Raw genomic sequence first — 57,671 nt, 5'->3', positions numbered from 1 at the left:
CGTTCGTCTGCGGCGCCACCAACCTGGGCGAGGCCCTGCGCCGTATCGCCGAGGGCGCGGCCATGATCCGCTCCAAGGGCGAGGCCGGCACGGGCAACGTCGTCGAGGCCGTCCGTCACCTGCGCCAGATCAAGAACGAGATCGCCAAGCTGCGCGGCTTCGACAACAACGAGCTGTACGCCGCCGCCAAGGAGCTGCGCGCCCCGTACGAGCTCGTCAAGGAGGTCTCCGAGCTCGGCAAGCTGCCGGTCGTGCTGTTCTCCGCCGGTGGCGTGGCCACTCCGGCCGACGCCGCGCTGATGCGCCAGCTCGGCGCCGAGGGCGTCTTCGTCGGCTCCGGCATCTTCAAGTCGGGCGACCCGGCCAAGCGCGCCGCCGCCATCGTGAAGGCCACCACGTTCTACGACGACCCGAAGATCATCGCGGACGCCTCCCGCAACCTGGGCGAGGCCATGGTCGGCATCAACTGCGACACCCTGCCCGAGGCCGAGCGCTACGCGAACCGGGGCTGGTAATGACGACGCCCGTGATCGGTGTCCTGGCCCTCCAGGGCGACGTACGGGAGCACCTGATCGCCCTGGCCGCGGCGGACGCCGTGGCCAGGCCGGTGCGACGGCCCGAGGAACTGGCCGAGGTCGACGGCCTGGTGATCCCCGGCGGCGAGTCCACGACCATGTCCAAGCTCGCCACGCTGTTCGGCATGCTGGAGCCGCTGCGCGAGCGCATCGCGGCGGGCATGCCGGTCTACGGCACCTGCGCCGGTCTGATCATGCTCGCCGAGAAGATCATCGACCCGCGCTCGGGCCAGGAGACGCTCGGCGGCATCGACATGATCGTCCGCCGCAATGCCTTCGGCCGGCAGAACGAGTCGTTCGAGGCGACCGTCGAGGTGTCCGGCGTCGGTCCCGTCGAGGGCGTCTTCATCCGCGCCCCGTGGGTGGAGTCCGTCGGCGCCCAGGTCGAGGTGCTCGCCGAGCACGACGGCCACATCGTCGCGGTACGGCAGGGCAAGGTGCTCGCTACTTCGTTCCATCCCGAGCTGACCGGTGACCACCGCGTGCACGGCCTGTTCGTCGACATGGTGCGCACGGGGGCCTGACGGGATCCCGGTAGGATCTCTGGGGTTCGTTCAGGAATGGGTTACGCGAAGGAGACAGGCAGATGTCCGGCCACTCTAAATGGGCTACGACGAAGCACAAGAAGGCCGTGATCGATGCCAAGCGCGGCAAGCTCTTCGCGAAGCTGATCAAGAACATCGAGGTCGCGGCCCGTACCGGCGGCGGTGACCCCGACGGCAACCCGACGCTGTTCGACGCCATCCAGAAGGCCAAGAAGAGCTCGGTTCCGAACAAGAACATCGATTCCGCGGTCAAGCGCGGAGCCGGCCTGGAGGCCGGTGGCGCCGACTACGAGACGATCATGTACGAGGGCTACGGCCCGAACGGTGTCGCGGTGCTCATCGAGTGCCTCACCGACAACCGCAACCGCGCCGCCTCCGACGTGCGGGTCGCCATGACCCGCAACGGCGGCTCGATGGCCGACCCGGGCTCCGTCTCGTACCTGTTCAACCGCAAGGGCGTCGTCATCGTCCCCAAGGGCGAACTGACCGAGGACGACGTCCTCGGCGCCGTCCTGGACGCGGGCGCCGAGGAGGTCAACGACCTCGGTGAGTCCTTCGAGGTGCTGAGCGAGGCCACCGACCTGGTCGCGGTCCGCACCGCCCTCCAGGAGGCCGGCATCGACTACGACTCGGCCGACGCCAACTTCGTCCCGACCATGCAGGTCGAGCTGGACGAGGAGGGCGCGCGCAAGATCTTCAAGCTGATCGACGCGCTCGAGGACAGCGACGACGTGCAGAACGTCTTCGCCAACTTCGACGTCTCGGACGAGGTCATGGAGAAGGTCGACGCCTGATCCACGCTCGTACGACGGGCCGACGGGGGCATCCCCGTCGGCCCGTCGCGTTGTCGGCGGTTGTCGGTGGCAGCCGATAGCCTGCACAAACAGCTGAGCGAAGGAGGGGTGGGACGCGTGCGCGTTCTCGGGGTGGACCCTGGGCTGACCCGGTGCGGTGTCGGTGTCGTGGAGGGAGTGGCCGGCTGTCCGCTGACGATGCGCGGCGTCGGAGTCGTCCGGAGCCCGGTGGACGCCGATCTGGGCCACCGGCTGGTCGCGATCGAGCAGGGCATCGAGCAGTGGCTCGACGAGCACCGCCCCGAATTCGTCGCCGTCGAGCGCGTGTTCAGCCAGCACAATGTCCGCACGGTGATGGGCACGGCCCAGGCCAGCGCCGTGGCCATGCTCTGCGCCTCCCGTCGCGGGATCCCCGTCGCCCTGCACACGCCCAGCGAGGTCAAGGCGGCCGTCACCGGCAGCGGACGGGCCGACAAGGCGCAGGTCGGCGCCATGGTGACCCGGTTGCTACGGCTCGACGCACCGCCGAAGCCCGCCGACGCCGCGGACGCCCTCGCCCTCGCCATCTGCCACATCTGGCGCGCCCCCGCGCAGAACCGCCTGCAGCAGGCGGTCGCCGCGCATCACGCAACGAAAGGCCGGACCGCATGATCGCCTTTGTGAGCGGCACGGTGGCCGCCCTCGCCCCGACCACGGCCGTGATCGAGGTCGGCGGCGTCGGCATGGCCGTGCAGTGCACACCGAACACCCTCTCCGGACTGAGACTCGGTCAGGAGGCCAGGCTGGCCACGTCGTTGGTGGTCCGGGAGGACTCGCTGACGCTCTACGGCTTCGCCGACGACGACGAGCGCCAGGTCTTCGAGCTCCTGCAGACCGCGAGCGGCGTGGGTCCCCGCCTGGCCCAGGCGATGCTCGCCGTGCACACACCGGACGCGCTGCGGGTCGCCGTCACGAGCGGCGACGAGAAGGCGCTGACGGCGGTGCCGGGGATCGGCAAGAAGGGCGCGCAGAAGCTGCTGCTGGAGCTGAAGGACCGTCTCGGCGCGCCGGTCGGCTCCACGACCGCGGTCGGTGCGCCGGTCAGCCAGTCCTGGCGCGACCAGCTGCACGCCGCGCTGATCGGCCTCGGCTACGCGACCCGCGAGGCGGACGAGGCGGTGACGGCCGTGGCGCCGCAGGCGGAGTCCCTGGGCCCCGCGCCCGAGGTGGGCCCCCTGCTCCGAGCCGCACTCCAGACCCTGAACAGGGCACGCTGAGGTCCCTGCGGGGTGTTCCCCTAGCGCTCCCCTTCCCGAACCGGGGCTCCGCCCCCGGGCCCCCACGCCTCAAGCGCCGGCGGGGCTGACTTTGTCAGCCCGTCCGGCGATTGAGGACACCGCGCGAAGCGCGGTACGGGGTCCGGGGCTTGCCCCGGTTACGGGAAGGGGCGGGGAGGGAAAACGCCCCGCGCAGCGCGCCCGTCCGCACGCAACCGTACGAACCGAGAAGGCAGACACCACGTGAACTGGGACGACGAGACCACCGCCGACACGGAACCGCGGCTGGTCGGCGGCGCCGCCGACGGCGAGGACCAGGCTGTCGAGGCGGCCCTGCGACCCAAGTCGCTGGCCGAGTTCGTCGGCCAGGAGCGCGTGCGCGAGCAGCTCGACCTCGTGCTCAAGGCGGCCCTCGCCCGCGGCGCCACCGCCGACCACGTCCTGCTCTCCGGTGCACCCGGCCTCGGCAAGACCACCCTGTCGATGATCATCGCCGCGGAGATGAACGCCCCGATCCGCATCACCTCGGGCCCCGCCATCCAGCACGCGGGCGACCTCGCGGCCATCCTCTCCTCGCTCCAGGAGGGAGAGGTCCTCTTCCTCGACGAGATCCACCGCATGTCCCGGCCCGCCGAGGAGATGCTCTACATGGCGATGGAGGACTTCCGCGTCGACGTGATCGTCGGCAAGGGCCCGGGGGCCACCGCCATCCCCCTGGAGCTGCCTCCGTTCACCCTCGTCGGCGCCACGACCAGGGCCGGTCTGCTGCCGCCACCCCTGCGCGACCGCTTCGGCTTCACCGCGCACATGGAGTTCTACGAGCCCGTCGAACTGGAGCGCGTCATCCACCGTTCGGCACAGCTTCTCGACCTCGACATCGAGGCGGAGGGCGCCGCGGAGATCGCCGGCCGCTCACGCGGCACGCCGCGTATCGCCAACCGTCTGCTGCGCCGGGTCCGGGACTACGCCCAGGTCAAGGCGGACGGCCTCATCACCCGGGAGGTGGCCGCGGCCGCCCTCGGTGTGTACGAGGTCGACAGCCGCGGCCTGGACCGGCTGGACCGGGCGGTGCTGCAAGCGCTGCTCAAGCTGTTCGGGGGCGGCCCGGTCGGTCTGTCCACGCTCGCGGTCGCGGTGGGGGAGGAGCGCGAGACGGTCGAGGAGGTGGCCGAGCCCTTCCTCGTGCGCGAGGGTCTGCTGGCCCGGACGCCCCGGGGCCGGGTGGCCACGCCCGCGGCCTGGGCCCACCTCGGGCTCGTGCCGCCTCAGCAGGGCGCAAGTGGACAACAGGGGCTGTTCGGGGCGTGACGGCGAGGGGAGTCGCCCCCTGCGGAACCACGGTGGGATGCTGGGCGTTGTTCCAGTGATGCGGACTCGCTTAGACTCCGCCGATGCCGACCTTCCGGGTCGGCATGCCCACCCCCGTAGATCAGGCCGTTCATCAGCGCGGTCGTGCGAAGGAATTCCCCGCCGTGGATATCTTGACCCTCCTCCCTTTCATCGTGCTCATCGGGGCCATGTTCCTGATGACCCGCTCCGCCAAGAAGAAGCAGCAGGCGGCCGCGCAGATGCGTGACCAGATGCAGCCCGGCACCGGAGTGCGGACCATCGGTGGCCTCTACGCGACCGTCAAGGAGGTCAACGACGACACGGTCCTCCTCGAGGCGGCCCCCGGAGTGCACCTGGTGTTCGCGAAGAACGCCATCGGCGCGGTCCTCGCCGACGACGAGTACAACCGCATCGTCCACGGTGACGACGATGTCAAGACCGACAGCGCCACCGTCGTCTCCGACGACGCGTCCTCGCTGAGCGGCGACGCCGCGGCCGACGAGACCACCGACTCCGACAAGGTCGACCTCGGCAAGAAGGCCGACACGGACGCGGACGACGCCGAGGCGAAGGACGTCGACACCAAGGACGGCAAGACCGACGGCGAGGCCGACGCGAAGTAGTCACGATCGGGGACCGCGACGGCGCCCACCGGCGCCGGGCGGTCCCCCGGTTGTGCCGACTGACCTTCGGGGGCAGGTCCCCACAACACTTCGTGGCCGCCTCGGCGCACACCCGGCGCAGGCGGTTGGACAGGGAGAAACGAGAAGGTGGCAGCACCGAACAGGGGCCGAAGGCCCGCGGGGGCTCAGGGTAAGCCGGGGCGTTCCCTGGTTCTGATCCTGATCGCCATGGTCGCGCTCACGGGTGGCATGTTCTGGGCGGGGCAGCTCACGCCGCGTCTGGGCATCGACCTGGCGGGCGGTACGACCATCACGCTCGAGGCGAAGAGCGAGCCCGGCAAAGAGAGCGCCGTCAACGAGACCAACATGAACACCGCGGTCGGCATCATCGAGCGCCGTGTCAATGGTCTGGGTGTCTCCGAGGCCGAGGTCCAGACCCAGGGCGACCGGAACATCATCGTCAACATCCCCAAGGGGACGAATTCCGAGCAGGCCCGTGAGCAGGTCGGCACCACCGCCCAGCTCTTCTTCCGGCCCGTGCTGACCGTCGCCGCCGGCGGCCCCGCAGCCCCCGAGCCCTCCCCGAGCGCGTCGTCCAGCGGCAAGCCCAAGGACGACAAGGCGACGGACAAGCCGAAGGCCGGCGCCCCCTCCGGCTCCCCTTCCGCCACCCCGTCGGCCAGTGCGACCACCCAGGGCCGTGCCGTGACGGAGGGCCTCAAGGCCCCCGCGGCGAGCCCCACGCCGTCCGCTTCGGACAAGCCGAAGACGTCCGAGAGCCCGGCGCCCTCGGACAAGCCCGAGCCGACGCCCTCCAGCGACCCGGCCTCCGCCGCGCTGGAGAAGCAGTTCACCGCTCTGGACTGCACGGACGCCAAGGCCCGCGGCAAGCTCGGTGACGGCGTCAAGCCGACCGAGACGGCCCTCGCCTGCGGCAAGAACAGCGTGGGCCAGTGGGAGAAGTACATCCTCGGCCCGGCCGAGGTGGACGGCAAGGACGTCGACGACGCCAAGGGCCAGCTCGACCAGCAGCGCGGCATGTGGATCGTCACGATGGACTTCACCGAGAGCGGTGCCAAGAAGTTCCAGAAGATCACCAGCCGCCTGTCCCAGCAGCAGCCCCCGATGAACCAGTTCGCCATCGTCCTCGACGGTGAAGTGGTCTCGGCCCCGCAGGTGAACCAGACGCTGAGCGCCAGCGCCGAGATCACCGGCAACTTCACCCAGGACTCCGCCCAGAACCTGGGCAACATCCTGTCCTACGGCGCCCTGCCCCTGTCCTTCGAGGAGCAGAGCGTCACGACGGTCACCGCCGCCCTCGGCGGTGAACAGCTCCAGGCCGGTCTGATCGCCGGTGCGATCGGCCTCGCGCTCGTCGTGATCTACCTCGTCGTCTACTACCGCGGCCTGGCCCTGATCGCGATCCTCAGCCTCATGGCCTCCGCGATCCTGACGTACACGATCATGGCTCTGCTCGGCCCGGGCATCGGCTTCGCGCTGAACCTGCCCGCGGTCTGCGGCGCCATCGTCGCGATCGGTATCACCGCCGACTCGTTCATCGTCTACTTCGAACGCATAAGGGACGAGATCCGCGAGGGCCGCACGCTGCGTCCGGCCGTGGAGCGTGCCTGGCCGCGTGCCCGGCGCACGATCCTGGTCTCCGACTTCGTGTCGTTCCTCGCCGCCGCCGTGCTCTTCGTCGTCACGGTCGGCAAGGTCCAGGGCTTCGCGTTCACGCTGGGTCTGACGACCCTGCTCGACGTGGTGGTCGTCTTCCTGTTCACCAAGCCGATCATGACGATCCTCGCCCGTCACAAGTTCTTCGCGAGCGGCCACCCGTGGTCCGGACTGGACCCGAAGCGGCTCGGCGCCAAGCCGCCGCTGCGCCGCTCCCGTCGCATCTCCGCCCCCACCGACCCGAAGGAGGCGTGAGATGTCACGACTCGGAAACCTCGGTGCCAGGCTGTACCAGGGCGAGGTCGGCTACGACTTCGTCGGAAAGCGCAAGATCTGGTACGGCGTCTCGATCCTGATCACCATCACGGCCATCCTCGGCCTCGCGGTCCAGGGCCTCAACATGGGCATCGAGTTCAAGGGCGGTGCCGTCTTCACCACTCCGAAGACCAGCGTGTCGGTCGCCCAGGCCCAGGAAGCCGCGGAAGAGGCCTCCGGCCACCCCGCGATCGTCCAGGAGCTCGGCACCGGCGGCATGCGCATCCAGGTCAGTGAGCTGGACACGCAGCAGGCCGACAAGGTCGCCGCCGAGCTCTCCGAGACGCTCGACGTCGACGCGGAGCGGATCAACGCCGAGCTCGTCGGGCCCAGCTGGGGCGAGCAGATCGCCAACAAGGCGTGGACCGGCCTCGGCGTCTTCATGATCCTCGTGGTGATCTATCTGGCCATCGCCTTCGAGTGGCGCATGGCGGTCGCGGCCCTGGTCGCGCTGATCCACGACATCACCATCACCGTCGGCGTCTACGCCCTCGTCGGCTTCGAGGTCACGCCGGGCACGGTGATCGGTCTGCTCACGATCCTCGGTTACTCGCTGTACGACACGGTCGTCGTCTTCGACTCCCTCAAGGAGGGGTCGAAGGACATCACCAAGCAGACCCGCTGGACCTACAGCGAGATCGCCAACCGCAGCATCAACAGCACCCTGGTGCGTTCGATCAACACCACGGTCGTCGCCCTGCTGCCGGTCGCCGGCCTGCTGTTCATCGGTGGCGGTGTCCTCGGCGCCGGCATGCTGAACGACATCTCGCTGTCGCTGTTCGTCGGTCTCGCCGCCGGTGCGTACTCCTCGATCTTCATCGCCACTCCGCTGGTCGCCGACCTCAAGGAGCGCGAGCCGCAGATGAAGGCCCTGAAGAAGCGGGTGCTCGCCAAGCGCGCGGCCGCCGCGGCCAAGGGCGAGTCGCCGGAGTCCGAGCAGACCGACGGCGCCGACGACGCCGACGACGTGCAGGAGGACGCGGCGCCGGCCGGCGCCGTCGTCGGCCAGCGCGGCCGCGGGCGCGGCCGTCCCTCGGGCAGGCGCCGGTGACCGCCTCCGACACCAGGGAGCTGCTGCTCAGCCGCATCCGCGATGTCGCCGACTACCCGAAGCCGGGAGTCGTGTTCAAGGACATCACGCCCCTGCTCGCCGACCCGGTCGCCTTCACGGCGCTGACGGACGCGCTCACCGAGCTCTGCGTCCGGCACGGCGCGACGAAGATCGTCGGCCTCGAGGCACGCGGCTTCATCCTCGCGGCGCCGGTCGCCGTCCGCGCCGGCATCGGGTTCGTTCCGGTGCGCAAGGCCGGCAAGCTGCCCGGGGCGACGCTGGGACAGGCGTACGAGCTGGAATACGGCACCGCCGAGATCGAGGTGCACGCCGAGGACCTGAGCGCGGGAGACCGCGTCATGGTCATCGACGACGTCCTCGCCACCGGCGGGACCGCCGAGGCCTCGCTGGAGCTCATCCGGCGGGCGGGCGCGGAGGTCGCGGGCATCGCGGTCCTGATGGAGCTCGCCTTCCTCGGCGGACGTGACCGGCTGGGCGGCGCCCTGGGCGGGGCGCCGCTGGAGGCGCTGATCACGCTCTGACGGCCGGCCGCGCGGCGGCCGCACGGCACACGACGGGTGCCCCGGATCTGCTCCGGGGCACCCGTCGCCGTTCCCGGTGGTCCGAGGCGGCACCTGTGGCGCATGCCTCTCCACCGCCTCGTGCGCACCTGGACTGCCGGGTCGATACCATGGGCTTTCCGGGCCTGACCGGGGACCCGGAACCGCACGAGGAGTGCCCTTGCCAGACGAGGCCCAGTCCGCCGCCGCGCAGCCCGGCCAGAAGGCCGAAAAGGCCGCGGCAGCCCCTGTCACGCCCGAGCCGAAGCCGGACCGTCAGCCGCAGCCCGCCGCGCCCGAGCGCGTGAGCCAGGTGCCCGTCTCCGCGCCCAAGCCCGCACCGCCCGCCACGTCGCGGTCCGGCGGCTCCTCGAATCGGGTACGCGCCCGTCTCGCCCGTCTCGGCGTGCAGCGCTCGTCGCCGTACAACCCGGTGCTGGAGCCGCTGCTGCGGATCGTGCGCAGCAACGACCCCAAGATCGAGACCTCCACGCTGCGCCAGATCGAGCGCGCCTACCAGGTCGCGGAGCGCTGGCACCGCGGCCAGAAGCGCAAGAGCGGCGACCCGTACATCACGCATCCCCTCGCCGTCACCACCATCCTTGCCGAGCTCGGCATGGACCCGGCGACGCTGATGGCCGGCCTGCTGCACGACACCGTCGAGGACACCGAGTACGGCCTCGACCAGCTGCGCCGCGACTTCGGCGACTCCGTGGCCCTGCTCGTCGACGGCGTCACCAAGCTGGACAAGGTCAAGTTCGGCGAGGCCGCGCAGGCGGAGACCGTGCGCAAGATGGTCGTCGCCATGGCCAAGGACCCGCGCGTCCTGGTCATCAAGCTCGCCGACCGCCTGCACAACATGCGCACCATGCGCTACCTCAAGCGGGAGAAGCAGGAGAAGAAGGCCCGCGAGACGCTGGAGATCTACGCCCCGCTGGCGCACCGGCTGGGCATGAACACCATCAAGTGGGAGCTGGAGGACCTCGCGTTCGCGATCCTCTACCCCAAGATGTACGACGAGATCGTGCGCCTCGTCGCCGAGCGCGCGCCCAAGCGCGACGAGTACCTCGCCATAGTGACCGACGAGGTCCAGGCGGATCTCCGCGCGGCGCGCATCAAGGCCACCGTCACCGGCCGCCCCAAGCACTACTACAGCGTCTACCAGAAGATGATCGTCCGCGGCCGTGACTTCGCGGAGATCTACGACCTGGTGGGCATCCGCGTCCTCGTCGACACGGTCCGCGACTGCTACGCGGCCCTCGGCACGGTGCACGCGCGATGGAATCCGGTCCCCGGCCGGTTCAAGGACTACATCGCGATGCCGAAGTTCAACATGTACCAGTCGCTGCACACGACGGTCATCGGCCCCAACGGCAAGCCCGTCGAGCTGCAGATCCGCACCTTCGACATGCACCGCCGCGCGGAGTACGGCATCGCGGCCCACTGGAAGTACAAGCAGGAGACCGTAGCCGGGGCCTCCAAGATCCGTACGGACGTCCCCAAGGCCGGCAAGGGCACCGCGGGCCAGGACACCGTCAACGACATGGCCTGGCTGCGGCAGCTGCTGGACTGGCAGAAGGAGACCGAGGACCCCAGCGAGTTCCTGGAGTCCCTGCGTTTCGACCTGTCCCGCAACGAGGTCTTCGTCTTCACGCCCAAGGGCGACGTCATAGCGCTCCCGGCGGGCGCCACCCCCGTCGACTTCGCCTACGCCGTGCACACCGAGGTCGGTCACCGCACCATAGGCGCGCGGGTCAACGGGCGGCTCGTCCCGCTGGAGTCGACCCTCGACAACGGCGACCTGGTGGAGGTCTTCACCTCCAAGGCCGAGGGCGCGGGCCCCTCCCGCGACTGGCTCGGCTTCGTCAAATCGCCGCGGGCCCGCAACAAGATCCGCGCCTGGTTCTCCAAGGAGCGCCGCGACGAGGCCATCGAGCAGGGCAAGGACGCCATCGCGCGCGCCATGCGCAAGCAGAACCTGCCGATCCAGCGCATCCTCACCGGCGACTCCCTGGTCACCCTCGCGCACGAGATGCGCTACCCCGACATCTCCTCGCTGTACGCGGCGATCGGCGAGGGCCATGTGGCCGCGCAGGGCGTCGTGCAGAAGCTGGTGCAGGCCCTCGGCGGCGAGGAGGCCGCCAACGAGGACATCGCCGAGTCCACCCCGCCCTCCCGCAGCCGCAGCAAGCGCCGCAACAACGCGGACCCGGGCGTGGTCGTCAAGGGTGTCGAGGACGTGTGGGTCAAGCTGGCCCGCTGCTGTACGCCCGTCCCCGGCGACCCGATCATCGGCTTCGTGACCCGCGGCAGCGGCGTGTCCGTGCACCGCGCTGACTGCGTCAACGTCGACTCGCTCTCGCAGCAGCCCGAACGGATCCTCGACGTCGAGTGGGCGCCCACCCAGTCGTCGGTCTTCCTCGTCGCCATCCAGGTCGAGGCGCTGGACCGCTCCCGGCTGCTGTCGGACGTGACCCGCGTCCTGTCCGACCAGCACGTCAACATCCTGTCGGCGGCCGTGCAGACCTCCCGCGACCGGGTGGCCACCTCGCGCTTCACCTTCGAGATGGGCGACCCCAAGCACCTCGGCCACGTGCTGAAGGCGGTCCGCAGCGTGGAGGGCGTCTACGACGTCTACCGCGTCACCTCCGCGCGTCGGCCCTGACGGGCCGCGACCGCGCCGGCGGTCCGCCGACAGCCCCGAGACGGCTCGCCCTGCGCGGCCGAGCCGTCGGCCCACCGGCTCGTCGGCTGCCGCGCAGGGGCGCGGCCCCGCCGGGAAGGGCCGGATGTACGGGAGGGCCCCAGTACGCATCGCGTACCGGGGCCCTCCTCGTGAGCCCAAGCCCGGCGCGTCAGCCGCCGAACTCCTCCAGGCCCTTCAGCGCCTGGTCCAGCAGCGCCTGACGGCCCTCGAGCTCCTTGGCGAGCTTGTCCGCCTTGGCGTTGTTGCCCGCCGCGCGCGCCGTGTCGATCTGCTCACGCAGCTTGTCCACGGCCGCCTGCAGCTGGCCGGTCAGACCCGCGGCACGCGCACGCGCCTCCGGGTTCGTCCGGCGCCACTCGTTCTCCTCGGACTCCTGCAGGGCCCGCTCCACCGCGTGCATCCGGCCCTCGACCTTCGGCCGGGCGTCGCGCGGCACGTGGCCGATGGCCTCCCAGCGCTCGTTGATGGACCGGAAGGCGGCGCGGGCGGCCTTGAGGTCCGTCACCGGCACCAGCTTCTCGGCCTCGGCCGCGAGCTCCTCCTTGAGCTTGAGGTTCTCCGCCTGCTCGGCATCGCGCTCGGCGAACACACCGCTGCGCGCGGCGAAGAAGACGTCCTGCGCACCGCGGAAGCGGTTCCACAGGTCGTCCTCGGCCTCGCGCTGGGCACGGCCCGCCGCCTTCCACTGCGCCATCAGGTCGCGGTATCGGGCTGCGGTGGGGCCCCAGTCCGTCGATCCGGACAGGGCCTCGGCCTCGGCCACCAGCCGTTCCTTGGTCTGACGGGCCTCCTCGCGCTGCGCGTCCAGCGACGCGAAGTGCGCCTTGCGGCGCTTGGAGAACGCCGAGCGGGCGTGCGAGAAGCGGTGCCACAGCTCGTCGTCGGACTTCCGGTCGAGCCGGGGCAGGCCCTTCCAGGTGTCCACGAGTGCCCGCAGCCGCTCGCCCGCGGCCCGCCACTGGTCGCTCTGCGCCAGCTGCTCGGCCTCGGTGACCAGCGCCTCCTTGGCCTGACGTGCCTCGTCGCTCTGCTTCGCACGCTGCGCCTTGCGCTCCTCGCGGCGCTTGTCGACCGTCGCCACGAGCGCGTCGAGACGCACGCGCAGCGCGTCGAGGTCCCCCACGGCGTGGTGCTCGTCCACCTGCTGACGCAGGTGGTCGATCGCCGCCATGGCGTCCTTGGCCGACAGATCGGTGGTCTTCACCCGCCGCTCGAGGAGGCCGATCTCGACCACCAGGCCCTCGTACTTGCGCTCGAAGTAGGCCAGCGCCTCCTCGGGAGAGCCCGCCTGCCACGATCCGACGACTTTCTCGCCCTCGGCAGTACGCACGTACACGGTGCCCGTCTCGTCGACGCGGCCCCACGGGTCGCTGCTCACAGCGCCTCCTCAACCTGATGCCCGCGAGGGAGTTCGTCCCCGGGCATCGTCCACAGTTTCCTGGGACGGGCCTCGCCCGTCCTGAGCAACGCGAAGCCGGCCCGCGCTGCACAACGCCAATCTAGGCGACCGGCCGCCTGGCTGTCCGCACTCAGCGCGGCCGAAATTCCCCGGCTCACACCTTGGGGACGGTGGCCTTCTCGATGCTGACGGCCTTCTTGGGCGCACCGTCGCTCGCACCGCCCTCGACACCCGCCTTGCCCACGGCCTGTACGGCCTTCAGACTCTTGTCGTCCATCGTGCCGAAGGGCGTGTACGTGGGCGGCAGTTTGCTGTCCTTGTACACCAGGAAGAACTGGCTGCCGCCCGAGTTCGGCTGACCGGTGTTCGCCATCGCGACCGTGCCCGCGGGGTACGTCACGGTGCCGTCGGCGCCCGCCTTGCCGAGCGCCGTGAGGTTCTCGTCCGGGATCGTGTAGCCGGGACCGCCGGTGCCGTCGCCCTTCGGGTCGCCGCACTGCAGGACGAAGATGCCCTGCGTAGTGAGGCGGTGACACTTGGTGCCGTCGAAGTAGCCCTTGTCCGCCAGCGACTTGAACGAGTTGACCGTGCGCGGGGTCTTGGCCGCGTCCATCGCGATCGCGATGTCGCCCTCGTTCGTCTTGAGGGCGAAGGTGTACTTCGCCTTCTTGTCGATCGACATGGCGGGCTCGGGCGCGCTGCTCTCGGACGGCGACGGGGTCGCGCTGGGCGAGGCGTCCGCCGAGGCGCTGTCGTTCTTGTCGCCGTCGCTCAGGGCCGCCCCCGCGTAGACGGCGCCGCCGGCGGCGACCACGACGGCCAGGGCGGCCGCGATGATCGCGTTGCGCTGCTTCGCCTTCTTCCGCGCCTGCTCCCGACGCTGCTGCTGGCGCTCGAACTTCTCCCTGGCGAGCTGCCGCCGCCGCTGATCGCTGCTGGCCACCGGGTCTTCTCCTTGTAGGTCGAGAACGTCGAAAACATCGTGTCCGTCGAGGTGCCGTGCACGTGGCGTGGTGCCGACCGCCGGGCTCCGCCCCGTACCGTATACGGGTTGGCTGTGTGGTGAGCAGCGCCGGTAGGCTCTGAACTGCTGTGATCGACGCGGCAGTGCCGCCCGTCGATCCGCCGCATGCCTCTCGACGACCGAACTGAGGACGATCGTGCTTATTGCCGGGTTCCCCGCCGGGGCCTGGGGGACCAACTGTTACCTGGTCGCCCCCGCCGCCGGCGAGGAGTGCGTGATCATCGACCCGGGCCACCAGGCCGCCCAGGGGGTCGAGGAGACGCTCAGGAAGCATCGGCTCAAGCCCGTCGCCGTCGTGCTCACGCACGGCCACCTCGACCATGTCGCCTCCGTCGTGCCCGTCTGCGGCGCCCATGACGTGCCGGCCTGGATCCACCCGGCCGACCGCTACATGATGAGCGACCCCGAGAAGGCCCTCGGCCGCTCCATCGGCATGCCGCTCATGGGCGAGCTGACCGTCGGGGAGCCCGACGACGTCAAGGAGCTGACCGACGGCGCCGCGCTCAGCCTCGCCGGCCTCGACTTCTCCGTCTCGCACGCACCGGGCCATACCAAGGGGTCGGTGACCTTCCGGATGCCCGAGTCCGCGGACGTTCCGTCCGTCTTCTTCTCGGGCGACCTGCTGTTCGCCGGCTCCATCGGACGCACGGACCTGCCCGGCGGCGACATGGACGAGATGCTCGAGTCGCTGGCCCGGGTGTGCCTGCCGCTCGACGACTCGACCGTGGTGCTGTCCGGCCACGGTCCCCAGACGACCATCGGCCGTGAGCGCGCCACCAACCCGTATCTGCGCGAGGTGGCGGTCGGCCTCGGGAGCACACAGCCCGCTCCCCGACGAGGAATGTGACGAGACTTTCCGTGAGTGTTTTCCAGGCCCCCAAAGGCACGTACGACCTGATCCCGCCGGACTCCGGCAAGTACCTCGCGGTGCGCGACGCGATCTCCGCCCCGCTGAAGAACTCCGGCTACGGCTACATCGAGACGCCCGGCTTCGAGAACGTGGAGTTGTTCGCGCGCGGTGTCGGCGAGTCCACCGACATCGTCACCAAGGAGATGTACGCCTTCGAGACCAAGGGCGGCGACCGGCTCGCGCTGCGCCCGGAAGGCACCGCTTCCGTGCTGCGCGCGGCCCTGGAGGCGAACCTCCACAAGGCCGGCAACCTGCCCGTGAAGCTCTGGTACTCGGGCTCGTACTACCGCTACGAGAAGCCGCAGAAGGGCCGCTACAGGCACTTCTCGCAGGTCGGCGCCGAGGCGATCGGAGCGGAGGACCCGGCGCTGGACGCCGAGCTCATCATCCTGGCCGACCAGGCCTACCGCTCGCTCGGTCTGCGCGATTTCCGCATCCTGCTGAACTCCCTGGGCGACAAGGAGTGCCGCCCCGTCTACCGCGAGGCGCTCCAGGGCTTCCTGCGCGACCTCGACCTCGACGAGGACACCCGCCGCCGGGTGGAGATCAACCCGCTGCGGGTCCTCGACGACAAGCGCGCCGACGTGCAGAAGCAGCTGGTGGGCGCGCCGCTGCTGCGCGACTACCTGTGCGACGCGTGCAAGGCGTACCACGAGGAGGTGCGGGCGCTGCTGACGGCGGCCGGTGTCGCCTTCGAGGACGACGAGAAGCTGGTGCGCGGCCTCGACTACTACACGCGCACCACGTTCGAGTTCGTCCACGACGGTCTCGGCTCGCAGTCCGCGGTGGGCGGCGGCGGCCGCTACGACGGCCTGTCCGAGATGATCGGCGGCCCGGCGCTGCCGTCCGTCGGCTGGGCTCTCGGCGTCGACCGCACGGTCCTCGCACTGGAGGCCGAGGGCATCGAGCTCGACCTGCCCGAGGCCACCAGCGTCTACGCCGTCCCGCTCGGCGAGGAGGCTCGCCGTGTGCTGTTCGGCGTGGTGACCGAGCTGCGCAAGGCCGGCGTCGCCGCCGACTTCAGCTACGGCGGCAAGGGCCTCAAGGGCGCCATGAAGAACGCCAACCGCTCGGGAGCCCGGTACGCCCTCGTCGCGGGCGAGCGCGATCTGTCCGAGGGCGTGGTCCAGCTCAAGGACATGGAGTCCGGCGAACAGCAGCCCGTCGCGCTGGACGACGTGGTCGCCAGGCTGCGCGCCGAGCTCGGCTGACAGCGCGGCGCGAAGGGGCCCAGGGCGTCAACCGCCGTGGGCCCCTTCGTCGTTGTGCCGGTCCGGGAGCATCGCCCGGGGGCGTTCCTTATCCGGAGCGAACGGAGAGAACCGGGGGCGGTGCGGCAGAATGGCGGTGCCCAGCAGACCGGCGACGATGGAACGGCGATATGACGACTGCAGCGGTTGACGGCGTGTCCTCCGGGACGGGGGACGACGAGCGCGGGCGTGTCGGTGCGGGGCGTGGGTTCGCGTGGATGCTGGTGATCACGGGTGCGGCGGGGCTGCTGGCGGCGTGGGTGATCACGATCGACAAGTTCAAGCTGCTGGAGGACCCGGGGTTCACGCCGGGGTGCAGTCTGAATCCGGTGGTGTCGTGCGGGAACATCATGAAGAGCGAGCAGGCGGCGGTGTTCGGGTTCCCGAACCCGATGCTCGGCCTGGTCACGTACGCCATGGTGATCGCGATCGGCATGGCCCTGCTGGCGGGCGCCCGCTACCGCCGCTGGTACTGGCTGGGGCTGAACGCGGGGACGCTGTTCGGGGTCGGGTTCTGCACATGGCTGATGCAGCAGTCGCTGTACGAGATCAACGCGCTGTGCCTGTGGTGCTGCCTGGCGTGGGGCGCCACGATCGTCATGTTCTGGTACGTGACCTCGCACAACGTCCGTCACGGTCTGCTGCCCGCGCCGGCCGGGCTGCGGAGTTTCTTCGACGAGTTCACGTGGGTGCTGCCGGTGCTGCACATCGGCATCATCGGGATGCTGGTGCTGACCCGCTGGTGGGACTTCTGGACCGGCTGACCGGCCCACCGGCGGTGTCAGTGCTCTGACATAGGCTTCACAACGTGGAGCCCGACCTGTTTACCGCCGCAGCCGAAGAACGCCAGGAGAAGGACCCGACCAGCAGCCCCCTGGCGGTCCGGATGCGCCCGCGCACCCTGGACGAGGTGGTCGGCCAGCAGCATCTTCTGAAGCCCGGATCACCGCTGCGCAGGCTCGTCGGCGAGGGCGGCTCCGGCCCGGCGGGCGCCTCCTCCGTGATCCTCTGGGGACCGCCCGGCACCGGCAAGACCACCCTCGCGTACGTCGTCTCCAAGGCGACCAACAAGCGCTTCGTCGAGCTGTCCGCCATCACCGCGGGCGTCAAGGAGGTCCGGGCGGTCATCGACGGCGCCCGCCGGGCCGCGGGCGGCTTCGGCAAGGAGACCGTCCTCTTCCTCGACGAGATCCACCGCTTCTCCAAGGCCCAGCAGGACTCCCTGCTCCCCGCCGTGGAGAACCGCTGGGTCACCCTGATCGCGGCCACCACGGAGAACCCGTACTTCTCCGTGATCTCCCCGCTGCTCTCCCGCTCCCTGCTGCTCACCCTGGAGCCGCTCACCGACGACGACGTCGTCGCCCTGCTGGAGCGCGCGCTCACCGAGGAGCGCGGGCTCGGCGGCGCGCTCACTCTCCAGGAGGAGGCGAGGGCGCACCTGCTGCGCATCGCGGGAGGCGACGCCCGGCGGGCCCTGACCGCCCTGGAGGCGGCGGCCGGCGCGGCCATCGACAAGGGCGAGGAGGAGATCACCCTCGAGACCGTCGAGGAGACCGTCGACCGCGCCGCCGTGAAGTACGACCGCGACGGGGACCAGCACTACGACGTCGCCAGCGCGCTGATCAAGTCGATCCGCGGTTCGGACGTGGACGCCGCGCTGCACTATCTGGCCCGCATGATCGAGGCGGGGGAGGACCCCCGGTTCATCGCCCGCCGGCTGATGATCTCGGCCAGCGAGGACATCGGTCTCGCCGACCCCACGGCTCTGCCGACCGCCGTGGCGGCCGCCCAGGCCGTCGCCATGATCGGCTTCCCCGAGGCCGCTCTCACCCTCAGCCACGCGACGATCGCCCTGGCACTCGCCCCGAAGTCGAACGCCGCCACGCTCGCCATCCAGGCCGCCCGGCAGGACATCCGCGACGGCCTCGCCGGCCCCGTCCCGCCGCACCTGCGCGACGGCCACTACAAGGGAGCCCAGAACCTCGGCCACGCCCAGGGCTATGTCTATCCGCACGACGTCGCCGGAGGCATCGCCGCCCAGCAGTACGCGCCGGACGCGGTCCACGGCCGCAGGTACTACGAGCCCACGCGCTACGGAGCCGAGGCGCGGTACGCGGACGTGGTGGAGAAGGTGCGCGAGCGGCTGCGCGGGGACGCGAAGTAGCCCGCTCCGTGCCTGTCAGTGCGCGGCGGCCCCGAAGAGCGTGTGCATCGCGCGCCGCAGTGCGGTGATGTCCCCCACGGGCTCCGGGAAGTCGAAGCGGGCGTCGAACGGCTGCTCCCCGGTGAACCGCACGCGCAGTCCGAAGCGGTCCAGGGCCAGCGGAACCGCCTGCCGTCCTGGGCCCGTCGTGTCCGTGCCGCGCTCGCCGAGCAGTTCCGCGAGCGCCTGCACCTGGTCGAAGTGCGCGGCGTGCAGATGCTGGAGCAGTTCGGTTTCGTGGGCCACGAGCGGGTCGGCGGACGCCTGCGCCAGCTCCTCCGCCTCGACGGCGGACGCGCCCCACAGATCGTCGACGCTCGCCTCGCCCACCTCCAGGCGCAGCATCATGGCGCCGGGCTCGGCCGCCAGGCCGGGCGCGCAGGTCAGCCAGCCGGAGACCCAGGCGCGGCCGCGGATACGGTTGGGCACGGCGACCGGCGCGACGTCGGTGATCTCCAGCACGGCCGGGAGCTCGTCGTCCTGCGCGTGGGTCGCGGCCCGGACGACGGGGGAGTCCGCCGGGAAGAGGAGGAACACCTCCCCGTCCGAGCCGAACGCCCTGGCCTGCGGGCTCAGCTGGTCGGGCCGGGCCCCCTCCACTCCGGGAACGAGCAGCACCGCCGAGCATGTACTCTGTACGAGAGTTCGTGTGCGCTCGGCTGCTGACGGCATCCGAGTGATTTCAAGCCCGCTGGGACGCGGCTGACCATGAGCTGATCGGACCTCCGTCACCTCGACGCTCGACGAAGCGTCGGCGTTCTTCGTGCTGTCCGTGATGCGCTTGGTGTTCCCAGGGCGAGACATGCGATCTCCTTGAGTAAGGTGAGCCTAACCTAACCTACAACGGAGGTCTGGAGAACGTGCCTAACCAGTCGCGTCCCAAGGTCAAGAAGTCCCGTGCGCTCGGTATCGCGCTGACGCCGAAGGCCGTCAAGTACTTCGAGGCCCGCCCCTACCCGCCGGGCGAGCACGGCCGTGGCCGCAAGCAGAACTCGGACTACAAGGTCCGTCTGCTCGAGAAGCAGCGTCTGCGCGCCCAGTACGACATCAGCGAGCGCCAGATGGCGCGCGCCTACGACCGCGCCAAGAAGGCCGAGGGCAAGACCGGTGACGCGCTCGTCATCGAGCTCGAGCGCCGCCTCGACGCCCTGGTCCTGCGTTCGGGCATCGCCCGCACCATCTACCAGGCCCGTCAGATGGTCGTCCACGGCCACATCGAGGTCAACGGCGGCAAGGTCGACAAGCCGTCCTTCCGTGTCCGTCCCGACGACGTCGTGATGGTCCGCGAGCGCTCCCGCGACAAGGCCCTGTTCCAGGTCGCTCGCGAGGGTGGCTTCGCCGCCGACGGTGAGACCCCGCGCTACCTGCAGGTCAACCTGAAGGCCCTGGCGTTCCGCCTGGACCGTGACCCGCAGCGCAAGGAGATCCCGGTCATCTGCGACGAGCAGCTGGTCGTCGAGTACTACGCCCGCTGATCCTGGGGTCCTCCCAGCGGCAGCCGGCGGAGTAGTTCCCCGCGCCTCAGCCCGCCGCTTCCCCGCCGTTTCCGGTGGGGGAGCGGCGGGCTTTCGCGTGTGCGGGGCCGCGGGCCGCACATCGCGCTGCCGCACCTGGAACGGCCGCACGTCCTTGCGCGCCGTCAGCGCGCGGCACACCACCGCGTCCGGTGACAGCGTCCTGCCCTCCGCCCCGCACGCCTCGTACCGCTCCGCGCCGAGCAGTCGCCGCGTCCGCTGGTCGCACAGCGCGCGCGGCGCACCGAAACGGCCGGAGCCGAACAGGGGCAGACCCACCGAGTCCCACATCGCCCTCGGCGTCGTACGCGGCGAGAGCCGCGCGCAGCAGCTCTCCGCCCGGGGCATGCCGATGCCTCCGGCGCCCGCCAATCTCACCAGTTGGGAGTGGTCCAGCCCGCCGCCGAGTGCGGCGAGCTCGTACGCCCGGCCCACGAAGCGGTTCAGCTCTGCGGGAAGACCGCTCCGAGAGGGCATCCGGTCGCCGGCGGAGGAGCCGGCGCGAGAGGATCGTCGTACAGGGCACGCAGCGCACTGCGCCGTAAGCGCTCCGTACCATCGGATCCTCATGGCCACCCCTTGCCGACCGCTAATGCGGTATGGGGTGCCACCCGGGGCGCGATAGGGTCGGGATACGACTTTTCAGGTGCCAGACGACAGCAGAGAGCGGTGCGCAGTGACCGGTGGAGAGGTTGCCGGGATTCTGGTGGCCGTCTTCTGGGCGATCTTGGTCTCCTTCCTGGCCGTGGTGCTGGTGAGGCTGGCGCAGACGCTCAGAGCGACCACCAGACTCGTGGCGGACGTGACCGAACAGGCGGTGCCCCTGCTGGCGGACGCCTCCGCGACCGTGCGCGCCGCGCAGACCCAGCTCGACCGGGTGGACGCCATCGCGAGCGACGTCCAGGAGGTCACCTCCAACGCCTCGGCGCTCTCCACGACCGTCGCGTCGACGTTCGGCGGACCGCTCGTCAAGGTCGCCGCCTTCGGGTACGGCGTACGGCAGGCGCTCAGCCGCAGAGGCGACGACGCCCCCGCACCGGAGACGAGGCGCACCGTGATCGTCGGCCGGTCCGTGCCCCCCGCACGGCGCAAGAGGCGGAAGGGCTGAGGCGCCATGTTCCGCCGTACGTTCTGGTTCACCGCGGGCGCCGCGGCCGGCGTCTGGGCCACCACCAAGGTCAACCGCAAGCTCAAGCAGCTCACCCCCGAGAGCCTCGCCGCCCAGGCGGCCAACAAGGCGATCGACGCGGGCCACCGCCTCAAGGACATCGCCGTGGACATCCGCGCGCAGATGCTGCAGCGCGAGGCCGAGCTGGGCGAGGTCCTGGGACTGAACGCGGCACCCGGCGGTGAACTCCCCGCAGCCGGGCGCCGGGCCGCGATCGAGCCCGACCGGCCCGCACCGATCACGTACCTGCACAGCAGGACCAAAGACCCGTACCGCACGAACAAGGACACCACCGAAGCCTCGGGCCCCGAGACTTCGTACAACCGGAATGAGGACCACTGATGGAGTCGGCTGAAATCCGCCGCCGCTGGCTGAGCTTCTTCGAGGAGCGCGGGCACACCGTCGTCCCTTCGGCGTCGCTCATCGCGGACGACCCGACTCTGCTGCTGGTCCCCGCGGGCATGGTCCCCTTCAAGCCGTACTTCCTCGGTGAGGTCAAGCCGCCGGCTCCGCGCGTCACCAGCGTGCAGAAGTGCGTGCGCACGCCGGACATCGAAGAGGTCGGCAAGACCACCCGCCACGGCACGTTCTTCCAGATGTGCGGCAACTTCTCCTTCGGCGACTACTTCAAGGAAGGCGCCATCAAGCTCGCCTGGGAGCTGCTCACCAGCCCCCAGGACAAGGGCGGTTACGGCCTGGAGCCGGAGAAGCTCTGGATCACCGTCTACCTCGACGACGACGAGGCCGAGCAGATCTGGCGCGACGTCATCGGCGTGCCCGCCGAGCGCATCCAACGCCTCGGCAAGAAGGACAACTTCTGGTCCATGGGCGTCCCCGGCCCCTGCGGACCGTGCTCCGAGATCAACTACGACCGCGGTCCGGAGTTCGGCGAGGAGGGCGGCCCGGCCGTCAACGACGAGCGCTACGTGGAGATCTGGAACCTGGTCTTCATGCAGTACGAGCGCGGCGCCGGCGAGGGCAAGGAGGACTTCCCGATCCTCGGCGACCTGCCGTCGAAGAACATCGACACCGGCCTCGGCCTCGAACGCCTCGCGATGATCCTGCAGGGCGTGCAGAACATGTACGAGACCGACACCCTGCGCGTCGTCATGGACCGGGCCACCGAGCTGACCGGCGTCCGCTACGGCGCCGACCACGGCTCCGACGTCTCCCTGCGCGTGGTCGCCGACCACATCCGTACGTCCACGATGCTCATCGGCGACGGTGTCACCCCGGGCAACGAGGGCCGCGGCTACGTGCTGCGCCGCATCATGCGCCGCGCCATCCGCAACATGCGGCTGATGGGCGCCACCGGCCCGGTCGTCAAGGACCTGGTCGACGTCGTCATCGAGACGATGGGGCAGCAGTACCCGGAGCTGATCACCGACCGCAAGCGCATCGAGACGGTCGCCATCGCCGAGGAGGCCGCCTTCCTCAAGGCCCTCAAGGGTGGCACCAACATCCTCGACACCGCCGTCACGGAGACCAAGGCCGCCGGAGGCATGGTGCTCCCCGGTGACAAGGCGTTCCTGCTCCACGACACGTGGGGCTTCCCCATCGACCTCACCCTCGAGATGGCCGCCGAGCAGGGCCTGAGCGTGGACGAGGACGGCTTCCGCCGTCTGATGAAGGAGCAGCGGGACCGGGCCAAGGCCGACGCCAAGGCCAAGAAGTCCGGCCACGCCGACCTCTCCGCCTACCGCCAGGTCGCCGACCACTCCGGCATGACCGAGTTCACCGGCTACACCTCCACCGAGGGGGAGTCCACCGTCGTCGGCCTCCTCGTCGACGGCGTCTCCTCGCCGGCCGCCTCCGAGGGCGACGAGGTCGAGGTCGTCCTCGACCGCACGCCGTTCTACGCCGAGGGCGGCGGCCAGCTCGCCGACCAGGGCCGGATCAAGCTCGACACCGGCGCCGTCATCGACGTACGCGACGTCCAGCAGCCCGTCCCCGGAGTCAGCGTCCACAAGGGCGTCGTCCAGGTCGGCGAGGTCACCGTCGGCGCCTCCGCCTACGCCGCCATCGACGTACGCCGCCGCCGGGCCATCGCCCGCGCCCACAGCGCCACGCACCTGACCCACCAGGCCCTGCGCGACGCCCTCGGCCCCACGGCCGCCCAGGCCGGCTCGGAGAACTCCCCGGGCCGCTTCCGCTTCGACTTCGGCTCGCCGAACGCCGTCCCCGGCACGGTCCTCACCGACGTCGAGCAGAAGATCAACGAGGTCCTCGCCCGCGAGCTCGACGTGCACGCCGAGGTCATGAGCATCGACGAGGCCAAGAAGCAGGGTGCCATCGCCGAGTTCGGCGAGAAGTACGGCGAGCGCGTGCGCGTCGTGACCATCGGCGACTTCTCCAAGGAGCTGTGCGGTGGTACGCACGTCCACAACACCGCCCAGCTGGGGCTGGTGAAGCTGCTCGGCGAGTCCTCCATCGGCTCCGGCGTGCGCCGCGTCGAGGCCCTCGTCGGCGTCGACGCGTACAACTTCCTCGCCAAGGAGCACACGGTCGTCGCCCAGCTCCAGGAGCTCGTCAAGGGCCGCTCCGAGGAGCTGCCGGAGAAGATCGCCGCCATGCTCGGCAAGCTGAAGGACGCCGAGAAGGAGATCGAGAAGTTCCGTGCGGAGAAGGTGCTGGGTGCCGCCGCCGGTCTCGCCGACGGCGCCAAGGACGTCCGCGGCGTCGCTCTGGTGACGGGCACGGTCCCCGACGGCACGTCCGCCGACGACCTGCGCAAGCTGGTCCTCGACGTCCGTGGCCGCATCCCTGGTGACCGCCCGGCCGTCGTCGCCGTGTTCACCACGGCCAACGGCCGTCCGCTCACCGTCATCGCCACCAACGAGGCCGCCCGCGAGCGCGGCCTCAAGGCCGGTGACCTGGTCCGCACGGCCGCCAAGACGCTGGGCGGCGGCGGAGGCGGCAAGCCGGACGTCGCCCAGGGCGGCGGCCAGAACCCGGACGCCATCGGCGACGCCGTCGCCGCCGTCGAGCGTCTCGTCGCCGAGACGGCCTGATGACCATGCGCAGAGGACGTCGTCTCGCGATCGACGTCGGGGACGCCCGGATCGGGGTCGCCTCGTGCGACCCCGACGGGCTCCTCGCCACGCCGGTGGAGACCGTGCCGGGACGCGACATCCCGGCCGCCCACCGGCGGCTGCGCCAACTCGTGGAGGAGTACGAGCCGATCGAGGTCGTCGTCGGCCTGCCCCGCTCGCTCAGCGGCGGTGAGGGACCGGCGGCGAAGAAGGTCCGCAGCTTCGCACAGACACTCGCCCAGGGCATCAAGCCGGTCCCGGTACGACTGGTGGACGAGAGGATGACCACAGTGACGGCCACCCAGGGCCTGCGCGCTTCGGGTGTGAAGTCCAAAAAGGGCAGGTCCGTCATCGATCAGGCTGCCGCTGTGGTGATCCTTCAGAACGCTCTGGAGTCCGAACGGGTGTCCGGCATTGCTCCGGGAGAGGGCATCGAAGTGGTTGTCTGATCGCGATACGGTAACGTTCCGCGCGATGCGGCGTGTTCGAACAGCCGCCGCACCCAAGAGAGGCGGATCGTTTCGCGCCGTCTCGCGGCCCTAGGGGATCGATGACTGAGTATGGCCGGGGCCCCGGCTCCGAACCGTGGCATCCCGAGGACCCCTTGTACGGGGACCAGGGGTGGGGAGGCCAGGCGGCCGCGGCCGGCCACGCTCCGTACGGCGGCCAGCCGCAGCAGCAGTACCCCCAGGCGCAGCAGGACGCGTACCAGCAGCAGTACGGAACGCAGCAGGACGCGTACCAGCAGCAGTACGGAACGCAGCAGGACGCGTACCAGCAGCAGTACGGAACGCAGCACGACGCGTACCAGCAGCAGTACGGCACGCAGGACCCCCATCAGCAGGCGCACGACCCCTACCAGCAGCCGTACGACGGCGGCTGGGACACCGGGCAGCAGACGGCCATGCCCTACGGCGCCGATCAGGCGGGCGGCCACGGGGGCCATCCCGCCGGCTACGGCAGTGCCCAGGAGGCCGACTACTACGGCACGTCCGGCGCGTATCCCCCGCCGCAGCCCCCCGGCCGCCGGCAGCCGGAGCCCGAACCGGCCACCGACTGGGACAACGAGGTGGCGCAGGAGGAGACCCACCCGTTCTTCACCGGTGACGACGGGCGCGGTGACGACGGCGACGACGGATACGACGAGGAGCCGCGCGGCGGCGGCGGCCGTGACCGGCGCGGCAAGGGCAAGAAGAAGAGCCGCAACGGCCTGGCCTGCCTGGTGGTCGCGGCGGTCCTCGTCGGCGGCCTCGGCGGCGTCGGCTACGTCGGATACCAGTTCTGGCAGGACCAGTTCGGAGAGCCCGAGGACTTCGCGGGTGGTGGCAGTGGGACGGTCGCCATCGAGATTCCTCGCGGTGCGACGGGCGCGCAGATCGGCCAGATCCTCAAGCGCGAGGGCGTGGTCAAGAGCGTGGACGCATTCGTCGCCGCGCAGCTCGAGCACCCCAAGGGCACGACTATCCAGGAGGGCAGTTACGTCCTGAAGAGGGGGATGTCGGGTAAGTCCGCGGTGGAGCTGATGCTGAGCCCGGCCAGCCGCAACAACCTGATCATCTTCGAGGGCAAGCGCAACTCTCAGATCTACGCCGACATCGACAAGCGCCTCGGCCTCAAACCGGGCACCACGGCGGACGTCGCTCAGGAGAACCTGGACAGCTTCGGCGTGCCCGACTGGGCGAAGAACCACAAGAACGTCAAGGATCCATTGGAGGGCTTCCTCTTCCCTGCTGCGTACCCCGTCCCGAAGGGCACCAAGCCGGAAGACGTTTTGCGGAAGATGGTCGCCCGCGCCAATCAGGAGTACGAAAAGGCGGACTTGGAGGGCAAGGCGAAGGGCCTCGGGCTGAAGAACCCATGGGAGCTGCTGACCGTCGCGAGCCTCGTCCAGGCCGAGGGCACGTCCCACGACGACTTTCGCAAGATGGGTGAAGTCGTCTATAACCGCCTTGAACCGGGTAATGCCCAGACGAACGGGATGCTCGAGTTTGACTCGACGTACAACTACATCAAGGACCAGAGTAAGATCGACCTTACTCTGTCCGAACTGCGGAATTACGACAACCCGTACAATACATACTTCTATAAGGGCCTCCCCCCCGGGCCGATCGGGAACCCAGGTGGGGAAGCGCTCCGAGGTGTGCTCAGCCCGACGGATGACGGCTGGTTCTACTTCATCTCGCTCGACGGCAAGACATCACAGTTCAGCAGGACGAATGTGGAGCATCAGCGCCTGGTCGACGAGTTCAATAAAAATCGAGGCCAGTAACCAAGCTCGCACACGTGGGGCACAGGATGTCCGCTTCCATGTCTCCGCAAATGAGAGTTGCTCGCCACTCGGCGTGGCGAGCAACTCGTCATCCCGATGGAAAATGCGGTGACATTTACTCTCGGGGTGTGCGCATGGCTAGGCTACGCGCGGCCATAGGAAAGCGGCCCGCACGACCGGGTCACTTCGCGCCCCTCGTCAGTCAGGCACGCCTGGATGCTGACTCGCGTTCCTTCGGCTATTTTGGCGTAGTAGGCGCAGGAATTACCCTTACCGTTGGTGCAAGTCCAGCGCTTGTTCTGCTGGACGCCATTGCCGTCGTACCATATGAGGTAAACCTGTACGCCGCGGCCGTCGACCACGTTGTCATAAAGATTTACGCGCTCTCCCCAGCGCCAGTCGGTGTCATCGAACACCACTTCGCCGGCGCACGCGCCGGAGCCGGGGATTATCTTGTTGCAGGCCCGGGCGGTTTCTCCTGCGTATGCCTGGCTGCCGAGACCCAACGAAAGAGCGACTGCGGCCACCGATGTGACGGTGGCGGAAATTGTCTTGCGGAATTTCAACTCGATCCCCCTGAAGTAATTCGTGGTCGATGCCTCTGAAGAGATTAGGTTCAAATCCGCACTTGTCAATTGTGAGGATGATCACGGAGCTAAATTCGTCGTGATTCCGCCGACGCGAATTAGCCATTTTTGAGAATCGCCCCCGATGGGGTGAATGGATCGACCCTATGTAATTGAATGCGGAGGTTCCGCTTCCGGTGTCGAACGGTGAAAAGTTCTGGAAGCCCACCTACAGGGAGGGGCAGGGGGTAATGGGCTGGACGCACCGGTCCCCGAGGAGGTGGCTTCTCGCGGTCAAGTACCCTCAGGTGCGGAGGAGCCCGTATGTGGAAGAAGGTCGACTAAGGAATGCGTGTGATGGGTAGGTGTCCTGGGGCTCGCCGGGCGGCCGTCCTCGGGTCGCCCATCGCGCACTCCCTGTCCCCGGTGCTCCACCGCGCCGCCTACGCCGAACTCGGCCTCGACGACTGGTCCTACGACCGGTTCGAGGTCGACGAGGCGGCGCTGCCGGCGTTCGTGGAGGGGCTGGACGCCTCATGGTCGGGCCTGTCGCTGACCATGCCGCTGAAGCGGGCGATCATCCCGCTGCTCGACACGATCAGCGACACCGCCGCCGCCGTGGAGGCCGTCAACACGGTCGTGTTCACCGGCGACGGCCGGCGCCTCGGCGACAACACGGACATCCCGGGAATGGTGGCCGCACTGCGGGAGCGCGGTGTGCGGAAGGTCGAGTCCGCCGCCGTCCTCGGCGCCGGTGCCACCGCGTCCTCGGCACTCGCCGCCCTGGCGCAGGTGTGCGCCGGGCCGGTCACGGCGTATGTGCGCAGCGCCGCCCGCGCCGACGAGATGCGCGGCTGGGGCGATCGCCTCGGCGTCGACGTCCGCGTCGCCGACTGGTCCGCCGCCGCCGAGGCGCTGAGCGCTCCGCTGGTCATCGCCACGACCCCCGCCGGCACGACCGACGCCCTCGCGGCCGAGGTGCCGGAGCGGCCGGGCACGCTGTTCGACGTGCTGTACGAGCCGTGGCCCACGGCGCTCGCGGCCGCGTGGTCCGGCAGGGGAGGCGCGGTGGTCGGCGGCCTCGACCTTCTGGTGCACCAGGCGGTGCTCCAGGTCGAGCAGATGACGGGCCGCTCGCCTGCGCCGCTGCCGGCGATGCGTATCGCTGGTGAACGCGCGCTCGGAGCCCGCTAGTATCTGGCGCGTTCGATCAGGAGCACGTCAACAGCACAGGGGGAGTCCGGCCATGGGAACCGGTCAGCCGCAGGCGTCGATCGCCAGGAACATCTTCGAGGGCATCGTCCAGTTCCTGCCCGACTGGCTGCAGATCCCGATTCTGTGCCTGATCATCCTGCTGGTCGTCCTCGCCTGGGTGTCCTCGATCCGCAGCAAGATCGCGCGGCGCCGTGCGGCGCGCAACCCGCAGCCCGTACCCACGGCCCCCGGCAGCCAGGGCAGCGGCGCCGACCACCTCGGTCAGTACGCCCCGGCCCAGCAGGCCCCGCAGCAGCCCAGCGGCGCGGACTACCTCGGCCGGTACGCCCCGGCGCAGCAGGCCCCGCAGGCACCTCCGCAGCAGCCCAGTGGCGCCGACTACCTCGGGTCGTACGCGCCGCAGCAGCGCCGCGACGGCGACTGACGACCCGCTGCCGGCTGTCCACGGGCGTCCGCCAGGTGGACCGGTGGCCGGGAGCCGGGCGCGGACGTGGGAGGATCGAGGGAGGCGGGCCAGGGCCGCGCCTCCCCGGCCCCTGCCGGGAGGTTTCCCCAGGCCGCGCCGTCGCAGTTCCACGCGCGAGCATGAGGAGCACCGTTGAGCAGGTTGCGTTGGCTGACCGCGGGCGAGTCGCACGGACCCGCACTGGTGGCGACGCTGGAGGGTCTTCCCGCCGGTGTGCCGATCACCACCGAGATGGTGGCGGACCACCTCGCCCGGCGGCGCCTCGGCTATGGGCGCGGTGCCCGGATGAAGTTCGAGCGCGACGAGGTGACCTTCCTCGGCGGCGTCCGGCACGGTCTCACCATGGGCTCCCCGGTGGCGGTCATGGTCGGCAACACCGAGTGGCCGAAGTGGGAGAAGGTCATGGCGGCCGACCCCGTCGACCCCGACGAGCTCGCCCAGCTGGCCCGCAACGCGCCGCTGACCCGGCCCCGCCCCGGCCACGCCGACCTCGCCGGCATGCAGAAGTACGCGCTGGAGGAGGCCCGGCCGATCCTGGAGCGGGCGAGCGCCCGTGAGACCGCGGCGCGCGTCGCGCTCGGCGCGGTGGCCCGTTCGTACCTCAAGGAGACGACGGGCATCGAGATCGTCTCCCACGTCGTCGAGCTCGCCTCGGCCAAGGCGCCGTACGGCGTCGTCCCGGTCCCCGCCGACGAGGAGCGCCTGGACGCCGACCCCGTCCGCTGCCTGGACGCCGACGCGAGCAAGGCGATGGTCGCGGAGATCGACCAGGCCCACAAGGACGGCGACACCCTCGGCGGCGTCGTCGAGGTCCTCGCGTACGGCGTGCCCGTCGGGCTCGGCTCGCACGTCCACTGGGACCGCCGCCTCGACGCCCGGCTCGCCGCCGCGCTCATGGGCATCCAGGCCATCAAGGGCGTCGAGGTCGGCGACGGCTTCGAGCTCGCCCGGGTGCCCGGCTCCCAGGCGCACGACGAGATCGTGCCCGGCGAGGACGGCATCCGCCGCAGCTCCGGCCGTTCCGGCGGTACGGAGGGCGGCATGTCGACCGGCGAGCTGCTGCGCGTCCGGGCCGCGATGAAGCCGATCGCGACCGTGCCGCGCGCCCTCAGGACGGTGGACGTCGCCACGGGCGAGCCGGCCGCCGCGCACCACCAGCGGTCCGACGTGTGCGCCGTGCCCGCCGCCGGCATCGTCGCCGAGGCCATGGTCGCGCTGGTCCTCGCGGACGCCGTCGCCGAGAAGTTCGGCGGCGACAGCGTCGGCGAGACCCGCCGCAACGTGCAGTCGTACCTCGACAACCTCCACATCCGGTGAGCGCCCCGCTGATCGTCCTCGTCGGGCCGATGGGCTCGGGCAAGTCCACGGTCGGTGAGCTGCTGGCCGGGCTCCTCGATGTCGGGTTCCGGGACACCGACGCCGACATCGTGGCCGCGCAGGGCCGGGAGATCGCGGACATCTTCGTCGACGAGGGGGAGGCGTACTTCCGGGAGCTGGAGCGCGCGGCCGTCCGCGCCGCGCTCGCCGAGCACACCGGCGTCCTCTCCCTCGGCGGCGGCGCCATCCTCGACGAGGGCACCCGGGAGCTGCTGGCCGGACTGCCCGTCGCCTATCTGTCGATGGACGTCGACGAAGCGGTGCGGCGCGTCGGACTCAACACCGCCCGTCCGCTGCTCGCCGTCAACCCGCGGCGCCGCTGGCGCGAACTCATGGACGAACGCCGCCACTTGTACACCGAAGTGGCCCGCGTCGTCGTCGCGACGGACGACCGCACACCTGACGAGGTCGCCCGCGCGGTCCTCGACGCACTGGAGCTGAAGACGGTAATTCCGGGTGACGACACCCCGGACCCCCGGCAGGAGACTGCATCTTCCGGGGGACAACCCCCGGACCCCCGGCAGGAGAAGAAGTGACTGACCAGGCAGTGACGCGTATCCAGGTCGGCGGCACGGCCGGCACCGACCCGTACGAGGTGCTGGTCGGCCGGCAGCTCCTCGGCGAGCTGGGCGGGCTGATCGGGCCCAAGGCACAGCGCGTGGCCGTCATCCACCCCGAGGCGCTCGCCGAGACCGGTGAAGCATTGCGCGCGGACCTCGCCGACCAGGGCTACGAGGCCGTCGCCATCCAGGTGCCCAACGCGGAGGAGGCCAAGACCGCCGAGGTCGCCGCCTACTGCTGGAAGGCGCTCGGACAGACCGGCTTCACCCGCACCGACGTGATCGTCGGTGTCGGCGGCGGAGCCACGACCGACCTGGCCGGGTTCGTCGCGGCCAGCTGGCTGCGCGGCGTGCGCTGGATCGCCGTGCCCACGACCGTGCTCGCCATGGTGGACGCGGCCGTCGGCGGCAAGACCGGCATCAACACCGCCGAGGGCAAGAACCTCGTCGGCGCCTTCCACCCGCCGGCGGGCGTGCTCTGCGACCTGGCCGCGCTCGACTCGCTGCCGGTCAACGACTACGTCAGCGGCATGGCCGAGATCATCAAGGCCGGTTTCATCGCCGACCCGGTGATCCTCGACCTCATCGAGGCCGACCCCGAGGGCGCGCGGACGCCGGAGGGCCCGCACACGCACGAGCTGATCGTCCGCTCCATCCAGGTCAAGGCGGACGTCGTCTCGTCCGACCTCAAGGAATCCGGCCTGCGCGAGATCCTCAACTACGGCCACACGCTCGCCCACGCGATCGAGAAGAACGAGCGCTACAAGTGGCGCCACGGCGCGGCCGTGTCGGTCGGCATGGTCTTCGCCGCCGAACTGGGCCGCCTCGCCGGGCGGCTGGACGACGCCACCGCCGACCGGCACCGCGCCGTCCTCAAGTCCGTCGGGCTCCCGCTGACCTACCGCGGCGACCAGTGGCCCAAGCTGCTGGAGACCATGAAGGTCGACAAGAAGTCCCGTGGCAACCTGCTGCGTTTCATCGTTCTCGACGGCCTCGGCAAGCCGACGGTCCTCGAGGGCCCCGACCCGGCGGTGCTGCTCGCCGCGTACGGGGAGGTCTCCGCATGAGCCGCCGGACGCTGGTGCTCAACGGCCCCAACCTCGGCCGTCTGGGCTCCCGCGAGCCGGACGTGTACGGCGCGACGTCGTACGCCGGGCTCGTGGAGACCTGTCAGGCGCTCGGCAAGGAACTCGGTCTCGACGTCGAGGTCCGGGAGACCAACGACGAGGGCGAGATGATCCGCTGGCTCCACGAGGCGGCCGACGGATCGATTCCGGTCGTTCTCAACCCCGGGGCGTTCACGCACTATTCGTACGGGATGCGCGACGCGGCGGCCCAGCGGACCGCGCCGCTGATCGAGGTGCACATCTCCAATCCGTACACCCGCGAGGCCTTCCGGCACACGTCTGTGGTCGCCTCGGTCGCCAGCGGGACCATCGCGGGCTTCGGCATCGGCTCCTACCGGCTCGCGCTGCGCGCGCTGGCCGACGAACTGGACGGCTGACGCCGGGACCGGGCACTTCTCGCCGCCCCCGGCCGTTGTGGCGACAGCGGCCGGGGGCGGTCGCACATCCGAACGGCTCCGGGAGGGTACCGTTCGGTAGATCAGCGTCAGTCGCACGAGACGGAGTGGCACCGGATGCAGCACGCAGTGGGGGCTCCGCTGCCGCCTCACCACCGCCCGGGGCAGGGACCGGCCGCATGGACACCCGGCGCCCACCACCCGGGTCCGGTCCCCGGCCCTCCCGCCGGGCCGCCGCCTCCACCGCCCCCGCCTCCTCCGATGGCCGGCCCCGCGCAGCCGGGGTGGCCCGCCGCGCCGCAGCACCGGTCCGCGCCGCAGCACCGGTCCGCGCCGCAGCACCCGTCCGCGCCGCCGTCCCGTGAGACGACGGGCCACATCCAACTGCCGCCCGGACAGCCCGTTCCGATACCCGACCCGCCTCCGGCGGACATCGGCACGGGGACGGCCATGCTCGCCGTGCTGCTGATCGGCCCCGCCGGGGCGGGCAAGACGACGGTGGCCCGCCACTGGGCGAGGCACCGCCGCGTGCCCACGGCGCACATCAGCCTCGACGACGTCCGCGAGTGGGTCTGCTCCGGCTTCGCCGACCCTCAGGACGGCTGGAACGACAACTCCGAGGCCCAGTACCGCCTCGCACGCCGCACCTGCGGCTTCGCCGCGCGCAACTTCCTGGCCAACGGGATCTCCTGCATCCTCGACGACGCGGTCTTCCCCGACCGCCCGGTCGTGGGCCTCGGCGGCTGGAAGCGCCATGTGGGCCCCGGCCTTCTGCCGGTGGTGCTGCTGCCGGGCCTGGAGATCGTCCTCGAACGGAACGCGGAGCGCACGGGCAACCGCCGTCTCTCGGACGAGGAGGTCGCGGGGATCCACGGCCGGATGGCGGGCTGGTACGGCTCGGGCCTGCCGATCATCGACAACTCGAAGTACGACGTGGAAACGACGTCCCGCGTCCTGGACGACGTCCTGGCCCGCGCGATCGCCAGCCCCCCGACCTGGTAGCCCCTCGGGCTCCGCCCCTGCCCGCCCCGTGCCCGCGACCCCGTCGGGGCTGGGTTCGGCGCGCTCGGTGGCTTGAAGGTTCGGCGGGTTCCGCCCCTGCCCGAGCTACGCCCCCGTCGGGGCTCCGCCCCGAACCTCGCGCCTCAATCGCCGGCGGGGCCTGGTTTGGCCGCTCGCGGGCTTGGGTTCGGCGGGTTCCGCCCCCGGCCGAGCTACGCCCCCGTCGGGGCTCGAGCCGAGCCTCGCCCCTCAAGCGCAGGCGGGGCTGGATGGTGCCCTGCGCAGCGGGACCGCCCACGGCCGCCAGGCCGTCGGGAGTCCGGGGTCTGGGGCGGAGCCCCGGTTTCGGGAAGGGGCGGGGTGGGGGAGGCGCCCCGCGCAGCGGCCGTGCCCGCAGCCGCCACCGGAGGGCCCGGCGCCTCGAACGCCGGCAGGGCTGAAGTTGCGGCCGCCAGGCCGTAGGGCCCGGGTCTGGGGCGGAGCTCCGGTTTCGGGAAGGGGCGGGGTGGGGGAGGCGCCCCGCGCAGCGGCCGTGCCCGCAGCCCCCGCGCCCGGAAGGGCCCCCGCTCGGCCGCGTCACCAGGCCGGTCCGCCATCGGGCTCGTACGCTCGGAGAATGTCCGAGGTCTTTGGCGCCCGACGCGGTCGGCTGCGCGACCGGTGCGCAGCCGCCGGCAGCGCAGCGGTCCTGATCTCCCGACCCGCCAACGTCCGCTATCTCGCGGGCGCCGCCCCGTCCGGCGCCGTGCTGCTGCTCGGCCCCGACGAGGACGCCCTGCTGTGCCCCCGCACCCCCACCGGCGACCCCATCGACGGGCGGCCCGACGAGGAGCTGCGGCTGACCGTGCTCCCCACCTCCGTCGGCGACCCGGCCGTCGCCGCCGCCGAGCTGGCGCGCGGTTCCTCGGCGGAAGCGCTGGCCGTGGAGGAGCACCATCTGACCGTCGCCCGGTACAGGGCCCTGCAGTCCGCCGCACCGCGCCTGCGCATCACCGACCTCGGTCTCGCCGTCGAGCAGCAGCGCATCGTGAAGGACGAGGACGAGATCGCCTGTCTGCGTATCGCCGCCGAGATCACCGACCAGGCCGTCGGAGAACTCCTCGAGTCCATCCTCGTCGGCCGCACCGAACGGCATCTCGCCCTCGAGCTGGAGCGCCGTCTCGTCGATCACGGCGCCGACGGCCCCGCCTTCCCCACGTCCGTGGCCACCGGCCCGAACTCCGGGCGGCCCGGCCACCGCCCCAGCGACCGCCGTGTCGAGGAGGGCGACTTCCTGTCCGTCTGTCTCGGTGCGAACTACCGCGGCTACCGCTGCGAGATCGGCCGCACCTTCGTGATCGGCACGACTCCCGCGGACTGGCAGGTCGAGCTCTACGAGCTCGTGTTCGCCGCTCAACGCGCAGGCCGCGAGGCACTGCTGCCGGGCGCGGCCTACCGCGAAGTGGATCACGCGGCACGCCAGATCCTCGACGCCGCGGGCCACGGCGACGACCTCGCCCCCCGCACGGGGCACGGCGTCGGGCTCGAAATCGGTGAGGACCCGCAGCTCGCTCCTGCGGCCATGGGTAAACTGGACGCTTGCGTGCCGGTCACCGTCGAACCGGGGGTCCACCTCCCGGGCCGGGGCGGCGTCCGGATCGATGACACGCTCGTCGTGCGCCAGGAGGCGGACGGCGGACCCGAGCTACTCACCATCACGACCAAGGAACTGCTCGCGCTCTAGTGCGCGCCTCCGCAGCCACTGGGTCGTCCACCAGCGTCAGTCCAGGAGATTCCGCAACCGTGGCTTCCACGAACGACCTCAAGAACGGCATGGTGCTCAAGCTCGACGGAGGCCAGCTCTGGTCCGTCGTCGAGTTCCAGCACGTCAAGCCCGGCAAGGGCCCGGCCTTCGTGCGCACCAAGCTCAAGAACGTGCTCTCCGGCAAGGTCGTCGACAAGACCTTCAACGCAGGCGTGAAGGTCGAGACGGCCACCGTCGACCGCCGCGACATGCAGTTCTCGTACATGGACGGCGAGTACTTCGTCTTCATGGACATGCAGACCTACGACCAGCTGATGATCGACCGCAAGCAGGTCGGCGACGCGGCGAACTTCCTCATCGAGGGCTTCACGGCCAGCGTCGCGCAGCACGAGGGCGAGGTGCTCTACGTCGAGCTCCCGGCCGCCGTCGAGCTCACCATCCAGCACACCGAGCCGGGCGTGCAGGGTGACCGCTCCACCGGTGGCTCCAAGCCCGCCACCCTGGAGACCGGCTACGAGATCCAGGTCCCGCTGTTCATCACCACCGGTGAGAAGATCAAGGTCGACACCCGTTCGGGCGACTACCTCGGCCGGGTGAACAGCTAACCGTGGCTGCCCGTAACAAGGCCCGCAAGCGGGCCTTCCAGATCCTCTTCGAGGCCGACCAGCGCGGGGCGTCCGTGCAGACGGTCCTCGCGGACTGGGTCCGGCACGCCCGTTCGGACGACCGTCAGCCGCCGGTCGCCGAGTACACCATGGACCTCGTCGAGGGTTACGCGGAGCACGCGGACCGCATCGACGAGCTCATCGCCACGTACGCGGTCGGCTGGACGCTGGACCGGATGCCGGTCGTCGACCGCAACATCCTGCGGCTCGGTGCGTTCGAGCTGGTGTGGATGGACGAGACGCCTGACGCAGTGGTGATCGACGAGGCGGTGCAGCTCGCCAAGGAGTTCTCCACCGACGAGTCGCCGTCGTTCGTGAACGGCCTGCTGGGCCGCTTCAAGGACCTCAAGCCGAGCCTCCGCCGCGACTGAGCCGCGCGGCGGCGCGGCCGGCTTCACCGGGCCCGGGGCAGAAGACGACCGTCTTCTGCCCCGGGCCCGGTGCTTTCCGGCCACGCCGAGCACCCTGCGCGCGGCCGGCGCACCGAAAGGATCCCGCCACAGGTCGGCGCTGTGAGGATTCCGTGCGAACGTCCGTGCGGCGAGCGCAGGCCCCGCCGCCCGGCCTCCGGCCTGCCGGGCGTCCGCTACGGCCCCGCCGAGGCCAGGGCCGCTGCCGGGCGCCGTGGCCAGGGCTCCGGCACTCGCCAGGCGTCCGCTGGGCGCGGGCAGGTCCCGCCGGGATCGTTGCCGGAGTCGGCGGTGCCGGCGGTGCCGGGCGCATCTGCGAGGCGGCCACGCCCCGACTCAGGACCGCCCCGGCACGCGGCGGACCCGCCCGCCCCGCCAGCCCCAGCCGTGGGCATGCGCGGAGGCAGGGGCGGGCCCCGCCGAGCCGCCGCCCCGGGCCAGCGCCGCTGCCGGGCGCGACGGCCGGGGTCTTCGCATTGGCCGAGGCGGTCCGGGGGCGGCTGCCAAGGACGGCCAGCAGCGCCCCGCCCCGCCGCGGCCTGGCCTCCGGCCCGTCGGGCGTCCGCTGGACCGGCGGGCAGGTCCTGCCGGTGGTGCCGGTGGTGCCGGGCGTCTGCGAGGCGGCCACGCCCCCGGCTCAGGCCGCCCCCGGCAGGCGGGGGACCCGCCCCGCCCGAGTCCCAGCCGCGTAGGCGTCCGCGAGGCAGGGGCAGGCCCTGCCGAGCCGCCGCCCGGGGGCCGCTGTCGGGCGCGGTGGCCGGGGCCTCCGCAATGCCCGAGGCGGTCCGGGGGGCGGCTGCCAAGGGCGGCCAGCGCCGCTCCACCGGGCCGCGGCCAGGGCCGCCCGCCCCGCTCACCACCTCGTCGGCCCGCGCGCCCCGCACGACGAAGGGCGGGCCGGTCTCAGCCGGTCCCGCCCTACGACGTGACGTTTTTTCAAAAAGTGAGGTCAGCTCTCTTCGTGCGCGACCGCACGACGCGCGTCCGCGTCCAGCACGCCCCAGCTGATCAGCTGTTCGGTCAGGACCGAGGGCGACTGGTCGTAGATCACGGCCAGCGTGCGCAGGTCGTCCTGGCGGATCGAGAGCACCTTGCCGTTGTAGTCGCCGCGCTGCGACTGGATCGTCGCCGCGTAGCGCTGCAGCGGGCCCGCCTTCTCCTGCGGGACGTGGGCCAGGCGCTCCAGGTCCAGGACGAGCTTCGGCGGCGGCTCGGCGGCCCCGCCCGGCGTCGTGCCCGGGAGCAGCTCCTGCACCGGGACGCCGTAGAAGTCCGCGAGCTCGGCAAGGCGCTGCACGGTCACGGCACGGTCGCCGCGCTCGTACGAGCCGACCACGACGGCCTTCCAGCGGCCCTGGGACTTCTCTTCCACGCCGTGGAGGGACAGTCCCTGCTGGGTGCGGATGGCGCGGAGCTTGGCCCCGAGCTGTTTTGCGTATTCGCTGGACATATAGCTCCCCGGACGCTGTGACAACGTGCGGCTCCGCCGCGCGACTGGTAACTCACTGTGAGGTTACGCAGCGTGACTTGGCTGAGTCAAGCCGAATGATCCGGACCGGTTTCGGCCACGAGCCGGCCTACCCGGATCAGTACACCTATCAAGCACTGGTAACGTGGACGGCGCAATTCCGACGTCCTTTAAGAACCGTCCCGTGAGGCGGAGAAGGAGGTCCGTTTCATATGGACACGCAGAACTCCGATGCGGCCCGCCCCGTTCTCGAGGCTCCCGACATCGCGCGGGTACTGACCCGCATCGCCCACGAGATCGTCGAACGCGCCAAGGGCGCCGACGACGTGGTGCTCCTCGGCATCCCGACCCGCGGCGTCTTCCTCGCCCGCCGGCTCGCCGACAAGCTCGAAGGCATCACCGGCCGGAAAGTGCCGGTCGGCTCCCTCGACATCACCATGTACCGCGACGATCTGCGGCTGAAGCCCGCCCGTGCACTGGCCCGCACGGAGATCCCGGGTGACGGCATCGACGGCCGTCTCGTCGTCCTCGTCGACGACGTGCTCTTCTCCGGCCGCACCATCCGCGCCGCGCTCGACGCCCTCGGCGACATCGGGCGCCCGCGCGCCGTGCAGCTCGCGGTCCTCGTCGACCGCGGCCACCGTGAGCTGCCCATCCGCGCCGACTACGTCGGCAAGAACCTCCCCACGTCGCTGCGCGAGACGGTCAAGGTCCAGCTGGCCGAGGAAGACGGTCGCGACACCGTGCTGCTCGGCCTGCGGGAGACCGCCGCGGCCGGCGAGCGGTAGCACCTCCGTACGACCCACCCCTCGTACGGCGTGCGCTGCTGCGCGCCCGCATGTCTTACGAACCTCCACAGACCTGGAGAAACACCCAGATGATGCGCCACCTCATCTCGGCCGCCGACCTCACCCGCGACGACGCCGTCCTCATCCTCGACACCGCGGAGGAGATGGCCCGGGTCGCCGACCGGCCGATCAAGAAGCTCCCCGCACTGCGCGGCCGCACGGTGTGCAACCTCTTCTTCGAGGACTCGACCCGCACCCGGATCTCCTTCGAGGCCGCCGAGAAGCGCCTGTCCGCCGACGTCATCAACTTCGCCGCCAAGGGGTCGAGCGTGTCCAAGGGCGAGTCCCTCAAGGACACCGCCCAGACCCTGGAGGCCATGGGCGTCGACGCCGTCGTCATACGGCACAGCGCCTCCGGCGCCCCCTACCGCCTCGCCAACTCCGGCTGGATCGACGCGCCCGTCATCAACGCCGGTGACGGCACCCACCAGCACCCCACCCAGGCCCTGCTCGACGCCTTCACCATGCGCCGCCGGCTCGTCGGCAGGGACGCCGGGCTGGGCCAGGACCTGGCCGGGAAGCGGATCACGATCGTCGGAGACGTCCTGCACAGCCGGGTCGCCCGCTCCAACGTCGACCTGCTGCACACCCTCGGCGCCCACGTCACGCTCGTCGCGCCACCCACCCTCGTGCCCGTCGGCGTCGGGACCTGGCCCTGCGAGATCTCGTACGACCTGGACAGCACCCTGCCCAAGTCCGACGCCGTGATGATGCTGCGCGTCCAGCGCGAGCGGATGAACGCCGCCTTCTTCCCGACCGAGCGCGAGTACTCCCGCCGCTACGGCCTGGACGGCGACCGCATGGCCAAGATGCCCGAGCACGCCATCGTGATGCACCCCGGGCCGATGGTCCGCGGCATGGAGATCACCGCCGAGGTCGCCGACTCCGACCGCTGCACGGTGATCGAGCAGGTCGCCAACGGCGTCTCCATCCGGATGGCCGTCCTCTACCTGCTGCTCGGCGGCAACGAATCCGACGCCCCCAACCCCCGTACCGAGGAGAAGTAAGACCATGAGCAAGACCCTGATCCGCGGTGCGAAGGTACTCGGCGGCGAGGTCCAGGACGTACTGATCGACGGCGCCACCATCGCGCAGATCGGCACCGGGCTGTACGACGAGGGCGCCCAGGTGATCGAGGCCGAGGGGCGGATCCTGCTGCCGGGCCTCGTCGACCTGCACACCCACCTGCGTGAGCCCGGCCGCGAGGACTCCGAGACCGTTCTCACCGGCACCCGTGCCGCCGCGAGCGGCGGCTACACCGCCGTGTTCGCCATGGCCAACACCTTCCCGGTCGCCGACACCGCCGGCGTCGTCGAGCAGGTCTACCGGCTCGGCAAGGAGTCGGGCTACTGCGACGTGCAGCCCATCGGCGCCGTCACCGTCGGCCTGGAGGGCAAGAAGCTCGCCGAGCTCGGCGCGATGCACGAGTCCGCGGCCGGCGTCACCGTCTTCTCCGACGACGGCAAGTGCGTCGACGACGCCGTGATCATGCGCCGCGCGCTGGAGTACGTGAAGGCGTTCGGCGGCGTCGTCGCCCAGCACGCCCAGGAGCCGCGGCTCACCGAGGGCGCCCAGATGAACGAGGGCATCGTCTCCGCCGAGCTCGGCCTCGGCGGCTGGCCCGCCGTCGCCGAGGAGTCGATCATCGCCCGCGACGTGCTCCTCGCCGAGCACGTCGGCTCCCGCGTGCACATCTGCCACCTGTCGACCGCCGGCTCGGTCGAGATCGTCCGCTGGGCCAAGTCCCGCGGCATCGACGTGACCGCCGAGGTCACCCCGCACCACCTGCTCCTGACCGACGAACTCGTGCGCTCCTACAACCCGGTCTACAAGGTCAACCCGCCGCTGCGCACCGAGCGCGACGTCATGGCGCTGCGCGAGGCGCTGGCGGACGGCACGATCGACATCGTCGCCACCGACCACGCCCCGCACCCGCACGAGGACAAGGACTGCGAGTGGGCCGCGGCCGCCATGGGCATGGTCGGTCTGGAGACCGCCCTTTCCGTGGTCCAGCAGACGATGGTCGAGACCGGGCTGCTCGACTGGGCCGGCGTCGCCGACCGCATGTCGTACGCGCCCGCGCGCATCGGACGGGCGGCCGGGCACGGTCGGCCCGTCTCGGCAGGTGAGCCCGCGAACCTCACGCTGGTCGATCCGGCATACCGTGGAGTCGTGGACCCCGCGGGCTTCGCCTCCCGCAGCCGCAACACCCCCTACGAGGGCCGTGAGCTGCCGGGACGCGTCACCCACACCTTCCTGCGGGGCCGTGCGACGGTCGTGGACGGGAAGCTGGCGTGACACCTGCACTCATCACCATGGCGGCGGAGCAGAAGTCCGCGGAGGTGACCGACTGGGCGGCCCGCCTCGGCTGGGTCGCCGGACTGCTGCTCTTCATCGCCTTCGTCTACTGGCTGATGCGCCAGGGCTGGAAATGGCGCGGCAGCCTCCAGTCCGATCTGCCCGAGCTCCCGGCCGTGCCGGAGCAGCCCGGCGAGGCGAAACTGACGATGAGCGGCCGCTACCACGGATCCACGACCGCCGGCCAGTGGCTCGACCGGATCGTCGCCCATGGCCTGGGCGTGCGCAGCCGGGTCGAGCTCACGCTCACGGACGCCGGTCTGGATGTCGTACGGCCCGGGGCGCAGGACTTCTTCGTACCGAGGGAGGCGCTGCGCGAGGCCCGGCTCGACAAGGGCATCGCGGGCAAAGTCCTCGCCGAGGGCGGTCTGCTGATCGTCACCTGGGCGCACGGCGGCAAGCTCATCGACTCCGGCTTCCGCTCCGACCACGCGGCCGAGCAGAGCACCTGGGCCGACACCCTCAACACCATGATCAAGACAACGGAAGGCACCGCACGATGACGACCTCCACCAGGGGAGCCGCCAAGGCTCCCGCCGTACTCGTCCTGGAGGACGGCCGCACCTTCCGCGGCCGTGCCTACGGGGCCGTGGGGGAGACCTTCGGCGAGGCGGTGTTCAACACCGGCATGACGGGCTACCAGGAGACCCTGACGGACCCGTCGTACCACCGCCAGGTGGTCGTGATGACCGCGCCGCACGTCGGCAACACCGGCGTCAACGACGAGGACGACGAGTCGAAGCAGATCTGGGTCGCCGGCTACGTCGTCCGCGACCCCGCCCGTATCCCCTCGAACTGGCGCTCGCGCCGCTCCCTCGACGAGCAGCTGACCGCCCAGGGCGTCGTCGGCATCAGCGGCATCGACACCCGCGCGCTCACCCGCCACCTGCGCGAGCGCGGCGCCATGCGCGTCGGCATCTTCTCCGGCGAGGCGCTGGCCGACGACGCCACCCTGCTCGCCCGGGTCCAGCGCGCCCCCGAGATGAAGGGCGCCGACCTCTCCTCCGAGGTCGCCACCACCGAGGCGTACGTCGTCCCGGCCATCGGCGAGAAGAAGTTCACCGTCGCCGCCCTCGACCTCGGCATCAAGGGCATGACCCCGCACCGCATGGCGGAGCGCGGCATCGAGGTGCACGTCCTGCCCGCGACCGCCACCGCCGACGACGTCTACGCGGTGAACCCCGACGGCGTGTTCCTCTCCAACGGCCCCGGCGACCCCGCCACCGCCGACCTGACCGTCATCAAGGCGGTGCTGGAGCGCAGGACGCCGCTGTTCGGCATCTGCTTCGGCAACCAGCTGCTCGGCCGCGCGCTCGGCTTCGGCACGTACAAGCTGAAGTACGGCCACCGCGGCATCAACCAGCCCGTGCAGGACCGCACGACCGGCAAGGTCGAGGTCACCGCGCACAACCACGGATTCGCCGTCGAGGCGCCCCTCGACAAGGTCTCCGACACTCCCTACGGCCGCGCGGAGGTCTCCCACGTCTGCCTGAACGACAACGTGGTGGAGGGCCTCCAGCTGCTCGACCAGCCGGCCTTCAGCGTCCAGTACCACCCCGAGGCGGCCGCCGGCCCGCACGATGCCGCGTACCTCTTCGACCGCTTCGTATCCCTGATGGAGGCCGAGCGTGCCTAAGCGCACCGATATCCAGTCCGTCCTGGTCATCGGCTCCGGCCCGATCGTCATCGGCCAGGCCGCCGAGTTCGACTACTCCGGCACCCAGGCCTGCCGCGTCCTCAAGTCCGAGGGTCTGCGCGTCATCCTGGTCAACTCCAACCCGGCCACGATCATGACCGACCCGGAGATCGCCGACGCCACGTACGTCGAGCCGATCACCCCCGAGTTCGTCGAGAAGATCATCGCCAAGGAGCGCCCCGACGCGCTGCTGCCCACCCTCGGCGGCCAGACGGCGCTCAACACCGCCATCTCCATGCACGAGCAGGGTGTGCTGGAGAAGTACGGCGTCGAGCTGATCGGCGCCAATGTCGAGGCCATCAACAAGGGCGAGGACCGCGACCTGTTCAAGGAGGTCGTCGAGGAGGTCCGGCGCAAGATCGGCCACGGCGAGTCCGCCCGCTCGGTCATCTGCCACTCGATGGACGACGTCCTCAAGGGCGTCGAGACGCTCGGCGGTTACCCCGTCGTCGTCCGCCCCTCCTTCACCATGGGCGGCGCCGGTTCCGGCTTCGCGCACGACGAGGAGGAGCTGCGCCGCATCGCCGGCCAGGGCCTCACGCTCTCCCCGACCACCGAGGTGCTCCTGGAGGAGTCCATCCTCGGCTGGAAGGAGTACGAGCTGGAGCTGATGCGCGACAAGAACGACAACGTCGTGGTCGTCTGCTCCATCGAGAACTTCGACCCGATGGGCGTCCACACCGGTGACTCCATCACCGTCGCCCCGGCGATGACCCTCACCGACCGCGAGTACCAGCGCCTGCGCGACATCGGCATCGCGATCATCCGCGAGGTCGGCGTGGACACCGGCGGCTGCAACATCCAGTTCGCGGTCAACCCCGACGACGGCCGGATCATCGTCATCGAGATGAACCCGCGTGTCTCCCGGTCCTCCGCGCTCGCGTCCAAGGCCACCGGCTTCCCGATCGCCAAGATCGCCGCGAAGCTCGCCGTCGGCTACACGCTGGACGAGATCCCGAACGACATCACGGAGAAGACGCCGGCCTCCTTCGAGCCGACCCTCGACTACGTCGTGGTCAAGGCTCCGCGGTTCGCCTTCGAGAAGTTCCCGTCCGCCGACGCCACCCTCACCACCACCATGAAGTCGGTCGGCGAGGCCATGGCCATCGGCCGGAACTTCACCGAGGCGCTCCAGAAGGCCCTGCGCTCCCTGGAGAAGAAGGGCAGCCAGTTCTCCTTCACCGGTGAGCCCGGTGACAAGGGCGAGCTGCTGCGCGAGGCCGTGCGCCCGACCGACGGCCGGATCAACACTGTCATGCAGGCCATCCGCGCGGGCGCCACGCCCGAGGAGGTCTTCGAGGCGACGAAGATCGACCCCTGGTTCGTCGACCAGCTGTTCCTGATCAAGGAGTACGCCGACGAGCTCGCCGCCGCCGAGAAGCTCTACCCCGAGCTGCTCGCCGAGGCCAAGCGACACGGCTTCTCCGACGCCCAGATCGCCGAGATCCGCGGCCTGCGCGAGGACGTGGTGCGCGAGGTGCGGCACGCGCTCGGCATCCGCCCGGTCTACAAGACGGTCGACACCTGCGCCGCGGAGTTCGCCGCCCGGACCCCGTACTTCTACTCGTCCTACGACGAGGAGTCCGAGGTCGCGCCGCGCACCCGGCCCGCCGTGATCATCCTCGGCTCCGGCCCCAACCGCATCGGCCAGGGCATCGAGTTCGACTACTCCTGCGTCCACGCCTCCTTCGCGCTGCACGACGCCGGGTACGAGACCGTGATGGTCAACTGCAACCCGGAGACCGTCTCCACGGACTACGACACCTCCGACCGCCTGTACTTCGAGCCCCTCACGCTCGAGGACGTGCTGGAGATCGTCCACGCCGAGTCGCTCGCCGGTCCCATCGCCGGCGTCGTCGTCCAGCTCGGCGGCCAGACCCCGCTGGGTCTTGCCCAGGCGCTGAAGGACAACGGCGTCCCGGTCGTCGGCACCTCCCCGGAGGCCATCCACGCCGCCGAGGACCGCGGCGCCTTCGGCCAGGTCCTCGCCGAGGCCGGTCTGCCCGCGCCCAAGCACGGCACGGCCACCACCTTCGCCGGCGCCAAGGCCATCGCCGACGAGATCGGCTACCCGGTCCTGGTCCGCCCGTCGTACGTGCTCGGCGGCCGGGGCATGGAGATCGTCTACGACGAGGCGCGGCTGGAGGCGTACATCGCCGAGTCCACCGAGATCTCCCCGACCCGCCCGGTCCTCGTCGACCGCTTCCTCGACGACGCGATCGAGATCGACGTCGACGCGCTCTACGACGGCCACGAGCTCTACCTCGGCGGCGTCATGGAGCACATCGAGGAGGCCGGCATCCACTCCGGCGACTCTGCCTGCGCCCTGCCTCCGATCACCCTCGGCGGCTTCGACATCAAGCGCCTGCGCGCCTCCACCGAGGCGATCGCGAAGGGCGTCGGCGTCCGCGGTCTGATCAACATCCAGTTCGCGATGGCCGGCGACATCCTGTACGTCCTCGAGGCCAACCCGCGCGCCTCCCGGACCGTCCCCTTCACCTCGAAGGCGACCGCGGTACCGCTCGCCAAGGCCGCCGCGCGCATCTCGCTCGGCGCGACCATCGCCGAGCTGCGCGAGGAGGGCCTGCTGCCGAAGAACGGCGACGGCGGCACCCTGCCGCTGGACGCGCCGATCTCCGTCAAGGAGGCCGTCATGCCCTGGTCGCGCTTCCGCGACGTGCACGGCCGCGGCGTGGACACCATCCTCGGCCCGGAGATGCGCTCCACCGGCGAGGTCATGGGCATCGACTCGGTCTTCGGCACGGCGTACGCCAAGTCGCAGGCAGCCGCCTACGGACCGCTGCCCACCAAGGGTCGCGCCTTCGTCTCCGTCGCCAACCGCGACAAGCGCTCGATGATCTTCCCGGCGCGCGAGCTGGTCGCGCACGGCTTCGAGCTGCTCGCCACGTCCGGCACGGCCGAGGTGCTCAAGCGCAACGGCATCAACGCCACCGTCGTGCGCAAGCAGTCCGAGGGCCCGGGGCCGGACGGTGAGCGGACCATCGTCCAGCTCATCCACGACGGCGAGGTCGACCTCATCGTCAACACCCCGTACGGCACCGGCGGCCGCCTCGACGGCTACGACATCCGTACGGCGGCGGTGGCCCGCTCCGTACCGTGCCTCACGACGGTCCAGGCGCTCGCCGCGGCGGTCCAGGGCATCGACGCCCTCAACCACGGCGGCGTGGGCGTCCGATCGCTCCAGGAACACGCGGAACACCTGACCGCGGCCCGCGACTAGCAGCCATGAGGGGGACACCGGAAACGGTGTCCCCCTCCTCATGAGGACACCACTTCCCATGTACAAGTTCTTCTTCCACCTCGTCTTCCAGCGCATGGACCCGGAGCAGGCCCACTACCTGGCCTTCCGGTGGATCCGCCTCGCGGCCCGCGTCCCCGTCCTGCGCACCTTCGTCGCCGCGGTGCTCGCCCCCCGCCACAAGGAGCTGCGCACCGAGGCCCTCGGACTGCGCATACACGGCCCGTTCGGCCTCGCGGCCGGCTTCGACAAGAACGCCGTCGCCATCGACGGCATGGCCATGCTGGGCTTCGACCATGTCGAGATCGGCACGGTCACGGGGGAGGCGCAGCCCGGCAACCCCAGGAAGCGGCTCTTCCGGCTGGTCCCGGACCGCGCCCTGATCAACCGCATGGGCTTCAACAACGAGGGCTCGGCGGCGGTCGCCGAACGGCTGCGCACCCGGGTGCCGGTCTTCAGGACCGTCGTCGGCGTCAACATCGGCAAGACCAAGGTCGTCCCGGAGGCCGAGGCCGCCGCCGACTACGTGAAGTCGACCGAGCGCCTGGCCGCCCACGCCGACTACCTCGTCGTCAACGTCTCCTCGCCCAACACCCCCGGCCTGCGCAATCTCCAGGCCACCGAGTCGCTGCGCCCGTTGCTCACCGCCGTGCGCGAGGCGGCGGACCGCACGGTCACCGACCGCCGCGTCCCGCTCCTGGTCAAGATCGCCCCCGACCTGGCGGACGAGGACCTCGACGCCGTGGCCGACCTCGCGGTCGAGCTGGGCCTCGACGGCATCATCGCCACCAACACCACGATCGCCCGCGAGGGCCTGGGCCTGACGTCCTCGCCCGAGCTGATCAGGGAGACCGGCGGCCTGTCCGGCGCCCCGGTCAAGGCGCGCTCCCTGGAGGTCCTGCGCCGCCTGTACGCCCGCGTCGGGGACCGCATCACCCTGGTCGGCGTCGGCGGCATCGAGAACGCGGAGGACGCCTGGCAGCGCATCCTCGCCGGCGCCACCCTCGTCCAGGGCTACAGCGCCTTCGTCTACGAGGGCCCGTTCTACGCCCGCGCGATCCACAAGGGCCTCGCCGCACGCCTCGCGGCCAGCCCGTACGCCACCCTCGCCGATGCCGTCGGCGCCGAGACGCGAAAGGTCACCGCATGAGTCCTCTGGAGTCCTTCGGCACACGCCTGCGCCACGCCATGGACACCCGAGGTCCGCTGTGCGTCGGCATCGACCCGCACGCCTCGCTGCTGACCGCCTGGGGCCTGAACGACGACGTCGCCGGTCTGGAGCGGTTCACCCGCACCACGGTCGAGGCGCTCGCCGACCGGGTCGCCGTCCTGAAGCCGCAGTCCGCGTTCTTCGAGCGCTTCGGCTCGCGCGGCATCGCCGTCCTGGAGAAGGCCGTCGAGGAGGCACGGGCCGCCGGCGCGCTGGTCCTGATGGACGCGAAGCGCGGCGACATCGGGTCGACCATGGGCGCGTACGCGGAGACGTTCCTGCGCAAGGGCTCGCCGCTGTTCTCGGACGCCGTCACGGTGTCCCCGTACCTCGGCTTCGGTTCGCTGCGGCCCGCGCTCGACCAGGCCGTGCTGAGCGGCTGCGGCGTCTTCGTCCTGGCCCTGACCTCCAACCCGGAGGGCGCCGAGGTGCAGCGCTCCACGGCGGCGAACGGCGCGTCCCTGGCACAGCTGATGCTGCAGCACATGGCCGCCGAGAACGAGGGCGCCGAGCCGCTCGGCTCCGTCGGCGCCGTCGTCGGCGCGACGCTCGGCGACGCCGGCGTGGACCTCGACATCAACGGCCCGCTGCTGGCTCCGGGCATCGGCGCCCAGGGAGCGACCCCGGCGGACCTCCCCGGCGTCTTCGGCGCGGCCGTCGGCAACGTCGTGCCGAGCGTCAGCCGCGGTGTGCTCAGGCACGGCCCGGACGCGGCCGCGCTGCGGGCCGCCGCCGAGCGGTTCACGGACGAGGTGCGCGAGGCGGTGGCGTCGGCCGGGGTCTGACCCGGGACGTCAGGAGCGTGCGCGTGCGCTCTCGGGTACCGGTCGCACGCGCTGCGTGACCGCCGAGAACCCAGGGGTGCGGATCCCTGCAGGACTTCTCGGCCGAAAAGCCGGTCGTTATGTCGGAAATGTCCTGGTCGGTCGATGCTGACCAGGACTTTTCGTCTGTTCTCGCTGACTGGAGCGGTGATGGCCGCTAGTCTCCGTCCAAGAGCGAACGTGCAGGCGGCGTCCCGCAAAGGGTCCTGCGTTGCTCGTTGCTCGCCTGGTGTGGGGCGACTAGGTTCCTCACCGGTCCGTATCCGACAGTTCGACATCCGAGGTGACGTAGGCGTGGCTCTTCCGCCCCTTACCCCTGAACAGCGCGCAGCCGCGCTCGAAAAGGCCGCCGCGGCTCGCCGGGAGCGGGCCGAGGTCAAGAATCGACTCAAGCACTCCGGCGCCTCCCTCCACGAGGTCATCAAGCAGGGCCAGGAGAACGACGTCATCGGCAAGATGAAGGTCTCCGCCCTCCTCGAGTCCCTGCCGGGCGTGGGCAAGGTCCGCGCCAAGCAGATCATGGAGCGGCTCGGCATCTCCGAGAGCCGCCGGGTCCGTGGTCTCGGCTCCAACCAGATCGCTTCCCTGGAGCGCGAGTTCGGCGGCGGCGCCGCCTGACGTTCCCGGGCACCCCCGGGAACCTGGATAATCGCTGCATGGCAGCAGAGGTACGTCCGCGGCTGACCGTGCTCTCCGGCCCCTCCGGGGTCGGCAAGAGCACGGTCGTCGCCCATATGCGCAAGGTCCACCCCGAAGTCTGGCTCTCGGTGTCGGCGACCACCCGGAAGCCGCGGCCCGGCGAGAAGCACGGCGTCCAGTACTTCTTCGTCACGGACGAGGAGTTCGACAAGCTGGTCGCCAACGGCGAGCTGCTGGAGTGGGCCGAGTTCGCGGGCAACCGCTACGGCACGCCCCGTCGCGCGGTCCTCGACCGCCTGGAGGCGGGCGAGCCGGTGCTGCTGGAGATCGACCTCCAGGGTGCGCGGCAGGTCAAGGAGTCCATGGCGGAGTCGCAGCTGGTCTTCCTGGCCCCGCCGAGCTGGGACGAGCTGGTCCGCCGGCTCACCGGCCGCGGCACCGAGTCCGCGGAGGTCATCGAGCGCCGGCTGGCGGCCGCGAAGGTCGAGCTCGCCGCCGAATCCGAGTTCGACACGACCCTGGTCAACACCTCCGTCGAGGACGTGGCCCGCGAGCTGCTAGCCTTGATGGCAGTTGTTTGATCTTTTGTCCGATCTTTCTGCACGTTCTTCGGAAGGCTTAGAGTGTCCTCTTCCATCACCGCGCCCGAGGGCATCATCAACCCGCCGATCGACGAGCTGCTCGAGGCGACTGACTCGAAGTACAGCCTCGTGATCTACGCGGCCAAGCGCGCGCGCCAGATCAACGCGTACTACTCGCAGCTCGGTGAGGGCCTGCTCGAGTACGTCGGTCCGCTGGTGGACACTCACGTCCACGAGAAGCCGCTCTCGATCGCCCTGCGGGAGATCAACGCGGGTCTGCTCACCTCCGAGGCCATCGAGGGCCCGGCGCAGTAGGCGCGACGCATCGTTCTTCACCCCAGGCCCGGCGGAGCATCCGCCGGGCCTGGGGTCTGTTCGGGGGGCGCGGAAGGCCGTCCCCCCGCAGTGATGCAGCATGGGGGAACCAACCGAGTGCGGGGAGGCCGTGCAGTGGACGCAGTGGACGCGAGTGTCAGGCCGAGGGTCGTCCTCGGGGTCAGCGGCGGCATCGCCGCGTACAAGGCGTGCGAGCTGCTGCGCAGGCTCACCGAGTCCGGCCACGACGTCCGGGTCGTGCCGACCGCGTCGGCCCTGAACTTCGTCGGCGCCGCGACCTGGTCGGCGCTGTCGGGCCACCCCGTCTCCACCGAGGTCTGGAACGACGTCCACGAGGTCCCGCACGTCCGCATCGGCCAGCACGCCGACCTCGTCGTCGTCGCCCCCGCCACCGCCGACACGCTGGCCAAGGCCGCTCACGGCCTCGCCGACGACCTGCTCACCAACACGCTGCTCACGGCCCGCTGTCCGGTCGTCTTCGCGCCCGCGATGCACACCGAGATGTGGGAGCACCCCGCCACCCAGGAGAACGTCGCCACGCTGCGCCGCCGCGGCGCCGTCGTCATCGAGCCCGCCGTCGGCCGGCTCACCGGCGTCGACACCGGCAAGGGCCGGCTGCCCGAGCCGGGCGAGATCTTCGAGGTGTGCCGGCGGGTGCTCGCCCGCGGGGTGACCGCCCCCGACCTCGCCGGCCGCCACGTCGTCGTCAGCGCCGGCGGCACCCGCGAACCGCTCGACCCGGTCCGCTACCTCGGCAACCGCTCCTCCGGCAAGCAGGGCTACGCCCTGGCCCGTACCGCGGCCGCCCGGGGCGCACGCGTCACCCTCGTCGAGGCGAACACCGGCATCCCCGACCCGGCGGGCGTCGACGTCGTCCACGTCGGCACGGCGGTCCAGCTGCGCGAGGCGGTCCTCAAGGCCGCCGCCGACGCCGACGCGGTGGTCATGGCGGCGGCGGTCGCCGACTTCCGGCCCGCCGAGTACGCCACGGGCAAGATCAAGAAGAAGGACGGCGTCGAGGCGCCGACCGTCGCGCTCGTGCGCAACCCCGACATCCTCGCGGAGATCTCGGCCGACCGCGCCCGCCCCGGACAGGTGATCGTCGGCTTCGCGGCCGAGACCGACGACGTCCTCGCCAACGGACGCGACAAGCTGCGCCGCAAGGGGTGCGACCTGCTCGTCGTCAACGAGGTGGGGGAGCGCAGGACCTTCGGGGCCGAGGAGAACGAGGCGGTCGTCCTGGCCGCCGACGGCGCCGAGACCCCTGTCCCGTACGGGCCCAAGGAGGCCCTCGCCGACACGGTCTGGGACCTCGTCGTCCCGCGGCTCGGCTGAGGGCCCGGCGGGCCGTGTGACGAACTCTGGGGGAATTTCCGGCGACGGCCCGCCTGTGAGAAACCAGCGAAATGTGGCGAATCGCTCAGTCCGCAGGCGCTATGGTCATAGCGTCTCGGCCATGGACCACAGGTCAGGGGGCTCCCAAGCTGCGAGACGGGTTGTCCGGCGATGGAAAGCGACCGATAAACTGGTCTGCGGAACGTCGCGGGGCGCAGCCCCCTGCCGGTCCGTCAATGATCAGCCAGCAGCCGCTGCAACCCCAGGGAGCGATGTGTCCCGCCGTCTCTTCACCTCGGAGTCCGTGACCGAGGGCCACCCCGACAAGATCGCCGACCAGATCAGCGACACGATTCTCGACGCCCTTCTGCGGGAGGACCCGACGTCCCGGGTCGCCGTGGAGACCCTGATCACCACCGGCCTGGTGCACGTCGCCGGTGAGGTGACCACCAAGGCGTACGCCGACATCCCCACCCTCGTGCGCAACAAGATCCTGGAGATCGGTTACGACTCCTCGAAGAAGGGTTTCGACGGCGCCTCCTGCGGAGTGTCGGTGTCCATCGGCGCGCAGTCTCCCGACATCGCGCAGGGCGTCGACACGGCGTACGAGAAGCGCGTCGAGGGCGATGAGGACGAGCTCGACAAGCAGGGCGCCGGCGACCAGGGCCTGATGTTCGGTTACGCGTGCGACGAGACGCCCGAGCTGATGCCGCTGCCGATCCATCTCGCGCACCGGCTCTCGCGCCGCCTGTCCGAGGTCCGCAAGAACGGCACCATCCCCTACCTGCGTCCGGACGGCAAGACCCAGGTCACCATCGAGTACGACGGTGACAAGGCCGTCCGCCTCGACACCGTGGTGGTGTCCTCGCAGCACGCGTCCGACATCGACCTGGACTCGCTGCTCGCGCCCGACATCCGAGAGTTCGTCGTCGAGCACGTGCTCAAGCAGCTCGTCGAGGACGGCATCAAGCTCGACACCGACGGCTACCGCCTCCTGGTGAACCCGACCGGCCGCTTCGAGATCGGCGGCCCGATGGGCGACGCCGGTCTGACCGGCCGCAAGATCATCATCGACACGTACGGCGGCATGGCCCGCCACGGCGGCGGCGCCTTCTCCGGCAAGGACCCGTCCAAGGTGGACCGCTCGGCGGCCTACGCGATGCGCTGGGTGGCGAAGAACGTCGTCGCGGCCGGCCTCGCGGCCCGCTGCGAGGTCCAGGTCGCGTACGCGATCGGCAAGGCCGAGCCCGTCGGTCTGTTCGTGGAGACCTTCGGCACGGCGACGATCGACGTCGAAAAGATCGAGCAGGCCATCGCCGAGGTCTTCGACCTGCGTCCGGCCGCGATCATCCGCGACCTCGACCTGCTCCGCCCGATCTACGCCCAGACCGCGGCGTACGGCCACTTCGGCCGCGAGCTCCCCGACTTCACCTGGGAGCGCACGGACCGCGTCGACGCGCTGCGCGCGGCGGCGGGGCTGTGAGCCTGTAGCCGGACGGCTTTCCCGAGGGCCCCGGACCGTGTCGGTCCGGGGCCCTCGCGCGTGCTGGGGCAGCCCGGGGCTCGGGGTACGCAAGGGCCGCGGCCGGAGTCGTCGGCGGTGGCCGCGGGTCCGGCCGCCGGGCGTACCGGTCCGGGGTGTCCGCAGAGCCGTGGCCGGGCCGTCGGCCCGGTCGACGGGCCCGAGCGCTGTCAGTGGGCTCTGGTAGGAATGGGGCTGTGAGCAGCGACGACGAGCAGCCGGAGGAGTCCGCCGCGGGCGGGCCCGAGCAGCTTGCGCTCATCAGGGAGACCGTGCGCAAGGCCAAGGTGCCCAAGGCCAAGCCGCGCACCTGGCGGGGGGCCGCGCTCGCCCGGGAGCTGCCCGTCGCGCGGGTCGTCGTCAACAAGGGCGTCCTGCACCTCGACCAGTTCTTCGACTACGCCGTCCCCGAGGAGCTCGACGCCGCGGCACAGCCCGGTGTGCGGGTGCGCGTACGGTTCGGGGCGGGGGCGCACCGGGTGCGGGACGGGCGCCGTGAGGGCGGCGGGCTCATCGACGGCTTCCTGGTCGAGCGCCTGGCCGAGACCGACTACACCGGCCCCCTCGCGGCACTCGCCCACGTCGTCTCGCCCGAGCCCGTCCTCGGCCCGCAGATGCTCCGCCTCGCCCGCGCTGTCGCCGACCGGTACGCGGGCAGCCTCGCCGACGTGCTGCAGCTCGCGGTGCCGCCGAGGAACGGACGCGCGGAGGCCAAGCCGTCGCCCGAGCCCCTGCCCCCGCCCGCGCCTCCCGGAGCCGGCTCCTGGGAGCGGTACGGGCGGGGGCCCGACTTCATCGACGCCCTCGCGACGGGCGGCGCCCCGCGTGCCGTGTGGACCGCGCTGCCCGGCCCGCACTGGCCCGAGGAACTGGCCCGCGCCGTCGCCGCGACGCTCGCGTCCGGGCGCGGAGCGCTCGTCGTCGTGCCCGACGGGCGGCGCGCCGCCCGCGTGGACGCCGCCCTCACGGCCCTGCTGGGCGAGGGCCGCCACGCCCTCCTGACCGCCGAATCCGGGCCCGAGAAGCGCTACCGGGAGTGGCTCGCCGTGCGCCGGGGCTCCGTGCGGGCCGTGGTGGGCACGCGGGCCGCCATGTTCGCGCCGGTGCGGGACCTCGGGCTGGTCGTCGTCTGGGACGACGGCGACGCGAGCCACAGCGACGACAACGCCCCCTTCCCCCACGTCCGCGAGGTCCTGGAGCTGCGCGCCGCCCACGACGGATGCGCCTTCCTGCTGGGCAGCACCAGCTGCACGGTCGAGGCCGCCCAGCTCGTCGAGAGCGGCTGGGCGATGCCGCTCGTCGCCGACCGGGCGCGGGTCAGGGCCGCGGCGCCCCTGGTGCGCACCGTCGGCGACCAGGACCTCGCGCGGGACGAGGCCGCGCGCGCGGCCCGGCTGCCCAGCCTCGCCTGGCAGGCGGTACGGGACGGGCTGCGGACCGGACCCGTGCTGGTCCAGGTCCCCCGCCGCGGTTACGTGCCCCGGCTCGCCTGCGAACGCTGCCGCACACCGGCGCGGTGCCGGCACTGCGCGGGGCCGCTGGAGGCGCCGGACGAGCGCGAGCTGCGCTGCGCGTGGTGCGGGCAGGGGGAGCCCGAGTGGCACTGCGTCGCGTGCGGCTCGGTCCGGCTGCGGGCCCGGATCGTGGGCGCGCGCCGTACGGCGGAGGAACTGGGCCGCGCCTTCCCCGCCGTGCCCGTGCGCACCTCCGGCCGGGACCACGTGCTGGACGCCGTGCCGGGGCGCCCCGCGCTCGTGGTCTCCACGCCGGGCGCCGAGCCCGTGGCGGACGGCGGTTACGCGGCCGCGCTGCTGCTGGACGGCTGGGCCATGCTCGGGCGGCCCGATCTCCGCGCGGGCGAGGAGGCGCTGCGCCGCTGGATCGCCGCGGCCTCGCTGGTGCGGGGCCAGGAGGAGGGCGGCACGGTCGTCGTCGTCGCCGAGCCGACGCTGCGGCCGGTCCAGGCGCTCGTGCGGTGGGACCCGGTCGGCCATGCGCTGCGGGAGCTCGCCGAGCGGGCGGAGCTCGGATTTCCGCCCGTGTCGCGGATGGCGGAGGTGGTGGGCCGCCCGGAGGCGGTCGCGTCGTTCCTGCTCGCCGCCGAACTGCCCGAGGAGGCCGAGGTGTTGGGACCGGTCCCGCTGCCGGTGACCGACGCCGGGCGGCCACGCAGGCCCGGGGAGGCCCCGGTGGGGGAGCGCTGGGAGCGGGTGCTGCTGCGGGTGCCCCCGGGCCGGGGGGCGGCGCTGGCGGCTGCTCTCAAGGCGGCGCAGGCGTCGCGCCTCGCCCGTGGTGGCACGGACCCGGTCCGGATCAGGATCGACCCGCCGGACATCGGCTGAGGGGCGGCGGCCCACTGCGGGGCCGTGTCCTCGGGAGTGGGATACCCGGACTGCTTTCCGGCTGCCGGACGCCACGCCGTCTCGCGACGCCTCAGGCCGGGCACCCCGCCCCGGCCCCTCCCGCCGGTGGAGGCCGTTGCGGCTGTCGGTCGCCTCCACGGCGGTGGTCTTCGGTCCTCGGGAGCGGGTGGCCGCGGGTGCGGGGACGTCAGCCCCGCCAGGCGTCAGCCGTTGCGCGGACCGGGGAACGCGCCCGGGCGCGGGTCCGCCGGCTGCGGAGGCATCGAGCGTGCGGCCGGAACGGCCGGCATCGGCGGCAGTGTGCGGGTCGTCGTGGTCGGCTCGGGCTCTGCTGCACCCGGCTGGGGCGTCGCCCTGCGGGCACCGTAACGGCGGTGCACCGCCTGCTTGGTGACCCCGAGCGCCGAGCCCACCGCGTCCCAGGAGAAGCCCAGCGAACGGTCGAAGTCCACGGCCGCGGTCACCAGCGTCTCGACGCTGTCGCGCAGCTCCTGCGCGAGACGGACGGTCGGTGCCGGGGCCCTGCCGTAGACGACGAAGCCCGTGGACGGGCCGGAGCGGCGCGGGCGGTAGACATTGCCCAGCTGGGCGGTGAGCGTGCGCAATGCGTCCACCTGCCGGCGGACCCGCTCGATGTCCCGCACCAACAGGTGCAGACTTGCCCGGGCTTGGGCGTCATGGGTTGCGTGGTCGGCCATTGACAAGCCTCTCGAACCGGCGTTGAAAGGGGCCGGGCCGCATCCGGGCGGCCCGCTTCGGTCAATCTCTCTTGACCAACGCCCCAGCCGCCGATCTGGTCACGCTTCGGGGCGTATGCGCTTTTGCACAGGGCGCGTGGTCTCCCGTACGCCCCCTGCGGCCCTGCCCCATAGACTGGTGAGCTGCTCGTCGCACCAGTAGGAACCGCACACGTCCGAGAGGCAGTCAGCCACCGATGAAGCTCGTCTTCGCAGGTACCCCCGAGGTAGCCGTCCCCGCCCTGGACGCCCTGATCGCCTCCGGACGGCACGAGGTCGCCGCGGTGGTCACCAGGCCGGACGCGCCCGCCGGACGCGGCAGGCATCTGGTGGCCAGCCCGGTCGCCCAGCGCGCCGAAGAGGCCGGGATCGAGGTGCTCAAGCCGGTCAGGCCGCGCGACGAGGCGTTCCTGGAGCGGCTGCGCGAGATCGCCCCGGACTGCTGCCCGGTCGTCGCCTACGGGGCGCTGCTGCCCAAGGCGGCACTCGACGTGCCCGCCCGTGGCTGGGTCAACCTGCACTTCTCTCTGCTGCCCGCCTGGCGCGGCGCCGCCCCCGTCCAGCACGCGATCCTCGCCGGCGACGAGATGACCGGTGCCGCCACCTTCCAGATCGAGGAGGGCCTCGACTCGGGGCCGGTGTACGGCGTGATCACCGAGCCCGTGCGGCCCACCGACACCAGCGGTGACCTGCTGACGCGGCTGGCCTTCGCCGGCGCCGGGCTGCTCTCGGCGACGATGGACGGCATCGAGGACGGCACCCTCAAGCCCGTGCCGCAGCCCGCCGAGGGGGTCTCCCTGGCCCCGAAGATCACCGTCGAGGACGCCCACGTGGACTTCGCCGCCCCCGCGCTGCGCGTCGACCGCGTCGTCCGCGGCTGCACGCCCGCCCCCGGCGCGTGGACGCTCTTCCGCGGCGAGCGGCTCAAGCTGATCCAGGTCACGCTGCTTCCCGACCGTACGGACCTGGCCCCCGGCGAGCTGGACCCGGGCAAGAACAACGTCTACGCGGGCACCGGATCGCACGCCGTCGAGCTGCTCTGGGTCCAGCCCCAGGGCAAGAAGCCGATGCGGGCGGCGGACTGGGCGCGCGGGGTGCGCATCGCCCCGGGCGAGAGGCTCGGCGCGTAGCCCCGTCCTGACGGGAGGCACGGCGCGGCGACGTAGGGTGGGAGGGTTCAACCCTCTTCGAACGCGGAGCACCTTTTGAGCGAGCAGTCCCGTCGCCGTCCCCCCAAGCCGCACCGCCGGCCCAAGAAGGATCCCGTCCGGATCCTCGCCTTCGAGGCGCTGAGGGCCGTCGACGAGCGGGACGCGTACGCGAACCTGGTCCTGCCGCCCCTTCTGAAGAAGGCCCGCGACAAGGGCGACTTCGACGCGCGGGACGCGGCGCTCGCCACGGAGCTCGTGTACGGCACGCTGCGCCGCCAGGGCACGTACGACGCGATCATCGCAGCCTGTATCGACCGGCCGCTGCGCGAGGTCGACCCGCCCGTGCTCGACGTGCTCGCGCTCGGCGCGCATCAGCTGCTGGGGACGCGGATCCCGACGCACGCGGCGGTGTCGGCGAGCGTGGAGCTCGCGCGGGTGGTGCTCGGCGACGGACGGGCCAAGTTCGTCAACGCCGTGCTCCGCAAGATCTCGCAGGACGACCTGGACACCTGGGTGGAGCGCGTCGCCCCGCCGTACGACGAGGACGCCGAGGACCACCTCGCGGTCGTGCATTCGCACCCGCGCTGGGTCGTCTCCGCGCTGTGGGACGCGCTCGGCGGCGGCCGCGCCGGCATCGAGGACCTGCTGGAGGCCGACAACGAGCGGCCCGAGGTGACCCTGGTCGCCCGGCCCGGCCGCACGACGACCGGTGAACTGCTCGACGTGCTGGGCGAGGATTCGGCGCTGCCGGGCCGCTGGTCCCCGTACGCCGTCCGGCTCGCGGAGGGCGGCGAGCCCGGCGCGATCGCGGCCGTGCGCGAGGGGCGGGCCGGCGTGCAGGACGAGGGCAGCCAGCTCGTGGCGATCGCCCTGGCCAACGCCCCGCTGGAAGGCTCCGACGAGCGGTGGCTCGACGGCTGCGCCGGGCCCGGCGGCAAGGCCGCGCTGCTCGGCGCCCTCGCGGCCGGTCGCGGCGCGACACTGCTGGCCTCCGAGAAGCAGCCGCACCGCGCACGGCTCGTGGACCGCGCGCTGACCGGCAACCCCGGCCCGTACCAGGTGATCGCGGCGGACGGCACGCGCCCGCCGTGGCGCCCCGGGTCCTTCGACCGGGTGCTCGTCGACGTGCCGTGCTCGGGTCTCGGCGCGCTGCGCCGCCGGCCCGAGGCCCGCTGGCGCCGCCGCCCGGAGGACCTGGAGGGCTTCGCGCCGCTCCAACGGGGCCTGCTGCGCGAGGCGTTGAGGGCCGTGCGGGTCGGCGGCGTGGTCGGGTACGCCACCTGTTCGCCGCATCTCGCCGAGACGCGGGTCGTCGTGGACGACGTGCTGCGCGGCCGCGGCGGCCCCGCACCCGAGGCGGAGCTGGTGGACGCGCGGCCGCTGATGCCCGGCGTCCCGGCGCTCGGCGACGGCCCCGACGTCCAGCTGTGGCCGCATGTGCACGGGACCGACGCGATGTACCTGGCGCTGCTGCGCCGCACCGCGTAGCCACCGGGCCGTATCGGCCGCGGCACGGCCCGGCCTGTCAGCCGGGCCGGGGGGCGGGGGGGGGGCCCCCGGCCCCGCCACGGTACGCACCTCCCGGCCCCTCGCGCCGCCCGCCCGCGCTGCCGGGC

General features: G+C 71.3%; 53 protein-coding genes (1 of these 53 running past the window's edge). 47 read left to right on the top strand and 6 right to left on the bottom strand.

Translation table 11 applies throughout. The features are described from left to right. From pdxS to ACWD0A_RS26595, 11 genes are all read left to right on the top strand, one after another. Positions 1-515 carry the 3' portion of a pyridoxal 5'-phosphate synthase lyase subunit PdxS gene (gene pdxS / locus ACWD0A_RS26645; protein ID WP_177153221.1) on the top strand. It extends 394 nt beyond the left edge of the window, so the window shows 515 of its 909 coding nt (coding positions 395-909); its start codon lies off the left edge, out of view; the stop codon is at positions 513-515. Beyond that, positions 515-1,099, top strand: a complete 585-nt coding sequence (gene pdxT, locus ACWD0A_RS26640) for a pyridoxal 5'-phosphate synthase glutaminase subunit PdxT (protein WP_307716418.1) — start codon at positions 515-517, stop codon at positions 1,097-1,099. The genes pdxS and pdxT overlap by 1 nt, the downstream gene beginning before the upstream one ends. A 62-nt stretch (positions 1,100-1,161) precedes the next feature. Then, the gene (locus tag ACWD0A_RS26635; protein WP_451302050.1) at positions 1,162-1,914 is read left to right on the top strand and encodes a YebC/PmpR family DNA-binding transcriptional regulator; all 753 of its coding nucleotides are present in this window, start codon (positions 1,162-1,164) and stop codon (positions 1,912-1,914) included. A gap of 117 nt (positions 1,915-2,031) precedes the next feature. Then, complete coding sequence (gene ruvC / locus ACWD0A_RS26630; protein ID WP_451302048.1) at positions 2,032-2,565, top strand: crossover junction endodeoxyribonuclease RuvC; 534 nt, start codon at positions 2,032-2,034, stop codon at positions 2,563-2,565. Beyond that, positions 2,562-3,170 carry a Holliday junction branch migration protein RuvA gene (gene ruvA / locus ACWD0A_RS26625; protein WP_451302046.1) on the top strand — a complete coding sequence of 203 codons (609 nt, stop codon included), beginning with the start codon at positions 2,562-2,564 and terminating at the stop codon, positions 3,168-3,170. Before ruvC ends, ruvA begins: the two co-directional genes overlap by 4 nt. A 243-nt stretch (positions 3,171-3,413) precedes the next feature. Continuing rightward, positions 3,414-4,478, top strand: a complete 1,065-nt coding sequence (gene ruvB / locus ACWD0A_RS26620) for a Holliday junction branch migration DNA helicase RuvB (protein ID WP_451302044.1) — start codon at positions 3,414-3,416, stop codon at positions 4,476-4,478. A 164-nt stretch (positions 4,479-4,642) separates the two neighbouring features. Continuing rightward, positions 4,643-5,122, top strand: a complete 480-nt coding sequence (yajC, locus tag ACWD0A_RS26615) for a preprotein translocase subunit YajC (protein WP_451302042.1) — start codon at positions 4,643-4,645, stop codon at positions 5,120-5,122. Positions 5,123-5,269: 147 nt separating this feature from the next. Further along, positions 5,270-7,054 (top strand): protein translocase subunit SecD, encoded by a 1,785-nt coding sequence (gene secD, locus ACWD0A_RS26610; RefSeq protein ID WP_451302040.1) that lies wholly within the window; start codon positions 5,270-5,272, stop codon positions 7,052-7,054. Between the two features lies 1 nt (position 7,055). Beyond that, positions 7,056-8,165: a protein translocase subunit SecF gene (gene secF / locus ACWD0A_RS26605; protein WP_451302038.1), complete on the top strand. Its 1,110-nt coding sequence runs from the start codon at positions 7,056-7,058 to the stop codon at positions 8,163-8,165. Continuing rightward, positions 8,162-8,707 (top strand): adenine phosphoribosyltransferase, encoded by a 546-nt coding sequence (locus tag ACWD0A_RS26600; protein ID WP_451302036.1) that lies wholly within the window; start codon positions 8,162-8,164, stop codon positions 8,705-8,707. Before secF ends, ACWD0A_RS26600 begins: the two co-directional genes overlap by 4 nt. A 199-nt stretch (positions 8,708-8,906) precedes the next feature. Further along, positions 8,907-11,390, top strand: coding sequence for a RelA/SpoT family protein (locus ACWD0A_RS26595; protein ID WP_451302034.1), 2,484 nt, complete (start codon positions 8,907-8,909; stop codon positions 11,388-11,390). Between the two features lie 190 nt (positions 11,391-11,580). Here ACWD0A_RS26595 and ACWD0A_RS26590 read toward each other — a convergent pair whose 3' ends face one another. After that, positions 11,581-12,810, bottom strand: coding sequence for a DUF349 domain-containing protein (locus ACWD0A_RS26590; RefSeq protein WP_451302032.1), 1,230 nt, complete (start codon positions 12,808-12,810; stop codon positions 11,581-11,583). 175 nt (positions 12,811-12,985) lie between these two features. After that, positions 12,986-13,774 carry a peptidylprolyl isomerase gene (locus ACWD0A_RS26585; RefSeq protein ID WP_451302030.1) on the bottom strand — a complete coding sequence of 263 codons (789 nt, stop codon included), beginning with the start codon at positions 13,772-13,774 and terminating at the stop codon, positions 12,986-12,988. Between the two features lie 217 nt (positions 13,775-13,991). Here ACWD0A_RS26585 and ACWD0A_RS26580 point away from each other — a divergent pair, with 217 nt between their 5' ends. The 4 genes from ACWD0A_RS26580 to ACWD0A_RS26565 all read left to right on the top strand — a co-directional run bounded on the left by ACWD0A_RS26580 (position 13,992) and on the right by ACWD0A_RS26565 (position 18,179). Next, positions 13,992-14,702, top strand: coding sequence for an MBL fold metallo-hydrolase (locus tag ACWD0A_RS26580; RefSeq protein ID WP_451302028.1), 711 nt, complete (start codon positions 13,992-13,994; stop codon positions 14,700-14,702). A gap of 11 nt (positions 14,703-14,713) precedes the next feature. After that, positions 14,714-15,976, top strand: a complete 1,263-nt coding sequence (hisS, locus tag ACWD0A_RS26575) for a histidine--tRNA ligase (protein ID WP_451302026.1) — start codon at positions 14,714-14,716, stop codon at positions 15,974-15,976. A gap of 170 nt (positions 15,977-16,146) precedes the next feature. Next, positions 16,147-16,779, top strand: coding sequence for a vitamin K epoxide reductase family protein (locus ACWD0A_RS26570; RefSeq protein WP_451302024.1), 633 nt, complete (start codon positions 16,147-16,149; stop codon positions 16,777-16,779). A 44-nt stretch (positions 16,780-16,823) separates the two neighbouring features. Beyond that, a complete protein-coding gene (locus ACWD0A_RS26565; protein WP_451302022.1) occupies positions 16,824-18,179 on the top strand; it encodes a replication-associated recombination protein A in 1,356 nt (451 codons plus the stop codon). A gap of 15 nt (positions 18,180-18,194) precedes the next feature. On the opposite strand, the gene ACWD0A_RS26560 is transcribed toward ACWD0A_RS26565, so the two are convergent. Then, the gene (locus ACWD0A_RS26560; protein WP_451302020.1) at positions 18,195-18,890 is read right to left on the bottom strand and encodes a DUF2470 domain-containing protein; all 696 of its coding nucleotides are present in this window, start codon (positions 18,888-18,890) and stop codon (positions 18,195-18,197) included. 188 nt (positions 18,891-19,078) lie between these two features. On the opposite strand from ACWD0A_RS26560, the gene rpsD reads away from it, so the two are divergent. From rpsD to mltG, 6 genes are all read left to right on the top strand, one after another. Continuing rightward, positions 19,079-19,693 carry a 30S ribosomal protein S4 gene (gene rpsD / locus ACWD0A_RS26555; RefSeq protein ID WP_177153203.1) on the top strand — a complete coding sequence of 205 codons (615 nt, stop codon included), beginning with the start codon at positions 19,079-19,081 and terminating at the stop codon, positions 19,691-19,693. Positions 19,694-20,408: 715 nt separating this feature from the next. Then, positions 20,409-20,840: a DUF948 domain-containing protein gene (locus tag ACWD0A_RS26550; RefSeq protein WP_451302018.1), complete on the top strand. Its 432-nt coding sequence runs from the start codon at positions 20,409-20,411 to the stop codon at positions 20,838-20,840. 6 nt (positions 20,841-20,846) lie between these two features. Beyond that, on the top strand, positions 20,847-21,242 hold the full coding sequence (locus ACWD0A_RS26545; RefSeq protein ID WP_451302016.1) for a hypothetical protein: 396 nt from the start codon (positions 20,847-20,849) through the stop codon (positions 21,240-21,242). Next, positions 21,242-23,911, top strand: coding sequence for an alanine--tRNA ligase (gene alaS, locus ACWD0A_RS26540; RefSeq protein WP_451302014.1), 2,670 nt, complete (start codon positions 21,242-21,244; stop codon positions 23,909-23,911). Before ACWD0A_RS26545 ends, alaS begins: the two co-directional genes overlap by 1 nt. Beyond that, positions 23,911-24,381: a Holliday junction resolvase RuvX gene (ruvX, locus tag ACWD0A_RS26535; RefSeq protein ID WP_307716438.1), complete on the top strand. Its 471-nt coding sequence runs from the start codon at positions 23,911-23,913 to the stop codon at positions 24,379-24,381. The genes alaS and ruvX overlap by 1 nt, the downstream gene beginning before the upstream one ends. Before the next feature lie 101 nt (positions 24,382-24,482). Continuing rightward, the gene (gene mltG, locus ACWD0A_RS26530; protein ID WP_451302012.1) at positions 24,483-26,201 is read left to right on the top strand and encodes an endolytic transglycosylase MltG; all 1,719 of its coding nucleotides are present in this window, start codon (positions 24,483-24,485) and stop codon (positions 26,199-26,201) included. A gap of 143 nt (positions 26,202-26,344) precedes the next feature. Here the strand turns inward: mltG and ACWD0A_RS26525 are convergent, their stop codons facing one another. Then, positions 26,345-26,836, bottom strand: coding sequence for a hypothetical protein (locus ACWD0A_RS26525; RefSeq protein WP_451302010.1), 492 nt, complete (start codon positions 26,834-26,836; stop codon positions 26,345-26,347). 288 nt (positions 26,837-27,124) lie between these two features. Here ACWD0A_RS26525 and ACWD0A_RS26520 point away from each other — a divergent pair, with 288 nt between their 5' ends. The 10 genes from ACWD0A_RS26520 to nusB all read left to right on the top strand — a co-directional run bounded on the left by ACWD0A_RS26520 (position 27,125) and on the right by nusB (position 35,689). Next, complete coding sequence (locus ACWD0A_RS26520; protein ID WP_451302008.1) at positions 27,125-27,961, top strand: shikimate dehydrogenase; 837 nt, start codon at positions 27,125-27,127, stop codon at positions 27,959-27,961. Between the two features lie 52 nt (positions 27,962-28,013). Beyond that, the gene (locus ACWD0A_RS26515) at positions 28,014-28,406 is read left to right on the top strand and encodes a hypothetical protein (protein WP_451302006.1); all 393 of its coding nucleotides are present in this window, start codon (positions 28,014-28,016) and stop codon (positions 28,404-28,406) included. Positions 28,407-28,580: 174 nt separating this feature from the next. Then, positions 28,581-29,765 (top strand): chorismate synthase, encoded by a 1,185-nt coding sequence (gene aroC, locus ACWD0A_RS26510; protein ID WP_451302004.1) that lies wholly within the window; start codon positions 28,581-28,583, stop codon positions 29,763-29,765. A gap of 29 nt (positions 29,766-29,794) precedes the next feature. Continuing rightward, entirely contained in the window at positions 29,795-30,361 is a 567-nt protein-coding gene (locus tag ACWD0A_RS26505; RefSeq protein WP_451302059.1) for a shikimate kinase, read from the top strand. Continuing rightward, positions 30,358-31,452 carry a 3-dehydroquinate synthase gene (gene aroB / locus ACWD0A_RS26500; RefSeq protein ID WP_451302002.1) on the top strand — a complete coding sequence of 365 codons (1,095 nt, stop codon included), beginning with the start codon at positions 30,358-30,360 and terminating at the stop codon, positions 31,450-31,452. Before ACWD0A_RS26505 ends, aroB begins: the two co-directional genes overlap by 4 nt. Further along, a complete protein-coding gene (gene aroQ / locus ACWD0A_RS26495) occupies positions 31,449-31,889 on the top strand; it encodes a type II 3-dehydroquinate dehydratase (RefSeq protein ID WP_177153193.1) in 441 nt (146 codons plus the stop codon). Before aroB ends, aroQ begins: the two co-directional genes overlap by 4 nt. Before the next feature lie 135 nt (positions 31,890-32,024). Continuing rightward, positions 32,025-32,909, top strand: coding sequence for a Pro-rich N-terminal domain-containing protein (locus tag ACWD0A_RS26490; protein WP_451302000.1), 885 nt, complete (start codon positions 32,025-32,027; stop codon positions 32,907-32,909). Positions 32,910-33,525: 616 nt separating this feature from the next. After that, positions 33,526-34,632 carry an aminopeptidase P family protein gene (locus ACWD0A_RS26485; protein ID WP_451301998.1) on the top strand — a complete coding sequence of 369 codons (1,107 nt, stop codon included), beginning with the start codon at positions 33,526-33,528 and terminating at the stop codon, positions 34,630-34,632. A gap of 59 nt (positions 34,633-34,691) precedes the next feature. Continuing rightward, entirely contained in the window at positions 34,692-35,258 is a 567-nt protein-coding gene (gene efp, locus ACWD0A_RS26480) for an elongation factor P (protein WP_177153303.1), read from the top strand. Between the two features lie 2 nt (positions 35,259-35,260). After that, positions 35,261-35,689 (top strand): transcription antitermination factor NusB, encoded by a 429-nt coding sequence (gene nusB, locus ACWD0A_RS26475; RefSeq protein ID WP_177153302.1) that lies wholly within the window; start codon positions 35,261-35,263, stop codon positions 35,687-35,689. A 988-nt stretch (positions 35,690-36,677) separates the two neighbouring features. Here nusB and bldD read toward each other — a convergent pair. Continuing rightward, on the bottom strand, positions 36,678-37,178 hold the full coding sequence (gene bldD / locus ACWD0A_RS26470; protein ID WP_005319862.1) for a transcriptional regulator BldD: 501 nt from the start codon (positions 37,176-37,178) through the stop codon (positions 36,678-36,680). Between the two features lie 230 nt (positions 37,179-37,408). Here bldD and pyrR point away from each other — a divergent pair, with 230 nt between their 5' ends. The 14 genes from pyrR to ACWD0A_RS26400 all read left to right on the top strand — a co-directional run bounded on the left by pyrR (position 37,409) and on the right by ACWD0A_RS26400 (position 54,146). Beyond that, positions 37,409-37,984, top strand: a complete 576-nt coding sequence (pyrR, locus tag ACWD0A_RS26465) for a bifunctional pyr operon transcriptional regulator/uracil phosphoribosyltransferase PyrR (protein ID WP_177153301.1) — start codon at positions 37,409-37,411, stop codon at positions 37,982-37,984. Positions 37,985-38,073: 89 nt separating this feature from the next. After that, positions 38,074-39,051 (top strand): aspartate carbamoyltransferase catalytic subunit, encoded by a 978-nt coding sequence (locus ACWD0A_RS26460; protein WP_307716447.1) that lies wholly within the window; start codon positions 38,074-38,076, stop codon positions 39,049-39,051. A gap of 4 nt (positions 39,052-39,055) precedes the next feature. Then, on the top strand, positions 39,056-40,342 hold the full coding sequence (locus tag ACWD0A_RS26455) for a dihydroorotase (protein ID WP_451301995.1): 1,287 nt from the start codon (positions 39,056-39,058) through the stop codon (positions 40,340-40,342). Between the two features lie 17 nt (positions 40,343-40,359). Further along, positions 40,360-40,905: a PH-like domain-containing protein gene (locus ACWD0A_RS26450; RefSeq protein ID WP_307717909.1), complete on the top strand. Its 546-nt coding sequence runs from the start codon at positions 40,360-40,362 to the stop codon at positions 40,903-40,905. Next, positions 40,902-42,038 (top strand): glutamine-hydrolyzing carbamoyl-phosphate synthase small subunit, encoded by a 1,137-nt coding sequence (gene carA, locus ACWD0A_RS26445; RefSeq protein WP_451301993.1) that lies wholly within the window; start codon positions 40,902-40,904, stop codon positions 42,036-42,038. The genes ACWD0A_RS26450 and carA overlap by 4 nt, the downstream gene beginning before the upstream one ends. Continuing rightward, the gene (gene carB, locus ACWD0A_RS26440) at positions 42,031-45,339 is read left to right on the top strand and encodes a carbamoyl-phosphate synthase large subunit (RefSeq protein ID WP_451301991.1); all 3,309 of its coding nucleotides are present in this window, start codon (positions 42,031-42,033) and stop codon (positions 45,337-45,339) included. Before carA ends, carB begins: the two co-directional genes overlap by 8 nt. Positions 45,340-45,397: 58 nt before the next feature. Next, positions 45,398-46,507, top strand: coding sequence for a quinone-dependent dihydroorotate dehydrogenase (locus ACWD0A_RS26435; RefSeq protein ID WP_451301989.1), 1,110 nt, complete (start codon positions 45,398-45,400; stop codon positions 46,505-46,507). Beyond that, entirely contained in the window at positions 46,504-47,352 is an 849-nt protein-coding gene (gene pyrF, locus ACWD0A_RS26430) for an orotidine-5'-phosphate decarboxylase (RefSeq protein WP_451301987.1), read from the top strand. Before ACWD0A_RS26435 ends, pyrF begins: the two co-directional genes overlap by 4 nt. A gap of 333 nt (positions 47,353-47,685) precedes the next feature. Then, on the top strand, positions 47,686-48,009 hold the full coding sequence (locus tag ACWD0A_RS26425; protein ID WP_005319887.1) for an integration host factor: 324 nt from the start codon (positions 47,686-47,688) through the stop codon (positions 48,007-48,009). A 38-nt stretch (positions 48,010-48,047) separates the two neighbouring features. Beyond that, the gene (gene gmk, locus ACWD0A_RS26420) at positions 48,048-48,611 is read left to right on the top strand and encodes a guanylate kinase (RefSeq protein WP_365991091.1); all 564 of its coding nucleotides are present in this window, start codon (positions 48,048-48,050) and stop codon (positions 48,609-48,611) included. A gap of 42 nt (positions 48,612-48,653) precedes the next feature. Continuing rightward, positions 48,654-48,926, top strand: coding sequence for a DNA-directed RNA polymerase subunit omega (gene rpoZ / locus ACWD0A_RS26415; protein WP_005319902.1), 273 nt, complete (start codon positions 48,654-48,656; stop codon positions 48,924-48,926). A 135-nt stretch (positions 48,927-49,061) separates the two neighbouring features. Continuing rightward, positions 49,062-50,282: a bifunctional phosphopantothenoylcysteine decarboxylase/phosphopantothenate--cysteine ligase CoaBC gene (gene coaBC / locus ACWD0A_RS26410; protein ID WP_451301984.1), complete on the top strand. Its 1,221-nt coding sequence runs from the start codon at positions 49,062-49,064 to the stop codon at positions 50,280-50,282. 274 nt (positions 50,283-50,556) lie between these two features. Further along, positions 50,557-51,765 carry a methionine adenosyltransferase gene (gene metK, locus ACWD0A_RS26405; protein ID WP_177153292.1) on the top strand — a complete coding sequence of 403 codons (1,209 nt, stop codon included), beginning with the start codon at positions 50,557-50,559 and terminating at the stop codon, positions 51,763-51,765. Between the two features lie 236 nt (positions 51,766-52,001). Continuing rightward, positions 52,002-54,146: a primosomal protein N' gene (locus ACWD0A_RS26400; protein WP_451301982.1), complete on the top strand. Its 2,145-nt coding sequence runs from the start codon at positions 52,002-52,004 to the stop codon at positions 54,144-54,146. A gap of 224 nt (positions 54,147-54,370) precedes the next feature. On the opposite strand, the gene ACWD0A_RS26395 is transcribed toward ACWD0A_RS26400, so the two are convergent. Beyond that, on the bottom strand, positions 54,371-54,865 hold the full coding sequence (locus tag ACWD0A_RS26395; RefSeq protein ID WP_451301980.1) for a hypothetical protein: 495 nt from the start codon (positions 54,863-54,865) through the stop codon (positions 54,371-54,373). 236 nt (positions 54,866-55,101) lie between these two features. Here ACWD0A_RS26395 and fmt point away from each other — a divergent pair, with 236 nt between their 5' ends. After that, positions 55,102-56,034, top strand: coding sequence for a methionyl-tRNA formyltransferase (fmt, locus tag ACWD0A_RS26390; RefSeq protein WP_451301978.1), 933 nt, complete (start codon positions 55,102-55,104; stop codon positions 56,032-56,034). Between the two features lie 75 nt (positions 56,035-56,109). Then, positions 56,110-57,543, top strand: a complete 1,434-nt coding sequence (locus tag ACWD0A_RS26385; protein ID WP_451301976.1) for an RsmB/NOP family class I SAM-dependent RNA methyltransferase — start codon at positions 56,110-56,112, stop codon at positions 57,541-57,543. Positions 57,544-57,671 lie beyond the last annotated feature (128 nt).

It is taken from the genome of Streptomyces sp. NPDC002867, assembly GCF_053591895.1.
Note: the sequence above shows the minus strand (reverse complement) of the source record. Positions and strands in the feature narration are given on the sequence as shown.

What these genes read in the sequence shown, in the direction of transcription:
- ACWD0A_RS26520 (WP_451302008.1), top strand. Translation starts at nt 27,125, where the DNA reads ATGGGTAGGTGTCCTGGGGCTCGCCGGGCGGCCGTCCTCGGGTCGCCC.
- mltG (WP_451302012.1), top strand. Translation starts at nt 24,483, where the DNA reads ATGACTGAGTATGGCCGGGGCCCCGGCTCCGAACCGTGGCATCCCGAG.
- carA (WP_451301993.1), top strand. Translation starts at nt 40,902, where the DNA reads ATGACGACCTCCACCAGGGGAGCCGCCAAGGCTCCCGCCGTACTCGTC.
- pyrF (WP_451301987.1), top strand. Translation starts at nt 46,504, where the DNA reads ATGAGTCCTCTGGAGTCCTTCGGCACACGCCTGCGCCACGCCATGGAC.
- secF (WP_451302038.1), top strand. Translation starts at nt 7,056, where the DNA reads ATGTCACGACTCGGAAACCTCGGTGCCAGGCTGTACCAGGGCGAGGTC.
- ACWD0A_RS26515 (WP_451302006.1), top strand. Translation starts at nt 28,014, where the DNA reads ATGGGAACCGGTCAGCCGCAGGCGTCGATCGCCAGGAACATCTTCGAG.
- ACWD0A_RS26455 (WP_451301995.1), top strand. Translation starts at nt 39,056, where the DNA reads ATGAGCAAGACCCTGATCCGCGGTGCGAAGGTACTCGGCGGCGAGGTC.
- alaS (WP_451302014.1), top strand. Translation starts at nt 21,242, where the DNA reads ATGGAGTCGGCTGAAATCCGCCGCCGCTGGCTGAGCTTCTTCGAGGAG.
- ACWD0A_RS26560 (WP_451302020.1), bottom strand. Translation starts at nt 18,890, where the DNA reads ATGCCGTCAGCAGCCGAGCGCACACGAACTCTCGTACAGAGTACATGC.
- gmk (WP_365991091.1), top strand. Translation starts at nt 48,048, where the DNA reads ATGGCAGCAGAGGTACGTCCGCGGCTGACCGTGCTCTCCGGCCCCTCC.
- ACWD0A_RS26505 (WP_451302059.1), top strand. Translation starts at nt 29,795, where the DNA reads ATGGGCTCGGGCAAGTCCACGGTCGGTGAGCTGCTGGCCGGGCTCCTC.
- bldD (WP_005319862.1), bottom strand. Translation starts at nt 37,178, where the DNA reads ATGTCCAGCGAATACGCAAAACAGCTCGGGGCCAAGCTCCGCGCCATC.
- aroQ (WP_177153193.1), top strand. Translation starts at nt 31,449, where the DNA reads ATGAGCCGCCGGACGCTGGTGCTCAACGGCCCCAACCTCGGCCGTCTG.
- fmt (WP_451301978.1), top strand. Translation starts at nt 55,102, where the DNA reads ATGAAGCTCGTCTTCGCAGGTACCCCCGAGGTAGCCGTCCCCGCCCTG.
- ruvA (WP_451302046.1), top strand. Translation starts at nt 2,562, where the DNA reads ATGATCGCCTTTGTGAGCGGCACGGTGGCCGCCCTCGCCCCGACCACG.
- ACWD0A_RS26450 (WP_307717909.1), top strand. Translation starts at nt 40,360, where the DNA reads ATGGCGGCGGAGCAGAAGTCCGCGGAGGTGACCGACTGGGCGGCCCGC.
- pdxT (WP_307716418.1), top strand. Translation starts at nt 515, where the DNA reads ATGACGACGCCCGTGATCGGTGTCCTGGCCCTCCAGGGCGACGTACGG.
- ruvX (WP_307716438.1), top strand. Translation starts at nt 23,911, where the DNA reads ATGACCATGCGCAGAGGACGTCGTCTCGCGATCGACGTCGGGGACGCC.
- ACWD0A_RS26460 (WP_307716447.1), top strand. Translation starts at nt 38,074, where the DNA reads ATGATGCGCCACCTCATCTCGGCCGCCGACCTCACCCGCGACGACGCC.
- ACWD0A_RS26570 (WP_451302024.1), top strand. Translation starts at nt 16,147, where the DNA reads ATGACGACTGCAGCGGTTGACGGCGTGTCCTCCGGGACGGGGGACGAC.
- ACWD0A_RS26435 (WP_451301989.1), top strand. Translation starts at nt 45,398, where the DNA reads ATGTACAAGTTCTTCTTCCACCTCGTCTTCCAGCGCATGGACCCGGAG.
- ACWD0A_RS26485 (WP_451301998.1), top strand. Translation starts at nt 33,526, where the DNA reads ATGTCCGAGGTCTTTGGCGCCCGACGCGGTCGGCTGCGCGACCGGTGC.
- ACWD0A_RS26490 (WP_451302000.1), top strand. Translation starts at nt 32,025, where the DNA reads ATGCAGCACGCAGTGGGGGCTCCGCTGCCGCCTCACCACCGCCCGGGG.
- ACWD0A_RS26545 (WP_451302016.1), top strand. Translation starts at nt 20,847, where the DNA reads ATGTTCCGCCGTACGTTCTGGTTCACCGCGGGCGCCGCGGCCGGCGTC.
- pyrR (WP_177153301.1), top strand. Translation starts at nt 37,409, where the DNA reads ATGGACACGCAGAACTCCGATGCGGCCCGCCCCGTTCTCGAGGCTCCC.
- ACWD0A_RS26635 (WP_451302050.1), top strand. Translation starts at nt 1,162, where the DNA reads ATGTCCGGCCACTCTAAATGGGCTACGACGAAGCACAAGAAGGCCGTG.
- ACWD0A_RS26395 (WP_451301980.1), bottom strand. Translation starts at nt 54,865, where the DNA reads ATGGCCGACCACGCAACCCATGACGCCCAAGCCCGGGCAAGTCTGCAC.